At 69.4% G+C, this 56,064-nt stretch carries 55 protein-coding genes and 1 tRNA gene (1 of these 56 only partly in view); 17 read left to right on the plus strand and 39 right to left on the minus strand.

Annotated features, from left to right (window positions below):
- Window positions 1–274 precede the first annotated feature (274 nt).
- From VF092_30090 to VF092_30100, 3 genes are all read right to left on the minus strand, one after another.
- A complete protein-coding gene (locus VF092_30090; GenBank protein ID HEX6751582.1) occupies window positions 275–1,435 on the minus strand; it encodes an aminotransferase class I/II-fold pyridoxal phosphate-dependent enzyme in 1,161 nt (386 codons plus the stop codon).
- 142 nt (window positions 1,436–1,577) lie between these two features.
- On the minus strand, window positions 1,578–2,078 hold the full coding sequence (lspA, locus tag VF092_30095) for a signal peptidase II (GenBank protein HEX6751583.1): 501 nt from the start codon (window positions 2,076–2,078) through the stop codon (window positions 1,578–1,580).
- Window positions 2,075–2,695 carry a fumarylacetoacetate hydrolase family protein gene (locus VF092_30100; protein HEX6751584.1) on the minus strand — a complete coding sequence of 207 codons (621 nt, stop codon included), beginning with the start codon at window positions 2,693–2,695 and terminating at the stop codon, window positions 2,075–2,077. Before VF092_30100 ends, lspA begins: the two co-directional genes overlap by 4 nt.
- Before the next feature lie 515 nt (window positions 2,696–3,210).
- On the opposite strand from VF092_30100, the gene VF092_30105 reads away from it, so the two are divergent.
- Together VF092_30105 and VF092_30110 are read left to right on the plus strand one after the other, a co-directional pair.
- Complete coding sequence (locus VF092_30105; protein ID HEX6751585.1) at window positions 3,211–3,450, plus strand: hypothetical protein; 240 nt, start codon at window positions 3,211–3,213, stop codon at window positions 3,448–3,450.
- A 56-nt stretch (window positions 3,451–3,506) separates the two neighbouring features.
- On the plus strand, window positions 3,507–4,532 hold the full coding sequence (locus VF092_30110) for a SagB/ThcOx family dehydrogenase (protein ID HEX6751586.1): 1,026 nt from the start codon (window positions 3,507–3,509) through the stop codon (window positions 4,530–4,532).
- Between the two features lie 67 nt (window positions 4,533–4,599).
- On the opposite strand, the gene VF092_30115 is transcribed toward VF092_30110, so the two are convergent.
- From VF092_30115 to VF092_30125, 3 genes are all read right to left on the minus strand, one after another.
- Entirely contained in the window at window positions 4,600–7,152 is a 2,553-nt protein-coding gene (locus tag VF092_30115) for a helicase C-terminal domain-containing protein (protein HEX6751587.1), read from the minus strand.
- 61 nt (window positions 7,153–7,213) lie between these two features.
- Complete coding sequence (locus tag VF092_30120) at window positions 7,214–9,175, minus strand: NACHT domain-containing protein (GenBank protein ID HEX6751588.1); 1,962 nt, start codon at window positions 9,173–9,175, stop codon at window positions 7,214–7,216.
- A gap of 278 nt (window positions 9,176–9,453) precedes the next feature.
- Window positions 9,454–9,696, minus strand: a complete 243-nt coding sequence (locus VF092_30125; GenBank protein HEX6751589.1) for a hypothetical protein — start codon at window positions 9,694–9,696, stop codon at window positions 9,454–9,456.
- Between the two features lie 125 nt (window positions 9,697–9,821).
- Here VF092_30125 and VF092_30130 point away from each other — a divergent pair, with 125 nt between their 5' ends.
- From VF092_30130 to VF092_30140, 3 genes are all read left to right on the plus strand, one after another.
- Window positions 9,822–10,346, plus strand: a complete 525-nt coding sequence (locus VF092_30130; GenBank protein HEX6751590.1) for a DinB family protein — start codon at window positions 9,822–9,824, stop codon at window positions 10,344–10,346.
- The gene (locus VF092_30135) at window positions 10,343–12,025 is read left to right on the plus strand and encodes a serine/threonine-protein kinase (protein HEX6751591.1); all 1,683 of its coding nucleotides are present in this window, start codon (window positions 10,343–10,345) and stop codon (window positions 12,023–12,025) included. The genes VF092_30130 and VF092_30135 overlap by 4 nt, the downstream gene beginning before the upstream one ends.
- A gap of 536 nt (window positions 12,026–12,561) precedes the next feature.
- A complete protein-coding gene (locus tag VF092_30140) occupies window positions 12,562–14,643 on the plus strand; it encodes an alkaline phosphatase D family protein (protein HEX6751592.1) in 2,082 nt (693 codons plus the stop codon).
- 94 nt (window positions 14,644–14,737) lie between these two features.
- On the opposite strand, the gene VF092_30145 is transcribed toward VF092_30140, so the two are convergent.
- The 6 genes from VF092_30145 to VF092_30170 form a co-directional block, all read right to left on the minus strand.
- Entirely contained in the window at window positions 14,738–16,123 is a 1,386-nt protein-coding gene (locus VF092_30145) for a serine hydrolase domain-containing protein (protein HEX6751593.1), read from the minus strand.
- Between the two features lie 66 nt (window positions 16,124–16,189).
- The gene (locus VF092_30150) at window positions 16,190–17,959 is read right to left on the minus strand and encodes a hypothetical protein (GenBank protein ID HEX6751594.1); all 1,770 of its coding nucleotides are present in this window, start codon (window positions 17,957–17,959) and stop codon (window positions 16,190–16,192) included.
- 83 nt (window positions 17,960–18,042) lie between these two features.
- On the minus strand, window positions 18,043–18,858 hold the full coding sequence (locus tag VF092_30155; protein ID HEX6751595.1) for a hypothetical protein: 816 nt from the start codon (window positions 18,856–18,858) through the stop codon (window positions 18,043–18,045).
- Between the two features lie 91 nt (window positions 18,859–18,949).
- Window positions 18,950–19,657, minus strand: a complete 708-nt coding sequence (locus VF092_30160; GenBank protein ID HEX6751596.1) for a dienelactone hydrolase family protein — start codon at window positions 19,655–19,657, stop codon at window positions 18,950–18,952.
- Window positions 19,657–20,325 (minus strand): phosphoribosyltransferase, encoded by a 669-nt coding sequence (locus tag VF092_30165; GenBank protein HEX6751597.1) that lies wholly within the window; start codon window positions 20,323–20,325, stop codon window positions 19,657–19,659. Before VF092_30165 ends, VF092_30160 begins: the two co-directional genes overlap by 1 nt.
- A gap of 130 nt (window positions 20,326–20,455) precedes the next feature.
- Complete coding sequence (locus VF092_30170; protein ID HEX6751598.1) at window positions 20,456–20,872, minus strand: HEAT repeat domain-containing protein; 417 nt, start codon at window positions 20,870–20,872, stop codon at window positions 20,456–20,458.
- 146 nt (window positions 20,873–21,018) lie between these two features.
- Between VF092_30170 and VF092_30175 the strand changes: the two genes are divergently transcribed.
- Window positions 21,019–21,348 carry a hypothetical protein gene (locus VF092_30175; GenBank protein ID HEX6751599.1) on the plus strand — a complete coding sequence of 110 codons (330 nt, stop codon included), beginning with the start codon at window positions 21,019–21,021 and terminating at the stop codon, window positions 21,346–21,348.
- 162 nt (window positions 21,349–21,510) lie between these two features.
- On the opposite strand, the gene VF092_30180 is transcribed toward VF092_30175, so the two are convergent.
- From VF092_30180 to VF092_30190, 3 genes are all read right to left on the minus strand, one after another.
- Window positions 21,511–22,245 carry a lysophospholipid acyltransferase family protein gene (locus tag VF092_30180; GenBank protein ID HEX6751600.1) on the minus strand — a complete coding sequence of 245 codons (735 nt, stop codon included), beginning with the start codon at window positions 22,243–22,245 and terminating at the stop codon, window positions 21,511–21,513.
- Window positions 22,242–23,261 carry a thiamine-phosphate kinase gene (thiL, locus tag VF092_30185; GenBank protein HEX6751601.1) on the minus strand — a complete coding sequence of 340 codons (1,020 nt, stop codon included), beginning with the start codon at window positions 23,259–23,261 and terminating at the stop codon, window positions 22,242–22,244. The genes VF092_30180 and thiL overlap by 4 nt, the downstream gene beginning before the upstream one ends.
- Before the next feature lie 127 nt (window positions 23,262–23,388).
- On the minus strand, window positions 23,389–23,865 hold the full coding sequence (locus VF092_30190; GenBank protein HEX6751602.1) for a hypothetical protein: 477 nt from the start codon (window positions 23,863–23,865) through the stop codon (window positions 23,389–23,391).
- Between the two features lie 307 nt (window positions 23,866–24,172).
- Here VF092_30190 and VF092_30195 point away from each other — a divergent pair, with 307 nt between their 5' ends.
- The 3 genes from VF092_30195 to VF092_30205 are packed head-to-tail and all read left to right on the plus strand — an operon-like array spanning window position 24,173 to window position 26,990.
- Window positions 24,173–24,568, plus strand: a complete 396-nt coding sequence (locus tag VF092_30195) for a GntR family transcriptional regulator (GenBank protein HEX6751603.1) — start codon at window positions 24,173–24,175, stop codon at window positions 24,566–24,568.
- Window positions 24,565–25,500 (plus strand): ABC transporter ATP-binding protein, encoded by a 936-nt coding sequence (locus tag VF092_30200; protein ID HEX6751604.1) that lies wholly within the window; start codon window positions 24,565–24,567, stop codon window positions 25,498–25,500. The genes VF092_30195 and VF092_30200 overlap by 4 nt, the downstream gene beginning before the upstream one ends.
- Window positions 25,497–26,990 (plus strand): hypothetical protein, encoded by a 1,494-nt coding sequence (locus tag VF092_30205; GenBank protein HEX6751605.1) that lies wholly within the window; start codon window positions 25,497–25,499, stop codon window positions 26,988–26,990. Before VF092_30200 ends, VF092_30205 begins: the two co-directional genes overlap by 4 nt.
- 180 nt (window positions 26,991–27,170) lie before the next feature.
- Here the strand turns inward: VF092_30205 and acnA are convergent, their stop codons facing one another.
- The 4 genes from acnA to VF092_30225 form a co-directional block, all read right to left on the minus strand.
- On the minus strand, window positions 27,171–30,089 hold the full coding sequence (gene acnA, locus VF092_30210) for an aconitate hydratase AcnA (GenBank protein ID HEX6751606.1): 2,919 nt from the start codon (window positions 30,087–30,089) through the stop codon (window positions 27,171–27,173).
- Window positions 30,090–30,283: 194 nt separating this feature from the next.
- Complete coding sequence (locus tag VF092_30215; protein HEX6751607.1) at window positions 30,284–31,006, minus strand: class I SAM-dependent methyltransferase; 723 nt, start codon at window positions 31,004–31,006, stop codon at window positions 30,284–30,286.
- Window positions 31,007–31,036: 30 nt separating this feature from the next.
- Window positions 31,037–31,762 carry a class I SAM-dependent methyltransferase gene (locus VF092_30220; protein ID HEX6751608.1) on the minus strand — a complete coding sequence of 242 codons (726 nt, stop codon included), beginning with the start codon at window positions 31,760–31,762 and terminating at the stop codon, window positions 31,037–31,039.
- Window positions 31,763–31,898: 136 nt separating this feature from the next.
- Window positions 31,899–32,033 (minus strand): hypothetical protein, encoded by a 135-nt coding sequence (locus VF092_30225; protein ID HEX6751609.1) that lies wholly within the window; start codon window positions 32,031–32,033, stop codon window positions 31,899–31,901.
- A gap of 307 nt (window positions 32,034–32,340) precedes the next feature.
- On the opposite strand from VF092_30225, the gene VF092_30230 reads away from it, so the two are divergent.
- The 3 genes from VF092_30230 (at window position 32,341) to VF092_30240 (ending at window position 33,812) form a co-directional block, all read left to right on the plus strand.
- A complete protein-coding gene (locus VF092_30230) occupies window positions 32,341–33,030 on the plus strand; it encodes a methyltransferase domain-containing protein (protein HEX6751610.1) in 690 nt (229 codons plus the stop codon).
- Between the two features lie 81 nt (window positions 33,031–33,111).
- Window positions 33,112–33,474, plus strand: a complete 363-nt coding sequence (locus VF092_30235; protein HEX6751611.1) for a co-chaperone GroES family protein — start codon at window positions 33,112–33,114, stop codon at window positions 33,472–33,474.
- Window positions 33,475–33,584: 110 nt separating this feature from the next.
- On the plus strand, window positions 33,585–33,812 hold the full coding sequence (locus VF092_30240) for a DUF433 domain-containing protein (protein HEX6751612.1): 228 nt from the start codon (window positions 33,585–33,587) through the stop codon (window positions 33,810–33,812).
- 421 nt (window positions 33,813–34,233) lie between these two features.
- Here VF092_30240 and VF092_30245 read toward each other — a convergent pair whose 3' ends face one another.
- Window positions 34,234–34,668 (minus strand): hypothetical protein, encoded by a 435-nt coding sequence (locus VF092_30245; protein HEX6751613.1) that lies wholly within the window; start codon window positions 34,666–34,668, stop codon window positions 34,234–34,236.
- 275 nt (window positions 34,669–34,943) lie between these two features.
- On the opposite strand from VF092_30245, the gene VF092_30250 reads away from it, so the two are divergent.
- Entirely contained in the window at window positions 34,944–35,624 is a 681-nt protein-coding gene (locus VF092_30250) for a hypothetical protein (protein HEX6751614.1), read from the plus strand.
- Between the two features lie 356 nt (window positions 35,625–35,980).
- Here VF092_30250 and VF092_30255 read toward each other — a convergent pair whose 3' ends face one another.
- The 6 genes from VF092_30255 to panB form a co-directional block, all read right to left on the minus strand.
- Complete coding sequence (locus VF092_30255; protein ID HEX6751615.1) at window positions 35,981–36,232, minus strand: hypothetical protein; 252 nt, start codon at window positions 36,230–36,232, stop codon at window positions 35,981–35,983.
- 43 nt (window positions 36,233–36,275) lie between these two features.
- The gene (locus VF092_30260) at window positions 36,276–36,785 is read right to left on the minus strand and encodes a LytR C-terminal domain-containing protein (protein HEX6751616.1); all 510 of its coding nucleotides are present in this window, start codon (window positions 36,783–36,785) and stop codon (window positions 36,276–36,278) included.
- On the minus strand, window positions 36,757–37,356 hold the full coding sequence (locus VF092_30265) for an HD domain-containing protein (GenBank protein ID HEX6751617.1): 600 nt from the start codon (window positions 37,354–37,356) through the stop codon (window positions 36,757–36,759). The genes VF092_30260 and VF092_30265 overlap by 29 nt, the downstream gene beginning before the upstream one ends.
- Before the next feature lie 259 nt (window positions 37,357–37,615).
- The gene (gene panD / locus VF092_30270) at window positions 37,616–37,990 is read right to left on the minus strand and encodes an aspartate 1-decarboxylase (protein HEX6751618.1); all 375 of its coding nucleotides are present in this window, start codon (window positions 37,988–37,990) and stop codon (window positions 37,616–37,618) included.
- A gap of 102 nt (window positions 37,991–38,092) precedes the next feature.
- Window positions 38,093–39,007 carry a pantoate--beta-alanine ligase gene (panC, locus tag VF092_30275; protein HEX6751619.1) on the minus strand — a complete coding sequence of 305 codons (915 nt, stop codon included), beginning with the start codon at window positions 39,005–39,007 and terminating at the stop codon, window positions 38,093–38,095.
- The gene (gene panB, locus VF092_30280) at window positions 39,004–39,789 is read right to left on the minus strand and encodes a 3-methyl-2-oxobutanoate hydroxymethyltransferase (protein ID HEX6751620.1); all 786 of its coding nucleotides are present in this window, start codon (window positions 39,787–39,789) and stop codon (window positions 39,004–39,006) included. The genes panC and panB overlap by 4 nt, the downstream gene beginning before the upstream one ends.
- A gap of 141 nt (window positions 39,790–39,930) precedes the next feature.
- Between panB and VF092_30285 the strand changes: the two genes are divergently transcribed.
- Together VF092_30285 and VF092_30290 are read left to right on the plus strand one after the other, a co-directional pair.
- Entirely contained in the window at window positions 39,931–41,607 is a 1,677-nt protein-coding gene (locus VF092_30285; protein HEX6751621.1) for an NFACT RNA binding domain-containing protein, read from the plus strand.
- Between the two features lie 348 nt (window positions 41,608–41,955).
- On the plus strand, window positions 41,956–42,402 hold the full coding sequence (locus tag VF092_30290) for a hypothetical protein (GenBank protein HEX6751622.1): 447 nt from the start codon (window positions 41,956–41,958) through the stop codon (window positions 42,400–42,402).
- On the opposite strand, the gene VF092_30295 is transcribed toward VF092_30290, so the two are convergent.
- From VF092_30295 to VF092_30345, 11 genes are all read right to left on the minus strand, one after another.
- Window positions 42,383–43,456, minus strand: coding sequence for a hypothetical protein (locus tag VF092_30295; protein HEX6751623.1), 1,074 nt, complete (start codon window positions 43,454–43,456; stop codon window positions 42,383–42,385). The genes VF092_30290 and VF092_30295 overlap by 20 nt on opposite strands.
- A 22-nt stretch (window positions 43,457–43,478) precedes the next feature.
- Window positions 43,479–44,525, minus strand: a complete 1,047-nt coding sequence (gene queA / locus VF092_30300; GenBank protein HEX6751624.1) for a tRNA preQ1(34) S-adenosylmethionine ribosyltransferase-isomerase QueA — start codon at window positions 44,523–44,525, stop codon at window positions 43,479–43,481.
- 345 nt (window positions 44,526–44,870) lie between these two features.
- Window positions 44,871–45,920 carry a Holliday junction branch migration DNA helicase RuvB gene (ruvB, locus tag VF092_30305; GenBank protein HEX6751625.1) on the minus strand — a complete coding sequence of 350 codons (1,050 nt, stop codon included), beginning with the start codon at window positions 45,918–45,920 and terminating at the stop codon, window positions 44,871–44,873.
- Between the two features lie 101 nt (window positions 45,921–46,021).
- A complete protein-coding gene (locus VF092_30310; protein ID HEX6751626.1) occupies window positions 46,022–46,606 on the minus strand; it encodes an isoprenylcysteine carboxylmethyltransferase family protein in 585 nt (194 codons plus the stop codon).
- Window positions 46,607–46,753: 147 nt separating this feature from the next.
- Window positions 46,754–47,350, minus strand: coding sequence for a Holliday junction branch migration protein RuvA (ruvA, locus tag VF092_30315; protein HEX6751627.1), 597 nt, complete (start codon window positions 47,348–47,350; stop codon window positions 46,754–46,756).
- Between the two features lie 175 nt (window positions 47,351–47,525).
- Window positions 47,526–47,768, minus strand: coding sequence for a hypothetical protein (locus VF092_30320; protein HEX6751628.1), 243 nt, complete (start codon window positions 47,766–47,768; stop codon window positions 47,526–47,528).
- Between the two features lie 221 nt (window positions 47,769–47,989).
- Window positions 47,990–48,574: a crossover junction endodeoxyribonuclease RuvC gene (gene ruvC / locus VF092_30325; protein HEX6751629.1), complete on the minus strand. Its 585-nt coding sequence runs from the start codon at window positions 48,572–48,574 to the stop codon at window positions 47,990–47,992.
- Window positions 48,552–49,292: a YebC/PmpR family DNA-binding transcriptional regulator gene (locus tag VF092_30330; protein ID HEX6751630.1), complete on the minus strand. Its 741-nt coding sequence runs from the start codon at window positions 49,290–49,292 to the stop codon at window positions 48,552–48,554. The genes ruvC and VF092_30330 overlap by 23 nt, the downstream gene beginning before the upstream one ends.
- Before the next feature lie 1,053 nt (window positions 49,293–50,345).
- Window positions 50,346–50,418 (minus strand) — tRNA-Lys (locus VF092_30335).
- A gap of 49 nt (window positions 50,419–50,467) precedes the next feature.
- The gene (locus VF092_30340) at window positions 50,468–50,791 is read right to left on the minus strand and encodes a DUF6665 family protein (protein HEX6751631.1); all 324 of its coding nucleotides are present in this window, start codon (window positions 50,789–50,791) and stop codon (window positions 50,468–50,470) included.
- Between the two features lie 194 nt (window positions 50,792–50,985).
- On the minus strand, window positions 50,986–53,010 hold the full coding sequence (locus tag VF092_30345) for a M13 family metallopeptidase (protein HEX6751632.1): 2,025 nt from the start codon (window positions 53,008–53,010) through the stop codon (window positions 50,986–50,988).
- Between the two features lie 281 nt (window positions 53,011–53,291).
- On the opposite strand from VF092_30345, the gene VF092_30350 reads away from it, so the two are divergent.
- Window positions 53,292–54,647, plus strand: a complete 1,356-nt coding sequence (locus tag VF092_30350) for an ammonium transporter (protein ID HEX6751633.1) — start codon at window positions 53,292–53,294, stop codon at window positions 54,645–54,647.
- A complete protein-coding gene (locus VF092_30355; protein ID HEX6751634.1) occupies window positions 54,644–55,018 on the plus strand; it encodes a P-II family nitrogen regulator in 375 nt (124 codons plus the stop codon). The genes VF092_30350 and VF092_30355 overlap by 4 nt, the downstream gene beginning before the upstream one ends.
- 312 nt (window positions 55,019–55,330) lie before the next feature.
- Here VF092_30355 and secG read toward each other — a convergent pair whose 3' ends face one another.
- Together secG and tpiA are read right to left on the minus strand one after the other, a co-directional pair.
- On the minus strand, window positions 55,331–55,783 hold the full coding sequence (gene secG, locus VF092_30360) for a preprotein translocase subunit SecG (protein ID HEX6751635.1): 453 nt from the start codon (window positions 55,781–55,783) through the stop codon (window positions 55,331–55,333).
- 102 nt (window positions 55,784–55,885) lie between these two features.
- Window positions 55,886–56,064: the final stretch of a triose-phosphate isomerase gene (tpiA, locus tag VF092_30365; GenBank protein HEX6751636.1), read on the minus strand. 589 nt of this gene lie beyond the right edge of the window; only the last 179 of its 768 coding nucleotides appear in the window; the start codon falls outside the window, past its right edge; its stop codon occupies window positions 55,886–55,888.

Consider the following 56,064-nt stretch of genomic DNA (forward strand, 5'->3'; position numbering starts at 1 on the left):
CAGTTCGGCGGGAACCACCGGCGGCGGGGTCAGGGTGGAGGGACTCATCGCCAACCTTCTACTCCCCCCTGGGACTTCGGTTCCGGCGCGGAAACAGGCTTAACCAAGCACTTACAACGCAAATCGCGTCACCGTCGCAAAGTGCTGAGTGCTGAGTGGGCGGGACGAAGAGACTTGATCTCACGCAGAGGCCGCAGAGGGCGCAGAGGATCGGTATCGGTTCCTCTGCGCCCTCTGCGGCCTCTGCGTGAGCCCTTCTGTTCGCGTCGGCCGATCACACCATCCTGGCGATGCGCTCGGCGCCTTCCTGCAGCCGCGCCTCGGTCTGCGTGAGGGCGACGCGGAAGAAGCCCTCGCCACCGGCGCCAAGGGACTTGCCGGGGAGCACGGCCACGCCCTGCTCCAGCAGCAGCCGCCGCGCCCACGGCTCGCTTTCCACGCCGGCGGGGAGCGGCACCCACAGGTACATGCTGGCCGCGGGCTTCGGAAGGTCGAACCCGGCAGCGCGGAACGCCTCCCACGCGGCGTCGCGGCGGCGCTGGAAGGTGGCCACGTTCTGCGGCACCCACTCGGCGTGCGAGCGCAGCGCCGCCATCGCCGCGTGCTGGATGCTGAGCGACACGCCGGTGTCGGCGAACGTCTTCACCCGCGTGACGGCGGCCACGAGGTCGGGGTTCCCCACCGCCCAGCCGATCCGCCACCCGGTCATGTTGTAGGTCTTCGACAGCGAGTGGAACTCGATCGCCACCTCCTTCGCGCCCGGGATCTCCAGCACCGAGGGCGGGCGGTAGCCGTCGTACGCGATCTCGCTGTAGGCGTTGTCGTACGACAGGATCACGTCGTGTTCGCGGCACCAGGCCACCGCGCGCTCCAGGTACTCGCGCGGCGCGCAGGCGGCGGTGGGGTTGTTGGGATAGTTGAGGTAGAGGATGCGCGTGCGGCGCACGACCTCCTCCGGCAGCTCCCAGAAGGGGACGAGGAAGTCGTTCTCGGGGCGAAGCGGCACCAGGTGCGGCTGGCCGCCCGCGAGGACGGTTCCGCCGACGTACGCCTGGTAGCCCGGATCGGGGATGATGGTGGCGTCACCCGGCTCCAGGAACGCGAAGGGGAGATGGTAGATCCCCTCCTTGCTCCCGATCAGCAGCGCGATCTCCCCCATCGGGTCGACATCGAGCCCGAAGCGCGTCCCCATCCACCGCGCGATCTCCTCGCGGAAGGGGACGAGGCCCAGCTGGAAGGGATAGCGCGAGTTGTTGGGATCGCACGCGGCCTGCTGCAGCGCCTGCACCGCGGCGGGCGGCGGCGCCAGGTCGGCGTCGCCCGTGCCCAGGTCGATCACGTCGACCCCCCGCGCGCGCAGATCGCGCTTGATCCCCGGGACGTCGGTCAGCGGGTACGGCGGCAGGTCGCGGAAGCGGCGGGCGAGATCGGGCATCGGGAACCGGACCGGTCGGGAAGGAGGAAAGTCCTAAGTCCTAAGTCCTAAGTGCTGAGTGCTGAGTGCTGAGGACCGAGCGGGCATGCGCGATCTTTACAATCGCAAGCACTTAGGACTTAGGACTCAGGACTTTCTTTTCTCAGTTCTGCACCTGCGCCGGCGCGGGCGGGCCGTGCTGCGGCTCGGTGAAGATCATCCGCGCGGCCAGCAGGATGGCGCCGAAGGTGATGGCCACGTCCGCGACGTTGAAGATGAACGGGAACCAGCGCACCTGGATGAAGTCCGTCACCCACCCGTTCAGCACCCGGTCGCCCAGGTTCCCCAGCGCGCCGGCCATGATCAGCACCGCCGCCAACCGGACCAGCCCGTCGCGCGTGCGAAGGGCGATGCGCGCGGCCACCGCGATCCCGACCGACGCCGCGGCCACCAGGATCGGCAGGCGGATGTACTCGGGAAGGTCGCGCAGGAAGGAGAAGGCGATCCCCGGGTTGCGGGCGTGCGCCAGCCACACCCATCCCTCGATCACGGCGCGCTGGCCGTAGAGCTGGATGTGGTTCTGCACGAGGAACTTGGTGAACCAGTCGGCGGCCACCACGGCGAACAGCGCCAGGGCCAGCCAGCGGCGTCGGTACTGCGTCATGCGTCCTTCACGGGGTTGCGGACCGTCCCCACGCCGGGGACCTCGACCTCCACCACGTCGCCGTCGCGCAGCGGGCCCACGCCCGCCGGGGTGCCCGTGGCGATCACGTCGCCCGGCTCCAGCGTCATCACCCCCGAAATGTACGCGATCAATTGGGGGATGGAGAACGCCATCTCGCCCACGCGGCCGTGCTGGCGGACCTCGCCGTTCACGCGGCAGACCACCTCCAGCCCGTCGCGGTCGATGCCGTCCAGCACGGCGATGGGACCCAGCGCGCAGAAGGTGTCGAACCCCTTCGCCCGCGTCCACTGGCCGTCGGTCTTCTGCAGGTCGCGCGCGGTCACGTCGTTCAGCGGCGCGAACCCCGCGACGAAATCCCACGCGTCGGCGGCGGAGACGTGGCGCGCGCGGCGGCCGATCACCACCGCGATCTCGCCCTCGTGCTCCACCCGCTCGCTCTCCGGCGGCAGGACGATGGCCTCGCCATCCCCCACCAGCGACGAGGGTGGCTTGAGGAAGATCAGCGGACGCTCGGGAAGCTCGTTCCCCAGCTCGCGCGCGTGCTCCAGGTAGTTCCTGCCGACGCAGACGATCTTGGACGGGCGCGGGAGATCCAACGGCTTCCGGCGGGTGAGAGGGTTTCCTGGTACGTCCCGACCAATCGCGACGACAATGCGACTGAAGTCGCGGCTACAACTACACGAAGTCCGCCTTCGCGGACTACCGGCGCCGGCGCGGCCGCAACGACGGTGCGCGCGGCGGGCGCTCGCCGAAGCGGCGTCCGACTCGCGCGCGGGGACGCGCACAAGAAACCGGAGGCGCGGTTTTGTTCCCCCCGCACCAGCGCGTTACCGCATATCGGAAGTCTAGCAGCATCCGACGACGGCGGCGATGGGACGCGATCTGGCGACGGCCGCTTCGTTTCCGACTTTGCATGGGGAAGGGCTGCCCCACACGAGTGGGACGCGACGTCCCCGAAGCATTACCCACTTCTTTGTGCCACTCGTCGTAAGCGTTTGCAAGGCAACATCGTGCGTGCTTTGCCGCGAATCGGCACAACTGTTGATGGAATGCAGGGCCAGATCGATCGTCCTGCGTCACTTTCTTCATCCCACACCTCCCGGAGGTTCCGATGGCCGAAACTGCCGATCACCACGCCCATGACGAAGCTTCGAAGCTCATCAAGAAGTACGCGGAGGAGCAGCAGATCCGCGTCGAGCTCACCGAAGACCAGTACAACGCCATCCTGAACGCCTGGAACGAGAAGGATCCTCGCAAGCCGGCGCGGATCAGCTTCCACGTGAAGGACCGGGCGGTCGCCGTGCTGGACGTGGCGGGATACCGCTATCGCGGCAACACCTGCTGCGTGTGAGCGGGCTACCGGAACATGCCGGAGGCGCAGGGGAGCGTCTCCGGCGCGCACACGCGTTGGTCGCGCACTGGGACGCGGGCGAGTTCCTGCTCGAGAACTATCTCAGCCATCGCCGCGTTGCCGTGCCGCCGTTAGTGGCTCACCTGCTCCACGGGCTCGACGGCTATGCCAGTTCCGCCGAGATCGCCGAGCGTCTGGGGATTCCCGGCGCCGCGGAGCTCGTCGCAGAACTGGCCGCTGCCAACGTGCTGGTTTGCAAGGGAAGTGACCTCGAACTGCAGGACCTCGCGGTGGAGGAACGCTGGCCTTGGGGAAGGGCAGCCGCGTTCTTTCACTACTCCGCTCAGAACATCGTCTTTCACGAGGACCTCCGTAAAGAGGCCGAGTTGCTGGCCGAGCTCGCCTCGGCCGTGCCGCCGCCACCGGTATACAAGGATTACGGCGCGCCCGGGCTGCAACTTCCCGGCACCCAAGACGATGACCTTGGAGGCTTCTGGGATGTACTGCGCCAGCGACGCACACGCCGGTCTTTTTCAGGAGACGCGGTGTCGCTCGACGACTTCGCGCGGGTGCTGCTGTGGACGTGGGGACGGTCGCAGGTGTTGCACGACCCGGTGTTTGGCGAATACGTGGTGAAGACGAGCCCGTCCGGTGGAGCGCGCCACCCGGTGGAGGTATATCCTCTGGTCCTGCGGGTAAACGGCGTGGAACCGGGCCTTTACCACTACTCCGTCCGCTGCCATGCCCTGAGCCAATTGCGGTCTGGCTTCTTCGCCGACGAGGCAGCGAGGCTGTGTGCCGGGCAGCAGTGGGTAGCCGACGCAGCAGCGGTGTGCTTCATGACCGCCGTCGTGCAGAGGAGCGCATGGAAGTACCGGCAGCCGCATGCGTATCGGGTCATCCACCTCGATGCGGGACACCTCGGCCAGACCTTCCACCTGGCATGCACCGCACTGGGACTGGCACCGTTCACGACCGGCGCGTCTCGTGAAACCGAGGTCCAGCAGTTCCTGGAGATCGACGGCGTTTCCGAAATCCCGATGTACGTAGCAGCATTTGGCGTCCCTGCGACACAGGCCTGACCACCCCTGCATCCGGATCGTACCGGGTTCCCCAATTCACCTGCTCCGCGCACCTTGATCGGGCTGCCTAGCCCGCGATGCGGCGCTCCTGGCGGTCGCCGTAGAAGCGCAGCATCGCCGCCTTCACCGTCTGCCACGGGCCCTTCACCAGCGGCGCGTCGGGAAGCGAGTCGAGAAAGTAGCGCCCGTAGCTCTTGCGGGCGATCCGCCCGTCCAGCACCAGCACCACGCCGTGGTCCTCGCGGCTGCGGATCAATCGCCCGAACCCCTGCTTGAGGCGGATGGCGGCGTGCGGGAGCATGTAGCTCCAGAACGAGTTGCCGCCCGCCAGCTCGATGGCCTCGATGCGCGCCGCCGTCACCGGCTCGCTGGGCACCTTGAACGGCAGCTTGGGGATCACCAGCCCGCGCAGCGGCTGCCCGGGCACGTCCACCCCCTCCCAGAAGCTCGTGGTCCCCAGCAGGATCCCCCGCCCCGACGCGGCGAAGCGCTCCACCAGCTGCGCGCGCGGCGCCTCGCCGTGCACGAACAGCGGCCACTCCTCGTCCACCCGCCGCTGCCGCAGCTCGTTCGCGACGTGCCGCAGCGCGCGGTAGCTGGTGAAGAGCACGAACAGCCCGCCGTCGCTGATCCGCGCGTGCTCGATGGTCGCGCGCACCGTGGCCTCGTCGTGGCGCGGATCGCGGTCGCCGGCGGGGAGCGGCAGGTCGGTGGGCACGGCCAGGAGCGACTGCCGCTCGAAGTCGAACGGCGACGGATAGATGGCCTCGTCCACCCGGTGCTCGTCGGCGAACGGGTAGCCCAGGCCCAGCCGCTGGCGGACGAAGCGGAAGTTCCCCTGCGTCGCCAGGGTGGCGGAGGTGAGGACGACGGTGGGCACCTGCTCGAACACCGACTCGCGCAGCACGTCGGCCAGGTCCAGCGGCGCGGCGTTCAGCGTCAGGTTCCCCTCACGCCCCTCGCGCTCGGGCTGGCGCTCGATCCACCGCACCATCTTGATCGCGTCCTCGCCCGGCCGGAGCGCCTGGCGCAGCGCGTCGCCCGCCGCGTCGACGCGGTTCGTCGCCCCACGCAGCTCGACGAGCTGGGCCTCGAGCTGGCGCTGCATCTCCTCGTCCACCGAGACGCGCTCGCGCAGCAGCTCCATCGCCTCGCGCAGGCTCTTGAGGTGGTCGAGCACGCCGGTGAGCGCGTCGTCCAGCCCCAGCGTCCAGATGGGGTGGGAGACGAAGGTGTCCTCCAGCCGGATCGTCTCCTCTCCCCCGCCCGTGAACAGATCGTTGAGGAAGGAGAAGACGGTGGCCGCCCGCTCGCGCGCCCCATCCAATGCGGGATAGATGCGGTGCTCGATCACGTCCAGCGCCGAGCGCGCGATCAGGTCGTTGCGCACCGCCTTCAGCGCCGAGGCGAACGCGGGGATCAGCCCCTTGCCGCGGTTCTCCAGCCGCCGGAGGATGCGGAACAGCCCGCGCCGCGTGATGCGCGCGCCCAGGTGGCTGGTGGCCGCCTCCTCCAGGTTGTGCGCCTCGTCCAGAACCAGGCGGCGGTACGACGGGAGCACGGCCGGCGCGGTGTAGTTCCCCAGCGTCCGCCGCACGGCCAGGTCGCTGAACAGCAGGTGGTGGTTGACGACCAGCACGTCCGCGGCCGAGGCCTCGCGGCGCGCACGCTGGTAGAAGCAGTCCTCGAAGTGCGGGCACTTCACGCGCAGGCAGACGTCGGTCTCGCTGGCCACCTCGTCCCACACCTCGGCCGACGGGCGGAAGGAGAGGTCGGAGAGCGAGCCGTCCTTGGTGGTCTGCAGCCACTCCACGATCCCCTGCAGCTCCGCCGTCTTCTGCGGGTCGAAGAGCGACGACGCGTTCGCCTTGGCCAGGAGCGCGCGGCGGATGGAGACGTAGTTGGCGCGCCCCTTCACCAGCGCGTACTTGAACGGCTGGCCCAGCGCGCGGCGCAGCAGCGGCAGGTCCTTGTCGACCAGCTGCTCCTGCAGGTTGATGGTGTTGGTGGAGACGACCGTGCGCTCGCGGTTCTGCAGCGCCCAGTGGATGGCCGGCAGGAGGTAGGCGACCGACTTCCCCGTCCCCGTCCCCGCCTCGGCGATCCCCACGCCGCCGTCGTTGTACAGCCCGGCGATCATGCGGGCGAAGTCGCGCTGCTGCGGCCGGTCCTCGTAGCGCGGGTGGCCGATGGAGAGCGGCCCGCCCGGCCCCAGCTGGTCCGCGACCGCGTCGGCGTCGATCGGCTGGAGGTCGCCCGCCTCGGGCGGCTCGACCACGACGTACAGCTCGCTCGCGTCGTTGTCGGTAATGGCGAAGCCCAGCCCCTGCTCGAAGATCCGCGCGGCGACGTGGAGGTCGGCCTCGCTCGGCTCCAGGACCCCTGACGGGTGATTGTGGAGCAGCAGCCCCGGCTGCGGGATCTCCTTCTCGCGGATGAGCGCGAGCACGGCGGACGCGTGGCCGCGCGCGATGGTGCGCGGCTCGTCGACGGTCCCGTCCTCGCCCACCTTGCAGACGAAGCACACCTCGTTGCCGCGCGCCCGCGCGATCTCGCGGCGGATGCGCTCGGCGGCAACGGGCGTGAGGAAGAGGTCGACGGCGGAGCGGGGGGACTTCATAGCCACAAGATAACCACAAACGCCGGCGCGCGCCTGATCTCACGATATATAGCGTGAGCGATCACAGCCCACTGAGCAGATCTATATTCGAATCCTCTAACGAGCCTTCACTTTCAAACTCAAAAACGATGTTTTGACAAGCAAGCGGATCGAACCAAATGCCGACATCAAGCCCTCGAATCAGCGTGTTCACATGTGAAAACAGTTCCGGAGAATTGAAGGGAGCTATCGGATCGTCAGTAAGAAGAACCGGCTTGCCAATGCCTCGCACTACAGGTTCGACTGCCATTACGGCACTCACGTCCTCCTCCGACGTCCAATCATATGCGCAAAAAATTTCATTACCTTTCGTCCTTAGCAGATCGAACAACTCTGCTTCTGAGTGCGATCCGTAAGAAAATACGAATACCTTCTTTGAGAGTTCGGATCCATAAAGTGGTTGGTACTTAGGTGGAAGCGGCACCCCTGAACGCGACGAAATCTCCTCTACACTTGCCTTCAGTATGTCATGAGGGCCGAAGACGATCGAGCGATGAAATGTCATAGTTTTACGTATTGCAATCGCATTATAAGACACGGAGCCGTATTCGCCACAGTATACTGAGTTGATATGCGAAACAAACTGCTTGGCCAGCGGATAAATAATGTTCGCCCTAAACGACGGAAAATCTAAATCATAGCATAGGTCCAACACGGTCAGATATCTCCCACTATCGTCAGAAATCATCTTACGCAATATCTCTCCTTCCCTTTCTTTTGCATCCAAGCAAATAAAGCAGGCTGCGAAATACTCCTGGAGCGATTTGTGCGACCACCGATATTCGCTCCCATCTCTCACGAACAAAGGAACGGTCGTAAGGAGATCCTGCAGGAAATCCGAGCTACGGAATTTAATTCCCTGCGAATACTTCGCCGCTTCGGTTAACACTCGAACTATCTCGTCACGAGAGTACGCCACTTTCCGTAACTTAACAGTTAAGAACGAAAACGATCTAAGAACACGGTGAAACTCCTCTATGTCTAAACCTGAGTGCTTTTCTCGAATGAAGGCACCGGGCTTCGTAAGATCGTGTGTTTCGAATAGGGCATCAAATACTTGGCGATAGAAAATATGTTTCTTAAACGGAATACGAGGTTTATACTCGTATGATTTAAACAGTAACGAGACAAGGAGAGGGTTTTCCAAAAAATCACTAACAGACTCGAGATGAGGTTCTTGCAACGCCGCAATTAGTCGCGACGAGATCTCACCTGAAGTATCATACTTGCGAATTAATGCGAATGCCTCTTCTCGCAATAAGGGAAGTACATCAAATCCAACAAAATCGGAGAAGGTAGCGAGCGCAGCTTCTGGTCTCGACGCCATTACAAAGAAGTTATCAGGCAGTTTCGCAATAAACTGCTGAAGACTATGTGTTACAGGCTCACGCTCCGCAAGCGGCACCTCATCATACCCATCTAAAAAGAAAATAAAATGGCCGCGAGTAAGTAGCTCGATGACAAAATTCCGATCAACAGTCTCGCCGACTGGAGAGAGTTCGGTAATAACAAACTCGATCAAATCCACCTGGCTGGAAAGTTTCCGTAGTTCAACAAAAACAGGTATTCCTATATTCCTCCGGACTGTCGCAAGGAACAAAAACTTCAGCATCGTAGACTTACCCATGCCAGCGGTATCCCGGATAAGCACTCGTGAATGTCGCTCAAGCAGTTCCGGCGGGTAGTCATCAATTAGATACGCTTCCCGCATACGATCCCGTTGAATCCGCATCGGAATGTACAACTCCTCCAAAAGCTTTCGCTGATTCTGAAACACTAAGACATTAAGATAAGAGTGACGCTCGTAGGCGCGATCCAAGTAGTCTTGAAACTTCGAGGCAAAGCTATTCTGGATCAATTCTCGGTCAGTACGATACTTCGCGAGCAATTTGATTAGTGCCGGCTTGAGCCACGTTTCTACTATCGCATTCGTAAACGGGGTAGCCACGGACGCGATACTCTTGACGGTTTCGAAGTCGGGCATCGGATTGGCTTCGTTCAGTGTTCTACGTTGACAGGAACCCGAGGGGCCAATTTACCAAGTCGTCCTGATTCACGCGAATTATTGTTCCCGTCGGAATCAATGCATAGCAAACCAATTCAGGCGCAGAGCGCCACACCTTGTTTCTTCGATACAAGTGGTCCATGTGCTTCAGGTGTGGTCGCCATGATGTTGGTAGGGGCGGCGCCCTTCGCCCAGAGAGCACCAAGCAGGTTGCAGCAGAGCATCAGCATCTACTGCGTTGAGGCATCGTAGACTGCTCATCCGATCGCTTCCGCCGGGTCGCTGCGGTCCAGCGCCTCCAGCAGCAGCTCGAGGTCGTCGTTCGCGACGGCGTCCATCTCCACGAATCCCAGGCGCACGGGCTCGGCGTCATCCTCGGGGCAGCGGAAGCGCGCGGCGAAGACGCCGAGCTCCGTGGGCGCCGGGTGGCCGTAGAGGATCTCCACCAGCCAGCTCCGCCCGCGCGCGTCCTGGAAGATCGCCTTGTCCTTCGTTGTCATCTCATCCCAGTGTGAAGTGTACGCGGGAAGATAGCTCCCGATGATGGAGATGACATCTCCATGGAGACGGGGCACATGGCTTGCCCGACCTTCCAGCGACGGGACCCACCTGACGGAGGACGGGGATGGAGACGCTGCCGCGCGAGATGGTGATGAAGGCGGTGGGGATGGTGCTGGCGGAGGCCTACGAGGGGCCGCAGGACCCGCGCGGCACCTGGTTCGTGAACAACGCCGCCGACGCGGGCTTCTTACCCACGCTCGACGCGCTGTCCGCGGAAGAGGCGTCGCGGCCGCCGCACCCGGGGCGCAGCACGGTGGCGGCGCACGCGGGGCACCTGCGCTTCAGCCTGGAGGTGTCGCGGCGCTGGGTGGCGGGCGAGCGCGGGCCGTTCGACTGGGGGCAGAGCTGGGCCGTGCGCGAGGTGGACGACGCCACCTGGGCCGAGCTGCGCGCCGGCATCCGCCAGGAGTACGCGTCGTTCCGCCGCGCGCTCGGCGAGGCGGGAGAGCTCGACTTCCTGGCCTTCGCCGGCGTGCTGGGCGCCGTTGCGCACGCGGCGTATCACCTGGGCGCGGTGAAGCAGATGGTGCTGGAGCTGCGCGGCGCCGCGCCGTCCGAGCCGGCGGAGGCATCCACGGGAGCCGCATGAGGCAGCCGTTCGAGCGGGCGCTGGTGGGACGCACGCTGGCCGGGCGCTACGAGCTGCTCGGCGTGCTGGGCGCGGGCGGGATGAGCGTCGTGTACGAAGGCATCGACCGCGTGCTCGGCCGTCCCGTGGCGGTGAAGGTGGTGGCGCTTCCCGCCGAGAGCGACGAGATGCGCGACAACCTGCGCGAGCGCTTCCGGCGCGAGGCGGCGTCGGCGGCGCGCATCGCCCATCACCCCAACGTGGTGCAGGTCTACGACTACGGGACCGACCCCGAGCTGGACCTGGACTTCATCGTGATGGAGCGGCTGCGCGGGCGCGACCTGAAGCAGGCGCTGGCGGCGGGCGGCGTTCCCGCGTCCGAGGCCGTGCGCATCCTGCGCGAGGCGGCGCGCGGGCTGTCGGCCGGCCACCGCGAGGGGATCGTGCACCGCGACGTGAAGCCGGCCAACGTCTTCCTGGTGGGCGAGGACGGGCGGCTGGACTACGTGCGCGTGCTGGACTTCGGCATCGCCAAGCCGCTGGAGGCCGAGGGCGACGACGCGCTGACGCTGACCACCGCCGGGCAGCTCCCCCACTCGCCGGCGTACGCCTCGCCCGAGGCGATGGACCCGGATGGCGTCGTGACCCCCGCGAGCGACGTGTACCAGCTGGGGCTGATCGGCTACGAGCTGCTGACCGGCGACCGGCCGTACTCGGAGAGCGAGCGCAAGCGCATCCGCGCGGGCGAGGAGGTGCCGCTGGCCGACACCCCGCGCTGGTCCGCCGTCCCCGCGCCGCTGCGCGCGGTGATCGCCCGGGCGCTGCGGCTGGACCCGGCGGCGCGCCATCCCGACGCGGCCGCCTTCGCCGATGCGCTGGCGCAGGCCGACGACGCGACGCTCCTGCACGTCCCCGACGACCACACCGTCACCGCCGCGCCTCCCATCGACGCTATGCGCGCGGCGCCGGCGTCCGCGCCGCCCATCTCCGTCCCCCCGCCCGTGCCGCCGGAGCCGGTGTCGGACGAGCCGGTGTCGATCCCCTCGCCGGTGCGGCCGGGGCGGCCCTGGTCTCCCGCGATCTGGGGCATCCCCCTCGTCCTTCTGCTCCTCGCCGTCGCGGTCTGGACGGCGCGGCAGCGGGGTGCGCGCGGGGACGGCGCCGCGGCGGCCGCGGACACCGGCGCCATCGCGCAGCTCCACGACAAGTTCCTGGCGCTCGAGGGACAGGCCGCCACTGCGGTCCCCTCGCGCGTGGCCGACACGCCGCGCGCCGCATCGCCCGACACGGCGCCGGCCGACACGATGGCCGAGGTGATGGACGCCGCGGCGGTGCAGCGCGTGGTGATCGACCTGCACGCCGCGTGGTCGGCGGGCGACCTGGACCGGATGATGAGCCACTACGCCGGCACGGTCGACTACTACGACGAGCCGAACGCCAGCCGCGGCTTCGTGCGCCGCAAGGTGGCGGAGACGATGCGGGCCTGGTCGACGCGCAAGATCACGCTGAACCGGCAGGCGGCCATCCTGCTGCGGCCCGACCTCGCCCGCGTGCTGGTGGACAAGGAGTGGGACTTCTCCGGCAACGGCCGGCGCTGGTGGGGCTCCATGCGCCAGGAGCTGCTCCTGCGGGCGGAAGACGGGGATTGGAAGATCGTCTCGGAGAAGTCGGTGGAGATCTATCGACAGCATCAGAGCTAGATCATTGTCGGCGGGCCGATCCCGCTGACGTCATCCCGAGTCATCATACCGGCTGCCGTAATTGATTGTGCATTCCGATCAGATGTCATTCCGAGCGGCGCCGCTGCTCCGAACCTCCAATCGCGCTGATGCCAGGCGGCGCCCGAGGAATCTGTGGCATGCGTCCGAGCGACAGGCGGCCTGTAGCTCGGGAGCCGGCCACAGATTCCTCAGGCGCCACGGCTTTGGCACGGAGGACAGGGCGGCGCAGCGCCTTCGGAATGACATTCCTTCGTCCAATGCACAGTTGATCCTGGAATCCGGTATCATACCCGGACCTGTATTCTGCGCGTTTGTCGGACGGCGTGATGGGGCCGGCCATAGATCCTTCGGCCTGCATCTTATTGTGCAATCACTGATTACGGTTTGACCGGCCTCAGGATGACGTCGGTGTGGGGTCGGGGTTTGGACCATCGGCGAATTCCCGGATCATCGATCAGCCGCTACCTTCCAGCAAAACCCCACCATACTCTCGTCCCGAACCCTATCTCACTCCCATGACCGGGATCAGTCGCAGGGAGTTCCTGGCGGCCACGGCCGCCGCGCTCGGCGCCGGGCTGGCGCTGGGCGACCTCGAGGCCCAGCCGCATTCCCCACGGTGGCGCGAGCGGCGCGACCTGTATCCGCAGGGCGTGGCGTCGGGCGACCCGCACCCCGACAGCGTGATCCTGTGGACGCGGCGCCCGCCCGCGGCCGAGTCCACCGCGTCGCGGCTGACGGTGGAGGTGGCGGAGGACCCGCGGTTCGCGCGCGTGGTGGCCCGCGGGACGGCGGAGGTGAGCGCCGATACCGACTGGACCTGCCGCTTCCTGGCCGCCGGGCTCCATCCCGGACGCGAGTACTGGTACCGCTTCACCGACGAGCACGGGAGCGGGAGCCGCCCCGGCCGCACGCTGACCGCGCCGGCGGACGACGATCCGCGGCCGGTGCGCTTCGCCTTCGTCAGCTGCCAGAGCGTGACCGAGGGCGCGTGCAACGCCTATCGCCGCATGATCTTCGAGGACGAGCGCCGGCCGCCGGAGGAGCGGCTCGGCTTCGTGCTGCACCTGGGCGACTTCATCTACGAGGTCGTGTGGTACCCGGAGGACCGGGCGCGGCGGTACGCGCGCCGCATCCGCGGGCTGTACCGGCTGCCGAACGGCGAGAAGATCGCCGACCTGCACGTTCCCACCACGCTGGAGGACTACCGCACCACCTACCGCGCCTACCTCCTCGACCCCGACCTGCAGGACGCGCGGGCGCGCTGGCCCTTCGTTCCCGTGTGGGACAACCACGAGTTCTCGTGGCAGGGATGGCAGAGCCAGCAGGTGTTCGGCGGGCAGACGCGGCCGGCGCAGACCAGGAAGGTGGCGGCGAACCAGGCGTGGTTCGAGTTCCAGCCCGCGCGCATCCGCAAGCCGGGCGACCCCGCGCGCGACCGCTTTTCCGCGCCACCCGTGCGCGACGTGCCGCTGCGGAGCTTCGACGACCACGGGCTGGGGCTGGAGCCCGACAACCTGGCGGCGATCAGGAGCCTGGAGATCTACCGCTCCTTCCGCTGGGGCCGGAACGTCGACCTGATCATCACCGACAACCGCTCGTACGCCGCGCAGCCGCCGGATACGAGCGCGTTCACCCGGCGCGAGTTCCACTGGGTGGAGCCGGACAACGCGGTGGAGATCCTCGATTCCGGCCGGGCGTACGCGGGCGGCCACCCGCCGGCGACCATCCGCTGGGATGGCCGCGACGTTCCCAACCTGCGCCGCGATGCGCCGCCGCAGTCGTTCCTGGGGCGCGAGCAGAAGGCGTGGTTCCTGGACCGGCTGAGGCGCTCGGAGGCGGTGTGGAAGATCTGGGGCCACTCGTTCGGCACGCTGGTGTGGCGCAGCGACTTCCAGAACCTCCCCAACGGCGCCGGCCCGCGCTGGCCGGGCGAGGGCTACGCGCTGTTCAGCGGCAGCTACTTCGTGGAGCGCGCCGAGATCCTGGACGTGGTGCGCGACGAGCGGATCACCGGGTTCGCGGTGGTGGCGGGCGACCGGCACTCGTTCTGGGCGGGCACCGTCTCGGCCGACCTGCCGCCGAAGCCGTTCGAGCCGCTGGGGGTGGAGTTCATCACCGGCTCCATCTCCGCCTCGGGGATCTTCGAGGCCGCCGAGTACTCGCTGCCGAAAGACGACCCGCTGCGGGCACTGTATCTCCACGACCGCCCCGACGGCACGGTGGCACCGGCGATGAACCTGGCCGCGCTGCACGGCGTCCGCTCCGCGCTGGCGCTGCACGAGACGGGCGATGTGGGGCAGGCGCTGGCGCGAAGCAACCCGGAGGTAGCGCCGCATCTCTCCTTCGTGGACCTGGGCGGCCACGGCTACGCGACGGTGCGCGCCAGCGCGGGCGAGCTGGAGACGGAGTTCGTGTGCATCCCCCGCCCCATCGAGCGCAGCGAGCGCCCGGACGGCGGGCCGCTGGCGTACCGCGTGGTCCACCGCGTCCCGCTCTGGCGCCCCGGCGAGCCGCCGCGCCTCATCCCCCGCGTCGTCGAAGGCGAGCCGCCCCTGGCGATGAAGCATCCGGCGGATTCCGCCGGGTCAAACGAGTAAAAGACTTGATCTCACGCAGGGTTAGCAGAGTCAGCAGAGAAACCGCTGCAGTTCTCTGCTGACCCTGCTGACTCTGCGTGAGACTTTCTGTTTTTTACCGCCGCTCGGCGCTGGTGTCCGTCTCGGCGCCGACGGGGATGGGGGCGTTGCCGGTCACCACGTTGAAGAGCTGGCGGCGCACCTTGCGGATGTGGTTGGGCGCCTTCGGCAGGTAGGTGCGGTTGGAGAGCAGCACCACCCAGATCCCCCGCCGCGGGTCGATCCAGATCGACGTTCCCGTGTAGCCGGTGTGGCCGATGGCGTACGGCGGCGTCTTGCACGGCTTGTGGTCCGGCTGGGTCCCCTCGCGGCAGAACGCCTCCCACCCCAGCGCGCGCAGCCCCGCGCCCGGCTGCACCGTCATGAACGCGCGCACCGTGCTCTCCCGGAAGATCCTCACGCCGTCCAGCGCGCCGCCGTTGGCCATCATCGCCGCGAAGCGCGCCACGTCGTGCCCGGTGGAGAACAGCCCCGCGTTCCCCGTGATCCCCCCCAGCTCGCGCGAGAACGGGTCGTTGGTGCGCCCCGCGAACGGAGTCCCGTCCTCCAGCGTCAGCGTGGGCGCGCAGACGGAGCACCCTAGGCCGGGCTCGAAGCGCGTCTTCAGCATCCCCAGCGGCCGCCACACGCGGTCGCGCACGTACGCGCCGAGCGGGCGGTGCGCGGCGTTGGCGGCGGCAAGGCCGAGGATGACGAAGCCGACGTCGGAGTACAGCACGTCGTCGCCGGGCTCGGAGATCAGCTCCACGTGGGCGACGAGGTCGAACAGCCGGTCGCCCGCGTTCCCCTCGTCGGCCACGGGCACGGCGGCGGGAAGCCCGGCGGTGTGGGTGAGGAGATGGCGGATGGTGACCTTCTCGCGCCCGCCGCCGGTGAAGTGCGGGAGGTACTTCGACACGCGGTCGTCGAGCGACATCTTCCCGTCGTCCACCAGCGCCATCACCGCCGCGGTGGTGCCGACGACCTTGGTCAGCGAGGCAAGATCGTACAGCGTCTCGTCCGCGTCGACGGGCGGCGCCAGGCGGCCCCAGCGGGTGCGCCCCATCCCCGTCTCCACCAGGACGCGGCCGCGCTCGCCGACGGCCAGCGCGGCGCCGGGAAAGCCGCTGCGCCGCACCTCCTTGCGCACGATGTCCTGCGCGGCGGCCAGCGCTTCGGGGGGGATGGTGGTGCGCGGCGCGCGGGCCACGTCGCGCGCGCGGATCTGCGGCACGCTGCTGAAGACGTAGCGGACGCGCGGGGAGACGAAGAACGGGTACGCGAGGGCAAGCGCGAAGACCCCCAGCATCCCCCACGCGACGAGGCGGCGCCGGGTGGAGAAACGGCGGGGCGCGGCGGCGGACTCCATCTCCGCCGCCGCGTCCGTCGGCTCGTCGCCGATCGAATCCTCGATCTCCTCGAGCCGCTCGTCGAGGGCCTCTTCGACGTCCCGATCCGCCACCCCGCCTCCGCCGCTGCGTGTCCAAGGCTGTATCAACCAAGGACATACGCAGGGTGCGCGCCGCGGCTATCCCGCGGGCGCGGGGGGTGGAGCGGGAGGCGGCCGCGGCGCGGACCCCGGTGGGCGCTGTGGCGTGTCGCAGAGGCGGAACGAATTCTTGGCCACGCCGACGCGGCGCGGCGCCATCTCCTCCATGCGCAGCACGGCGGCGTTGGGCGCGGCCAACCCCTTGATCACGCAGAACTTGTCGCGCTCCGCCAGCAGGATGGGGTGGAGATAGAGCGGCGCCAGGTCGCGGATGCGGTCGAACACCACGTAGCGCGCGCCGGCGTCGTGCGCGGCCATGAAGAAGGTGTCCGGTCGCGCGCTGAGCGGATAGACTCGCCCGGGATAGCCGGCGGTGACGTAGAAGAGCGTCGGCTTGCGCGACAGCACCGCCGAGCCCGGGGGGAGCTTGCCGCGCGTCAATTCCGCCACCGTGAAGTAGTCGCGGTACTCCTCGCTCATGCAGCGGAACTTCTCGCCCTGGCGGTACGCCTTGCTGCAGGTGTACCCGACCTGCTCCACCCGCGCCAGTCCGGGGATGGTGAAGATGAAGAGCAGCGCCGCGGCCAGCGCGGGCGCCGCCACCGCCAGCTTCGGCCGCCCCAGCGCCGCCACGCCGTCGCGCACCGCCTCGGCCGCGTAGCAGAGGATCAGCGGGAGGATGGGAAGGACGAAGCGCTCGCCCGTCCACGTCGAGGGCCAGACCAGCAGCAGGGCGACGTAGATCGGCACCCAGAACTCGGCCAGCGCGGGCTTCGACATCCGCCGCCCCCATCCGGCCGCCGCCAGCACCATCACCGCGCCGCCCAGGATGTACCGGTTCACCCCGTTCCAGGTGAGCAGGATGGGAAGGTGCATCCCCTCGTAGCGCATCAGGTTGGTGGCGATGCGCCGCAGCATGCCGCCCGGGCCGATGTTGCCCAGCGCGGGGCGATAGGGATCGACCGCCCAGAGGTGGCTGAGATACCCCGGCGCGCCGTAGATCCGCCCGCGGATCCACCAGGCGATCGCCAGCGGGAGGAAGACGGCCAGCAGCATCCCCAGGTCGCGCCACTTGCGCCGCCACGCGAACCATCCCGCCGCGGCGACCACGAGCGGGAGCCCGGCGGCGCGCGTGAAGTTGCCCAGCACGGTGAAGATCACCAGCACCGCCAGCCAGCGCCCGTGGTGCAGCTCTCGCCCTTCCTCCCCCTCCGCCTCCGGCGCGCCCACGAGGTGCGTCGACGCCCACAACGCCAGCATGGTGAACGCCCACGCCGGCACGTCCGACAGCTCCCAGTGCGACTGCTCCAGCACGCCCGGGCTGATCGCCAGCACCAGCGCAGCGACCAGCGCGATCTGCGGCGTCGACGTGCGCCGCAGCCAGAGGTAGGAGAGGCCGATGCAGAGGGTGGAGAAGGCGAGGACAGCGGACTTCACCGCGATCCACCCCTTCAGCCCCACCAGCGACATCGCGGCGATGATAGCCGGCCAGACGGGGGGATACTGCGTGTGCGGGCGCGCCGCCGGATCCCACAGCTCCAGGTAGGCGTGGCGCTCGACCAGCGACCGGGCGAGCGAGACGTACGCCGCGTTGTCGCCGCCGACGTGCGGGGTCGGGTTGAAGGCGACCAGCGCGAGCACCAGGTGCAGCAGCGCCAGCCCGAGCGCCACCTTCCACGGCGCGGCGGTGAGCACCGCCTGCAGCGGGCGGAACGGCGGCCTCTTCGGCGCCGCGGCGGCGCCGGAATCGGGGCGGCGCGGGTCCGGACGGCGGCCCTTGCTGCGTTTGCGCGTGGAGGGGTTGGGCACTGCGAAGCCGGGACGGATGATGGAGACGGGTGGGATCGGCAGCGAAAAATAACGCCCGCCGTGACGGCGGGCGAGTCTTCGCGTCAGAAGAATCCCTTCTTCCCCCTCCCTCGCCCGTGCCCGCCGCCCCGCCCGCGCCCGCGCTCCTCGATCCGCGGCTCGACGACCCGCCGCACCGGCGCCACGACCGGCGCCGGTGGAGGAGACGGCGGCGATGCGGCCGCGCGCGCCTCCGTCCCCGCCGCGGGCTCCGCGACAGCCTCTGTCGGCGGCGCGACCGCGGTCCTGCGCGGCACGATCAGCTTCGACGCGACGACGAAGCCGTGGTCGGCGCGACCCTGCACGCGCAGCGAGTCGCCGCGCGCCACGCGCCCGATCTCCACCGGATCGCCGTCCTGCGTCGCCGCCTCCGTCGCCAGGCCGATGACCACGCGCAGGTCGGGGAGCGCGCCGTCGTCCGGGCGGAACAGGAGCGCGTCGTGCTCGGGGGAAACGGCGAGGACGACGCCGGGTGTGTCCACCTCGGCGGGGATGCGCGCGTCATCGGCGATGCGCACGCCGTTGGCCATCACCAGCCCGGCCCCGCCGGCATCGATCGTCCGCGGAAAGGCGAGGTGCGTCGCGGGATCGACCGCGAGCCGCTGGAGATCGACCGAGGTGCCCGCCGGGAGGCTGCCGAGCGCGAGGACGCCGACCGTGTCGCCGCCGCGCACCAGCCGCAGCGTCACCGGCCCGGCGGAGAGGTCGCGCAGCACGAACGCGCCGTGCTTCACCTCCGCCTCGCGCTCCGCCTCCACCGCGAACACCGACGCCGGCGCGCGCGCCGAGTCCGCGAAGTCGCCGCGGATGGTGACGCCGCTCTGCCCGCCGCCGCACCCCGCCAGCGGCAGCATCGCCATGGAGATCAGCCTGAACGCATATCGCATGCGGCCGCACGGGGGCAGCAATCGTGCCTTCGGTAGGGAGATGGAGATTGGCGGCGCAACGATCCTACGCGCGGAAGCGGGATTCGGCAGCGGGTGACTCGAAGTGCGAGGGATGCCCATCTCCCAGGTAGTGCGTGAACCATCCCGCGGCGAGCTCGGCCACGCGCTCCAGGGCGCCGGGCTCCTCGAACAGGTGCGTGGCGCCGGGGACGATCTCCATCTCCTTGGTGCACCGCAGCGCCGCGAACGCCGCGCGGTTGAGGCCGATCACGGGGAGGTCGTCGCCGCCGACGATCAGCAGCGTGGGCGCGCGCACCCGCGGCAGCGCCTCGCCCGCCAGGTCCGGCCGCCCGCCACGCGACACCACCGCGCCGACGCGCTCCGGCCGCTCCGCCGCCGCCACGAGCGCCGCGCCGCCGCCCGTGCTCGCGCCGAACAGGCCGACGGGGAGTCCGCGCGTCTCCGTCTGCTCGGCCAGCCAGTCCGTCGCGCCCACCAGCCGCTCCGCCAGCAGCCCGATGTCGAAGCGGAGGTGGCGCGTGCGGATGTCCACCGCCTCCTCGTCCCCTGTCAGCAGGTCGATCAGCAGCGTGCCGAGGCCCGCGCGGCGCAGCTCGGCGGCCACGTAGCGGTTGCGCGAGCTGTGGCGGCTGCTCCCGCTGCCGTGCGCGAACAGCACCACGCCGTGCGCGCCCTCCGGCACGGCGAGGTTCCCCTCCAGCGCCACCCCGCCCCCCGGCACGCGGACGAGCGTCTCCCGGTCGGTGTCCATCACCCCTCCTGCGCCGCGGCGAGGAGCTCGCGCACCTCCTCGTCCGTGGTCTGCGAGAAGTCCTCGTACCACAGCCCCACCGCGTAGAACGGCTCCGGCGTCAGCGCGCACACCACCGCGTCGACCTCCGCGCGCAGCTCGTCGCACGTCTCCGCCGCGGCCACGGGGACGGCCACGACGAGGCGCCGCGGGCGCATGGCCTTCAGCGCCGCGGCGGCCGCGCGCATGGTGGAGCCCGTGGCCAGGCCGTCGTCCACCAGGATCACGTCGCACCCCTCCACGCGGGGCGCCGGGCGGTCGCCGCGGTAGGCGCGCTCGCGGCGCTCCAGCTCCGCCTGCTCGCGCTCGGCCACGCGGTCGATGGCGCTCCGGGGGATGCCGAGCTGGTCGACCACGCGCGGGTTCAGCACGCGCACGCCGCCGGACGCGATGGCGCCCATCGCCAGCTCCTCGTGGCCCGGGACGCCCAGCTTGCGGACCAGGAAGATGTCGAGCGGGGCGCCCAGCGCGCGCGCCACCTCGTACCCCACCGGCACCCCGCCGCGGGGGAGCGCCAGGACGAGCACGTCGCGCGCGCCCGCGTGGTCCATCAGCAGCCGCGCGAGCGTCCGCCCCGCGTCGTGGCGGTCGTGGTAGCGCCCCGCGATCTCCGTCTCGAATGGAAACATCGCCGCCCTCCGCCGCCGGTACCGACGCGCGAATCGCTGCAAGATCGGCTCCGGCGCGGCCATTGCGCGCGAGCGGCCGGCCCCGCGTGGGACCGGCCGCTCGGAGGCAGCGCTGGATGGCGTCTACCGGTCAGGAGCCGGCGTTCCGCCCTGCGTGGTGATGTGCGCCGTCCGGGAACGCCGCAGCCGCGCGCTGGGCAAAGCGGCGAACGGTCGGACTCGGATCGTCGAGCAGCGGCGTGAGCAACTCGAACGCGCTGTCGAGATCATCGCTCGACTTGCAGCTCACCGCGAAGTCCCCGAGCGCCCCCGCGGCGGAGGTGCGCAAATCAGCGTCGTCGCTGCGGGCGACGATCGCGATGATCTCAAGCGCATCGCGCGAACCCTGAAGCCCGGCGACGCATACCGCCTGTGCAGCGAGATCCGAGTTCTCCCCGACCATCTTACGGAGAACGGGCAGAGCCGAAGGTCCCATGGCCGCAGCACGCTCGTAGTCGGGCTCGTCGCCCGCGAATATTTCGAGAAGCTGCTTCCGGATCGCTGTCATCTGCTCATCTCCTCACAAAGAAGCGGGCTCCCGCGGATGACCCCGACCTCCGCAGGGACGAGCTGCGGAGGGAATCGGGTGATCCTTGCAGTCCCCGAGCCAATCATGAGCCTCCGACTGTCATCTACATGTCCGAGTCCCAGGATATGCCCAAGTTCGTGCGCGAGTGTCCACCTCGTGGCGGTGCGGGTAACGAGCGCACCCGGCGCATCCTCGGGGTGCGCCGCACACCCGTTCACCGGACGGAAGGTCCGTTTCACGAAATAGATCACCACCTCACTCGCCGGAACTCCTTCGCGCTCGTCGAAAAGCCGTATCTGATCGGGAGTGAGATCCTCCGGATCACATTGCCCGACGGCAATCACGTCGAGCTCAGGCACATCAAGCGTGGCCTCGGAGCAGACCTCCACGCAAATGCCGGCCTGCGCGTAGACGCGATTCGCCGCGTCGACCATCTCGGCTATCGAATAGTGTAGCGGCTCCGCCAGGATTCGTACATGGATTCGGAGCGTCAGTTCCGGCAGCGGCGCATCCGGGACGGGCATGAACCACCCCCGCACAAGTGAACGGAAGGGAAAGGGGCGACATAGATGCCGCCCTGCTTCCACTCCGTCAAGATTCTTGTGCGACTTGCCGCGTCATGCCGCCACCGGCTCGCCCTCGTCCACGACGGCGGCGATGCGGGCGCGGACGGCGTCCATCAGCGCCTCGGTGCTGGTGGCCGCGAGCGCGGTGACTTCCTCGGGCGGGATGGGGGGGAGGAAGTGGATGTGGATGGTGCGCTGGCTGATGCGCCACGAGCCCTTGCGCATGATCTCGAAGCTGCCGGTGATGGCCGTGGGAACGATGGCCACGCGCGACTCGGCCGCCAGCACGAACGCGCCCTTCTTGAACGGGATCAGCCGCCCCGTCCTCGACCGCGTGCCCTCGGGGAAGATCACCACCGCGCCCGGGCTGTGGCGGATCTTCTCGCCCGCCAGCTTCAGGCTCTCGATGGCCGCCTCGCGGTTGGAGCGGTCGATGGTGATGTGCTCCGCCGCCTCCATCGCCCGGCCGAAGAGCGGCACCTTCATCAGCTCCTTCTTGGCCACGAAGTGGTAGGGCACCTCGATCACCGAGGCCAGCGCGAACACGTCGAACCAGGAGATGTGGTTCGATGCCACCACCTGCGGCACGCCCTCGCGCACGTTCCCGGCGCCGTGGACCACGATGGGACAGCCGCTGGCCCAGATCGTCGAGCGCGCCCAGCGGCGGGTGATCATCGAATACCAGGCGGCGGGACGGCGGCCGCGCAGCGACTCGACGATCACCACCGGGCCCCACCACATCAGCACCGCCAGCGTGACGGCGAAGGTCCACAGGGTGCGGATCACCGCTCCTCCTCGAAATGGCGATAGCCGTGCAGCCCCAGCGGCCGCCGGTTTCCCTCCGCGTCGGTCCACCACACGCCGTCGCCGCCGGCCACGCGGCCCACGCAGCTCAGGCGCAGGCGGAAGGTCTCCTGGAACTCGCGCACGAACGGCTCCACGGCGCCGTTGGGCGCGGTGAAGCAGAGCTCGTAGTCCTCGCCGCCGGCCAGCGCCAGCCGCAGCGCGTCGTCGGGCGAGGCGGCGCGGTGGCGCACGGCGGGGTGCACGGGGATCAGCTCCGGCGCCAGCAGCACCGCCACCCCGCTGGCCGCGGCGATGTGCGCCGCGTCGCCCGCCAGGCCGTCGGAGAGGTCGATCATCGCCGTCGCCAGCCCCTGCTCGGCCAGCCAGCGCGCCTCGCGCACGCGCGGCTCGGGCGCGGCGAAGCGCTTCCGCGCCACCGGGTCTGCCTCCGTGCCGGCCGCCATCTGCTCCACGAACAATCCGGCGGCGCCCAGCTCGCCCGTCACCCATACCTCGTCGCCGGCGGCGGCGCCGGAGCGCAGGACGGGGTGCGGCGCCTCGCCCACGGCGGTGACGTCGATCGCCATCGCCACCGGCGAGCGGGTGACGTCGCCGCCGAGGAGGACCGCGCCGGCGTGCTCGGCGGCGCGGCGGGCGCCCTCCATCACCTGCACGGCGTGCGCCCCCGCGTCCGCCTCCGGCAGCGCGAGGGAGACGAGGATGCCGATCGGCCGCGCGGCGATCGCCGCCAGGTCGCTCAGGGCGGCCGACGCGGCGCGGCAGCCGATCTCGCGCAGCGACAGCCAGTCGCGGCGGAAGTGCACGCCCTCCACCGACATGTCGCACGACAGCGCGATCCCGTCGCCCGCCACCACCGCGCAGTCGTCGCCCGGGCCCACGCGCACGTCGGGGCGCACGTGCGCGTGCCGCGGGAGGAAGCGGCGGATCAGGTCGAACTCCGCGCCGGGCCCGAGTCCCGGTCCGTCGGGGGCGAGGTGGGGCGGACGGTCGCGCATCGTTTGGCGGGAGCGGAAGCGGAACGGCTGGATCGGGTGGACGATACGGCCGGTGCGGGCGGGCGGCAACGCGGGCGGGCGGAAATGTCTGCGGATGAAAGATCGAGATCGCGAGGACGATCGATCCTCACCCCATGTCGCGATCGGGAGACGGCGGCGGCGCGACGGGCGACTCGGCCGGGCGCAGCTCGCGGCGCTTGCGCTCGAGATAGGCACGCATGGGGATGGCGCGCTCCTCCAGGTCGGGCATGCGCGACACCATCCGCTCCAGCTGGAGCAGGTACGACGGGTACTTCGCCATCTCCCTGAGCCGCTCGAGGTGCGGCTGCAGCTTGATGTAGATGGCGACGTGCTCGGTGTTGGCGTCGTGGAACATCTGCTCGGGGATGGCGCCGTGGTTCACCAGCGTGGCCGCCATCTCCCAGTAGGTGGTGACCATGCGGTAGCGGGAGCTCTCCGGTCCGATCCACGCCGCCAGCACCTCCTCGGCCGACTGCGGGAAGAACTGGCTGGCGAACCAGTCGCGCGCCTGCCGCAGCTCGTCGTCCGTCCGCAGCTCGTAGAGCCTGAGGATCAGCTCGGCCGCGCCCTGCGTCTCCGTCATCGTCGCCTCGCCGTGAGGGGTTCGACGCGAAGATACGGCGCGCGCCTCACCGATCCAACAGCGGCCTCACGCGGAAACGCGGAGGTGCAGGGCGAGCACCCCGCGTCTCCGCGCCTCCGCGTGAGAATCAGATCGGCACGTCGGCGCGTCGCCGGCGGGGCAGCCCGGCCGCGCCCTGTGCCCCGGTCATCCCTGCCTGGGCGCCGAGGCGAAGACAGCGAGCGCGGCGAACGAGTTCCTTGACGAGCGGAGAGACGCGGATTAAGTGTATTAGTGTGACTGGTACACCAGTACAGGTGATACACTCGTGCTGATCGATCTCGACCTTTCCGACGGGCGGCCGCTCTACCAGCAGATCGTGGACGAGGTGCGCCGTGCGGTGGCGCAAGGGGCGCTGAAGCCGGACGACACGCTTCCCTCGGTGCGCGCGCTCGCCACGGAGCTGCGGGTGAACCCCAACACCGTGCAGCAGGCCTACCGCGAGCTGGAGCGCGCGGGCGTGGTCTACAGCCGCCGCGGGCAGGGCACATTCGCCGCGCGCCCCGCCGGCGAGGGCGAGCGCGAGCGGCTGCTGCGCGACGTGGCGGAGCGCGCGCTGAAGGACGCCCGCCGCTTCGGCTTCACCCCGCACGAGCTGGCCGGGGCCATCGTCCGCGCGGTCGAGACGGGGGAAGACACCCTTCAACCGGAGCATGCTTCATGAGCCTCCCTTCCCTTCCCGTGCGGCTGGACGCCGCGGAGCTGGCGATCGAGACCGAGGGCCTGGAAAAGCGCTACGCTCCGGACACCCAGGCCCTGGCCGGGCTGGACCTGCAGGTGCCCGCCGGGAGCGTGTACGTGCTGGCCGGACCCAACGGCGCCGGAAAGAGCACCGCCATCAAGGTGCTGCTCGACCTGGTGCGGGCCGATCGCGGCACCGCCCACGTCTGCGGGCTGCGCACCACGGCTGTGCCGGCGCGGGTGCGCGCGCAGATCGGGTACGTTCCCGAGACGGCGGAGACGGCGTACGGGTGGCTGAGCGTCCGCGAGTTCCTGAAGCATCACGCCGCCTTCTACGAGGCGTGGGATGGGGCCTACGCCGACGCGCTCTGCCGCCGCCTAGGCGTGCCGCTGCACGAGCGGATGCGCGCCCTGTCGAAGGGCGCGCTGCGGCGGGTGATGCTGGTGACGGCGCTGGCCCACCGGCCCCCCGTGCTCCTGCTCGACGAGCCCACCGACGGGCTGGACCCGCTGGCGCGCGAGGACTTCTCGGCGCTGCTGGTGGAGCACATGACGTCGGCCCCCACGACGGTGCTCTGGTCCACGCACCACGTGCACGAGGCCGACCGCATGGCCGACCATGTGGGGGTGATCGTGGGCGGGCGGCTGGTGCTGCAGGCCCCACGCGACCTGGTGCAGACGCGGCTGCGCCGCTACCGCGCGCAGGTGCCCGCCGCCTGGAGGGGCGCGCCGGGGCTGAACGGCGACGTGCTGCTGCGCGAGGGCTCGGGCCGCGAGATCGCGTGGACGGTGTGGGGCGACGAGCGCGAGGTGGCCGGCCGCCTGCAGGCCGCCGGCGCGGTGCTGCGCGACGCCGCGCCACTCTCGCTGGAAGACGCCACGCTGGCGCTGCTGCGCGCCGGGAGGCCCGCGTGAGCGCCGCCACGCTGCGCGAGCCGGCGCGGACCGACGTGGTCGCGAGCCACTACCTGCGGCTGCTGGCGCGGGAACGGGGCGTCTCCACCTTCTTCATCCCGCTCTCGCTGATGCTGCTGGGGAGCCTCAATGCGAGCGGGTTCGCGGGGCTCGGGCTGCCGCTGGCGCTGGCATTCTTCTTCCCGCTGTACCAGTGGCGGGGCGGCGGGCGCGACCCGCTGGACGCGGCCATGCCCGTGGATTCGGCGCGGCACCGCCGCATCCGGCTGGCATCCGCCGCCGCCTGGGCCACGCTGGGGCTGGCGGTGTGCGTCGGCGTGTACACCGCGCTGTTCGCGATGGGAACGCACGGGCTGGACGGCTACCCCGCATGGTACCCGGTCCTGCTCCTGGGGTGGGGACTGGCGGCCTACCTGTTCGGCGCGGCCACGTGGCTGCGGGCCGATCGGCCGGGGCGGGCGATGACGCTCGCTTACTTCGGGATTTCCGCGCTGCTGGAATTCCTCCCCCCGCGCTGGACGCACATGCCCCTGGCGCTGGCGAAGCCCGCGGAGATCCGTGCGGTGCCCGCCGCCGGCTGGGCCGCCGCGTGCCTGCTGACGCTTTCGCTGGCCTGCGCCGTATCGTGGGCGGCGGCATCCTCCCGGCCCGGGCTCCCGCGACTGCGCGCCGCACGTCCAGCCGGCCCCCGCGCGAGCGAGACCGTGGATGCGCGCACGCCGGCGGCGCCGGCCGCGTACGTCCCCGGCCTGCGCCGCCCCGCCGGCTTCTTCCGGATTTTGCGGTGCGAGCTTGAGATCGTGGGGCACGGCGCGCGGTGGGCGCTGCTCATCGCGATGCTGACGGCGCTGCAGTCGCTGCGGCTGCGGGTGGACGTCTCCGTGTCCACGGTCGTCCGCATTCCGCTGGAGGGCCGCGCAAAGATCCTGATGGTGTTCAGCACGGTGGCGTTCTTCTGGCCGATCCTGGTGTGGATGGACGACCGCGGCGCCGGGCGCGAGCTGGCCGAGGCGGCACCGGCGGGGATCACCCAGCGGCGGCTGCTGCGGCTGCTGGCTGGCGGGGTGTGGCTGGAGCTGATGGCGCTGGTGGTGGAGGCGGGCGTGGCCTTGGGCGCGTGGCGGGCGGGAGTGATCGCGTCGCCGCTGGGCCTGCCCGCGACCATCGGGACCGGGTTTCCCGCGGGGGTGCTGATGATGTACCTGCTGGGTTCCATTCCCCTGCTCCGCTCGCAGGACCACCCGGTGCGCCGCACGGTGACGTGGTACGTGCTGTTCTCCCTGCTGATCGTCCCACCGGTCTTCATGACCTGGCGGTGGACGTTCTCGCCCGGGGCGGCGCTGTCGGTCATCATGCTGGACCCACCGCGGTACTGGGCTGGCGCCGTGCTGGTGTGGCTGCCGGTGCTGGCGACCGGAATCGTCGCGATGGTGGCCACCGGCGTGGCGCGCGACCGCCGCGAAGGCACCCGTCCCCGGCCGGCGGGCTGACCGGATCACTGGAAGGAGGGCTCACGCGGAGGCGCGGAGAACGGCGGCTTTTCCTCCGCGTCCCCGCGTGAGACACAAGCGCGCCGGCAGCCTCGAGATCAGGCTGCCGGCGCGGTCGTCATCGCACTCTCGCACTCTCGCACTCTCGCACTCTCGCACTCTCGCACTCTCGCACTTCGTTCAGTACGTCGGCGCGTCGCTGGCGGGGAAGCTCTCCACCGAGCCCTCGGTGACGGAGCGGTCGCCGCCCTCGGCGTCGTGGCTCACGGCGCCGGCGGGGATGCCGCCCTCCACCGGCTCCGGCTTCTCCTTCCCGCTCAGCAGCTGCCGCAGCACGTACTGCAGGATCCCGCCGTGGCGGTAGTACAGCACCTCCTGCGGCGTGTCGATGCGCACGAACGCGCGGAAGCTCTTCGCCTCGCCCTCGCCGCTCTCGGGCCGCGCGGTGACGGTGACCTCGCGCGTCTTCAGGTTGGTGGAGATGACCTCCGCCAGCCCGTCGATGTCGAACACCTCGCGGCCGGTCAGCCCCAGCGACCCGGCGCTGTCGCCGCTCAGGAACTGCAGCGGCAGCACCCCCATCCCCACCAGGTTGGAGCGGTGGATGCGCTCGTAGCTCTCCGCGATCACCGCCTTGATCCCCTGCAGGTACGGGCCCTTGGCCGCCCAGTCGCGCGACGAGCCGCTCCCGTACTCCTTCCCCGCGAGGACGACGAGCGGCGTGCCGTCGGCCTCGTACCTCATCGCCGCGTCGTAGATGGTGGTGACCTCGTCCGCGGGGAAGTACGTCGTCCACCCGCCCTCGGTGCCCGGCGCCAGCTGGTTGCGGATGCGCACGTTGGCGAAGGTGCCGCGCACCATCACCTCGTGGTTGCCGCGGCGCGCCCCGTAGCTGTTGAAGTCCTTGGGCTCCACGCCGTGCTCGACGAGGTACTTCCCGGCCGGCGAGTCCTTCTTGATGCTCCCCGCGGGGGAGATGTGGTCCGTGGTCACGCTGTCGCCCAGCAGCGCGACGGCGCGCGCGCCGCGGATCTCCCGCACCTCGTCCGGCGCCTCCTTCGGCATCTGGTCGAAGTACGGCGGGCGGCGCACGTAGGTGGAATCGTCCATCCACTCGAAGCGGTCGCCCTCGGGCACGGGCATGCTCTTCCAGCGCTCGTCGCCCTCGAACACGCCGGCGTAGCTGCGCTGGTACATCCCGCTCTCGATGGCGTGCCCGATGGCCTCCGCCACCTCGTGGTTCGACGGCCAGATGTCGCGGAGGAAGACGGAGCGTCCGTCGCTGCCGGTGCCGATCGGCTCGTTGTACGGGTCCCAGTCGATCCGCCCCGCGATGGCGAAGGCGACGACGAGCGGCGGCGACATCAGGAAGTTCGCGCGCACGTCGGAGTTGATGCGCCCCTCAAAGTTGCGGTTCCCCGAGAGCACCGAGCAGGCCACCAGCCCGCCCTTCTGGATGGCGTCGGAGATCTGCTGCGGGAGCGGCCCCGAGTTGCCGATGCACGTCGTGCAGCCGTAGCCGACCACGTTGAAGCCTAGCTTCTCCAGGTCGCCCAGCACGCCGGCCTTCTGGTAGTACTCGGTGACGACCTTCGAGCCCGGCGCCAGCGACGTCTTCACCCACGGCTTGCGCGTCAGCCCGCGCTCCGCCGCCTTCTTCGCCAGCAGCCCCGCGGCCATCATCACCGAGGGATTCGACGTGTTGGTGCAGCTTGTGATGGCGGCGATCACGACGGAGCCGTGGTCCAGCACCATCTCCGCATCCCCCACCAGCACCTTCTGCGCGTCGGGCGACTCGGGACTGCCCTCGCCCCACACGCCGACCTTGTCCGGTCCCGCGCCGGTGTCCGCGTTGGCCGCCTCCTTCTGGGACGGCACCTTGCGGTCCGGCATCAGCCCGGGGAGCGCGGCGCGGAACGCCTTCTTCACCTCGGACAGCGAGATGCGGTCCTGCGGGCGGCGGGGACCGGCGACGGACGGCTGGACGGTGTTGAGATCGAGGGTCAGCGTGTCGGTGAACACCGGCTCGGGCGACTCGGGCGTGTGGAAGAGCCCCTGCTCCTTCATGTACGCCTCGACGAGGGCGATCCGCTCCTCGGGACGGCCGGTGAAGCGCAGGTAGTCCAGCGTCACCTGGTCGGGCGGGAAGATGGCGCAGGTCGCGCCGTACTCGGGCGACATGTTGCCGATCGTCGCCCGGTCCGCGAGCGCGAGACTGGCGCAGCCGGGGCCGTAGAACTCCACGAACTTGCCCACCACGCCCTTCTTGCGGAGCATCTCGGTGACGGTGAGGACCAGGTCCGTGGCCGTCGACCCCTCGGGAAGCTCGCCCTCCAGCCGGAAGCCGATCACCTCGGGGATCAGCATGGAGATGGGCTGCCCGAGCATCGCCGCCTCGGCCTCGATCCCCCCGACGCCCCACGCGAGGACACCGAGGCCGTTCACCATCGGCGTGTGGCTGTCGGTGCCCACGCAGGTGTCGGGATAGGCCAGCGGGAGCCCGCCGTCGCGCGCCAGGTTGGGGTTCTCGTCGGTGGAAAAGACGACGCGCGACAGGTACTCCAGGTTCACCTGGTGCACGATCCCCGTGTTGGGCGGCACGACCTGGAAGTTGTCGAACGCCTGCTGCCCCCAGCGCAGGAAGGCGTAGCGCTCGCGGTTGCGCCCGTAGTCCAGCTCCACGTTCTGCTGGAAGGCCTCGGGGGTGCCGAAGGCGTCCACCTGGATGGAGTGGTCGATCACCAGCTCCACCGGCTGCAGGGGATTGATCTTCGACGGATCCCCGCCCAGCTCCGCCATGGCGTCGCGCATCGCCGCGAGGTCCACGACGCAGGGGACGCCGGTGAAGTCCTGCAGCACCACCCGCGCGGGCGAGTAGGCGATCTCGCGGTCGGGGGGATTCGACGGATCCCAGGTCGCCAGCGCCAGGATGTCGTCGCGGGTGACGGTGACGCCGTCCTCGCTGCGCAGCAGGTTCTCGAGGAGGATGCGGAGCGAGTAGGGCAGCCGGCTCACGTCGCCGGCGGCGGCAAGGCGGTAGATGATGTACTCGCGCTCGCCGACGCGGAGCGTCGAGCGGGCGCCGAAGCTGTCGGCCATCACGATCTCCAATTGTCCCCGGAGCTTCCGCGATACGCCCGGTGCCGCCGGCCCAATCCGGGGATGCGCGCGGTCGGCGGCGGCGTTGCGGGGGCGAATGTACGCCCTCGCCCCCGCGCGGGAAAGGCACCGTCCGTCGCCCTCCCGGCGGGGAGATAACCCCGGCTGCAAGAGGGGTTCCGGCGCGCGGCCACCTACCAGGGGCGGGCGAGGGCGAGGAGGAACTCGGGGAAGCGGAGAAGGCGCTCGTACGCGTCCGGCTTCAGCTGCCGGAACGCCTCCGACGGCCGCGGCTCCACGATGCGCTCGATGCCGAAGCCGGCGTCCGCGAGCGCGCCGGCGATGGCGGTGAGGGGACGGCGGTAGAAGCGCACCAGGCCCACGCGCGCCCAGTGATCCTCCTCCTGGACCACGTCGAAGTAATCCTCACCGTGCGCCAGGCGGTTGGCGTCGGCGGCGGGGTGGTGGGTGGAGAAGAGGAGCCAGCCACCGGGCGCCAGCACCCGCCGGAACTCCGCCAGCGCCGGCCCCCAGTCGCGCAGGTAGTGGAGCACGAGCGCGCTCACGATCCCCTCGAACGCGCCGTCCGCGGCGAAGTCCAGCGGCCGGCGCAGGTCGGCCGCGCGCACCTCCGCCCGCCCGCGCATCTCCGCCGGCAGCGCGGCGATGCGGCGGCGGGCGTGCTCCACCATCGGCGCGCTGCCGTCCACCGCGGTCACGCGCGCGCCGCGGCGGAGGAGCTGCTCCGTGTACCATCCCCCGCCGCATCCCGCCTCCAGGATGCGCTTCCCGCCGATCGGCGGCAGCAGCGCGAGCACCGCCGGGCGCTCATACAGCGCGTTGTACGGCGACTCGTCGATCGACTCCGCGTACGCGTCGGCGATCTCGTCGTAGCTGAATTCCTGGTCCTGGCGCATCGGGGATGATCTCCGGAGATCGATACGGCATCACCAGGGACGGGCGATGACGAAGATGAACTCGGGGAAGCGGAGGAGGCGCTCGTACGAGTCGGGCTTCAGCTCCCGGAACGCCTCCGTCGGCCGCGGCTCCACGATGCGCGCGATGCCGAGCCCCGCGCCCGCCAGCGCGTCGGAGATGTTGGTGAGCGAACGGCGGTAGAAGCGCACCGTGGCGATCCCGGCGAGGTCGCCCTCCTCCTCGGCGACCTCGAAGTAGTCCGCGCCGGCGGGGAGGCGGCTGGCGTCGGCCGCGGGGTGGCCGGTGGAGAAGAGGAGCCATCCGCCGGGCTTCAGCACGCGGCGGAACTCGGCCATCGTCGGCCCCCAGTCGCGCAGGTAGTGGAGGACGAGCGCGCTCACGATCCCGTCGAAGCTCGCGTCCGCGGCGAAGTCGAGCGGCCGGCGCAGGTCGGCCACGCGCAGCTCCGCGCGGGCCTGCGCCTCCGCCCCCAGCGCGGCGACGCGGCGGCGCGCGTGCTCCATCAGCGGCGCGCTCCGGTCCACGGCGGTCACGTGCGCGCCGCGGCGGAGGAGCTGCTCCGTGTACCATCCCGCGCCGCACCCCGCCTCCAGGATGCGCTTCCCCTCCATCGGCGGCAGGACGGAGAGCATCGCCGGGCGCTCGTACAGCTTGTTGTACGGCGCCTCGTCGATCGTCTCCGCGAACGCGTCGGCGAAGTCGTCGTAGCTGAATTCTTCGTCTGTCTTGTTCATGGGGGAGATGAACGGCGGCGCGTGCGGCGGAGTTTCAGGCCGACAGGAGGAACTGAATGGCTCACACGGAGGAAACGGAGGACAGCTGATCCTCCGTTTCCTCCGTTCCCTCCGTGTGAGACTCTTCCGACGTGCGTCAGGCGCAGCAGAGCTTGTTACCGCAGTTCGTGTTGATGCAGGTGAGCACGTTGTCGGGCGTGGGCGGGATGGGAGCCGTGGAGAACGACTCTACGACGAGGTTCGCCACGTCCAGCTTCATGGTGTCGCGCATTGGATGCTCCATCGTGAGCGTGGATCCGCCAGCCCCCATGGCCGGCGTGATGGGATGGTGGCCGATGACGTTCGCGTATCTGGAACGTTACGGCGCATTGCAAATGTAATTGCCCGACTCACGTCACCGCCAGACTGGAAAATTGTTCTATCGATCTATCGAATTGCGTGGCTAAAGGATTGTAGAACAAGAGGCACTCCCGCTACGCGCAATCCTGGGATCCAGCCTTCGACCTTGTCCGGCGGAGGTATGCGCGCTACGCTTTCAGGCCCGCTCCCGCACGTTCCCCACTTTCGCACCCGCACCCTTGGCGTCCACCGCGTCCGACTACTTCGGCTCGATGATCGAGGCGTACGACTCGCTCGTCCGCCGCGCCGTGCCGCGCTACGCGGAGATGACGGAGCGCCTGGTCGAGTATCTCCCCGAAGATGCGGCGCGCGTGCTGGAGCTGGGCTGCGGCACCGGCAACCTCTCGCTGCGCCTGGCCGCACGCTACCCGTCGGCCGCGATCACCTTCGTCGACGCCTCGGCGGAGATGGTGGAGTTCACCCGCGCCCGCATCGCCGAGGCGCACCCGGAGGCGGCGGCGCACGGGCGATTCGTCGTCTCACGCTTCGAGGAGCTGGAGATTCAGCCGGAGGCATACGACCTCGTCACCTCCGCCATCTCCCTGCACCACGTGGCCGACAAGGCCGCGCTTTTCCGCGCCGTCCGGCGGATGACGGCGCCGGGCGGCACCTTCCGCTTCGCCGACCAGATGTGGGGCGCCACGGAGGCCAACGCCGCGCTCAACTGGCGGCGGTGGCTGGACTTCTGCCGCCAGCCGGGGAACTGCACGGAGGAGGAGATCGAGAGCCTGGTCGCCCACGCCGACGCGCACGACCACTACGAGCCCGTGGCCGACCACCTGCGGATGCTGGAGGATGCCGGGTTCGAGCGCGTGGACTGCGTGTGGCGCAACTGGATGTGGGGGATCGTGACCGCCGAGGCGGTGTAAGCGCTTGAAGATCCTCCGGATCGCGAGACGTGTTCGAAGATGCTCGACCCGGATTCAGCCCTGACCGAGACGGATGCCCCGATGAGCCGTGAAGTGCTGGTGGTGGGAGACAAGGTCCTGATCAAGCCCGAGGAGGATGCCACCAAGACGCCGTCCGGGCTGTTCCTGCCGCCCGGCGTGCAGGAGAAGGAGGCGGCGATGGGCGGCCACGTGGTGAACGTGGGTCCCGGCTACCCCACCGTCGAGCCGCTGACGGACGGCGAGCCGTGGTCGGGCGGCACCCGCACGGGGATGCGCTACGTGCCGCTGCAGGCGCAGCCCGGCGACTTCGCCATCTTCCTGCGCAGCAACGCCGTGGAGGTGGAGATCGACGCCAGCAAGTACCTGATCGTCTCCCACGCCGCCATCCTCCTCCTCATCCGCGACAAGCTCCAGCTGCCGTAAGCGGATCGATGGGAGATGAAGAGCGGGCGCAGAGGCGATGGCCTCCGTGCCCTTGCATATTTCAATCGCAGCCTCAGTATTTTACTTGACTAACTTGACTCAACGAGCATATGGACCTGACCGAGCGCATTACGATCGAACCCGGAAAGCGAAGCGGGAAGCCGTGTATCCGCGGGTTGCGGATTACGGTTCAGGACGTATTGGAGTACCTTGCTTCGGGTATGAGTGAAGACGAGATCCTCAACGACTTTCCGTACCTCGAGCACGAAGACATCCTGGCTTGTCTCGCCTTCGCTGCGCAGCGTGAACGGCGGCTGATGGCGGGTCCGGGCCTGTGAAGTTGCTTTTTGACGAGAACTTGTCACCACGTCTCGCCACCCTTCTGGCAGACATTTATCCCGAATCCGCACACGTTCACCACCTTGGGTTAGGCAAAGCCCAAGACGTTGACATCTGGGCACTTGCCGCCGCTCAGGGGTTCACGATTGTGTCGAAGGATTGGGACTATCACCAGTTGAGCGCGAGGTTTGGGCATCCGCCTAAAGTGGTTTTGTTGCAGATTGGCAACTGCTCCGTACAAGATTCGGCTCGCCTGCTGCGAGAACGCTACATCCTCGTCCAGCATTTTCACGAGAACGAGGACGCTGCACTCTTAACGCTAGGCTGAACGAAACCACTCAGGAGTGAACCACGACAGAACGGGCGCGGAGGCCATGGCCTCCGCGCCCGTTCCATTTCATCTGTCCGGTTGATCCCAGCCTACTCCCCCAGCCCCAGGAACTCGCGCACGCGGCCGAGGATGCCGGCCTGCGTCTGCGGCTCGCTGCAGCGGAAGGCCAGCATCTGTCCCTTGCGGTTGGCGGGGATGCCGAGCACGGCCCCGGCGATGCGCGTGCCGGTGCTGGGGTCGCGCGTGGTCTGCAGTTGGATGGCGTTCGCGCCGATCTTGCCCGCGCGACGCTTGGCGGCGTTCACCATCTGCGACTCGTTGGTCATGTCCGCGTCGCCCGAGGTGTTGATCAGGGCGTAGCGCTCGCAGTTCGCCGGGATGCTGTCGGTGGCCAGGAACACGCGCACCGAATCTTCCGCCACGGGCGCCAGGGTCTGGCGCGGCCCCAGGTAGGTGGCGCTGGCCTGCACGCAGGCCGCCATGGCGAGCGGCGCCAACAGCGCGGCGATCGTACGGATCCGCATTTTGGTTCTCCGGGTGTGGAAACGAGGTTGGGTGGGGATCACCGGCCGAATCATCTCCGGCCTCTTCACTTCCGGGACGGGGCAACATGCGTTCCGATCAGGCGCGCCCGGAGATCAGATATCCAAGTGATTGCGCCGCAATTCCTTGGCAGCTCAGATCGTCTTCGATGCGAATCGTGGCTCGTCCCCGGCGGAGGAAATCCGGTGTCCTTTGCCGCAGACACCGTCCACGTCAGATGTTCCTCGCGGTACGGAACTCGCCTGTGCGGCGCGGCATGACGAAGCGATCTCCATCGCACCGCGGCGACGGGCGGCGGAAGGACGACGGCAGCCGCCGGGCGCTCGTGCTGGGGGGCATCGCGGCGGCGGCCGCGGCGGGCTTCGGTGCGCTCGCCGCCGCGGTCGCACGGCGCGACACCGCGCGGGCGGACGAGAAGGTGCGGAAGCGCACGTCGCCGCGCCGCGGGCACCCGGCGCGCGAGGCCGCGGACGCCATCTCCCCCGTGGGAAAGTGGTGGACGTACATCCCGGCCGCGCTCGCCGCATCGGCGTACGTGGTCCGTGCGGACGGCGCAGCGGACGGCGACGCCGAGCGCTCCCGCCGCGCCGGCGCTGGCGCCATCACGCTGGCGGGCGTGGTGGCGACGGCGCTGAACCACGCGTTCGACCGCGTGCTGCCGCAGCCTCCGGCTCCGCCGGGCCGCCCGTCGCGCCGCAAGCCGGTCTTCCCCAGCGGCCATGCGTTCGGGGCGGCTTTCTGGGCGGGATCGCGCTGGCGGCGGCCTGCGCGGCGGCGTACGAGGCAGCGCGCGAGGGCTAGTCCGCGCCGCCCGGGATCGGCGTCGCGCAGCCAGCGGCGGGTCTCCTCGGTGCCGCCGTTCGCGAGCATGCGGCGCAGCTTCGCGGGATCGACTTCGCTCCACACCAGGCCGCACGACGCGCAACCGAAGCCGTGACCGCCGCGAAACCCGCGGATCGGCAGCGGCAGCCCTTTCGGGAACGTCCAGAATCGCAGCCCTTCCGGGTAGAAGGAGGTGACGTCCGCGCCGATCCGGCCGCGCACGACGAGCGCGGATTCACATCGCGGGCAGGCCGGCGTCTCGCTCATCGATCTCCCTCGACTCGGACAGATTCATTGCGCTTCTGCGTGGTGGTCGTGCATTCCCCGGCTGTCCCAACAGCAATGAATCATATCAACACGGAGGGAACGGAGGAGTGAGGTGGGTTCCTCCGTTTCCTCCGTTCCCTCCGTGTGATTTCAGTGATCACGATCCGGATGCAGAGTCCGTCCGCTCCGGTCACCAATTTTCGATCAGCAGCCGCTCGTCCAGCCGTCCTGGTCACAGTCGCAGACGGTGTGGTTGCAGGTACCGATCTCGGAATTCGTCGTCGTGGTGTCGCCGCACTGGGCCGGCTCCGATCCGGAGGTGCAGATCCCGTACGGGATGGGCAGCGTGTACGTCGCCGAGCGCGCGTGCACGGTCCCGATGCGTGCCTTCAGCCCGGACGTGACCGCGAAGCTGTCGACGTGGAGATCCTGCAGGTCGAGCCTGATCTTGCGCATCCTTCCTCTCCTGTGTTGTGGGGGATTGGAGCAACGACGCGATTCAGGGCGACGCGGCCGGCGGCTGCCAGTCGCGCCCCAGGATCACGGTGACGTCGAGGATGAGATTGGTGTCGCGGTTCGATTCCACGCGCTGGATGCCGAGCGCGTCGGCCACCTGCCGCGCGACCTCGATCCGGCCGACGCGGTCGACGACGACGGACGATTCGGGAGATGTGCCGCGCGGCGCGTTCCCGGTCTCCACCACGTCGAAGCCGTGGTCGCGCAGCACGTCCGTCGCGCGGCGGGCGAGGCCGTGCGTGGGCGTGGCGTTCAGCACCTGCACGCGCACGCGCTCGGTGGGAGCCCGCACAGACGTACGCTGCGCGCTGTCCGACGACGCGGCGGGCGCGACCACGGACGGGCCGCCGAAATGCTGCCACGCGCCCCACGCGAGCGAGCCCACCAGCACGGCGACGGCGACGAGCGTCACGAACAGCCCGACGGTCTGCAGCCGACCGCCGCCGCGCGCGGCGGAGCCGCCGCTACCGCGCTTCGGCTTCGACCTGGGCATGGAACGCCTTCGTCTCGGGGTGAACCGTGCCGCCGCCGCGCATCACGTGGCCGATGCGCGACTCCACCACCTCGCGCAGCACGGCGTCCATCTCGCGCGGCATGCGGCGCCGCAGTTGCTCCGTCCACTCCGGCGCGAAGGTGCGGCCGGGCTCGAGGAAATCGGCCAGGTACAGCGCGCGCCCCAGCGTCCGGAAGCGCGGGCAGCCGAGCGTGTGGCAGCGCACCGCGTCCAACAGTTCGTCGTCCGCGTCGCCGGCCAGGCGCTCGGCGGCGGCGGGGCCGTGCAGCAGCTTCCCCGGCAGCTCCCGGAACTCCGCGGGAACGAGCGGCCGCAGCTCGTCCGGGTCCGCGTCCCGCAGCGCGTCGTGGAGGTAGCCGGCGGCCGCCCAGCGCGCGACTTCGTCATCCCCCAACCCCAATTCCGTCGCCCACTCGCGCATCAGCGCGGCGACGCGCGCCATGTGCTCGCGGCGCGTGGGCTTGGCGCGCGTCCAGTCCGGCAGCCGCCCCTCCGCGGCATCGCGGACGAGCGGCGAAAGATCGGTCGAAGTCTGGGAGGAAGCGGACATGAAGAGGACGAGAGATTCGATCGGGTGATGATACGGAGCGCCCTGCGGGGTTGTGTGCCCGGCCGGCTATAGATCCTTCGGCCTGCAAGCGATTGCGCGGACGCCGATTACGGTCTGGCCGGCCTCAGATGACGTCGTCCGGGCGTCGTCAGCCAGGGCGCGAAACCGTCCCGCGCGCGACGATGCCCCGGCAGCAGATCACCGCCGAGGCATCGTCCTCAATCTACCGAATCCCGCCGTGCGGCGGAACCGCGGCCCGTCAGGCGCCCACCGCGCGCACCCCGTCGCGGCTGATGCGGTTGTGCTCATCGACGAAGATGAACACGGGGCGATACGTCTCCATCTCCTGCTCGGCGTACTGGCCGTAGGAGATGATGATCACCTTGTCGCCGGGGTGCGCCAGGCGCGCGGCGGCGCCGTTCAGGCAGATCTCCCCCTCCCCCGGCTCGCCGGGGATGACGTACGTCTCGAAGCGCGCGCCGTTGTTGACGTTCACCACCGCCACCTGCTCGTACTCCAGCAGGTCGGCGGCCTCCATCAGCACGGGGTCGATGGTGATCGACCCCACGTAGTTCAGATCCGCACCGGTCACGGTGGCCCGGTGGATCTTCGACTTGCACATCGTGCGGTACATGAGTCGATCCTCTGGGCGATGTTAGTCCTGAGTCCTAAGTCCTAAGTCCCAAGTCCCTCTGTCCCTCACTTAGGACTTAGGACCCAGGACTTAGGACTTCTGTTACGGCAACACGCAGTTGTCGATCAGCCGCGTCCTGCCGACCCGGGCCGCCACGGCACAGAACACGCAGTCGGCGGCCCGCTCCACCGGCCCGAGCGTACCCGGATCGACCACCTCCGCGTACTCGGGCTCCACGCCCTGGACCGATATCCCCCTCCACAGCGCGTCGCGGATCACCTTCGCGTCGCGCTCGCCGCCCGCGTACAGCGCGCGGACGTCCTGCAACGAACGAGAGAGCGCCAGCGCGGCCGCTCTCTCGTCGGCAGAAAGATACACGTTGCGCGAGCTCATCGCCAAGCCATCGGGCTCGCGCACGATCGGCGCCACCTCGACCCGCACCGGCATGTCGAGGTCCGCCGCCATCCTCCGGATCAGCACCGCCTGCTGCAGGTCCTTCTGCCCGAACACCGCCACGTCGGGGGTGAAGATGCCGAACAGCTTGGCGACGACGGTCAGCACCCCGCGGAAGTGCCCCGGCCGCGTGCCGCCGTCCAGCCGCCCGCCGATCTCTTCGTCGGGGACCACGGAGACGCGCGGCTCGCCCTCGGGATACATCTCCCGCGCGGACGGGGCGAAGACGAGCTCCACGCCGCGCGACGCGGCCAGTGCCAGGTCGCGCTCCAGGTCGCGCGGATAGCGGTCCAGGTCCTCCGTGGGCCCGAACTGCAGCGGGTTCACGAAGATGGACATCGCCACCACCTCCGCCTGCTCGCGCGCCCGGTCGACGAGCGAGAGATGGCCCTCGTGCAGGAAGCCCATCGTCGGCACGAGGCCGATGCGCCGCCCCGCCGCGCGCTGCTGGGCGACCCAGTCGCGCACCTCCGCCTTCGTGTGGACGAGCACCGGCGCCGCGGGCGGGCAGACGGCGACGGCGGCGTCGATGGCCGCGGCGGCGGCGAGGGCCTCGGCGCTCATTCGAAGGTGTGCTCCGCCGCGGGGTACTCGCCCCCCTTCACCGCCTGCACGTACGCGCCCACGCCGTCCGACACCACCCGGCCCGCCTCGGCGAAGCGGCGCAGGAACTTGGGCCTGAAGTCCGTGTTCAGCCCCAGCATGTCGTGCAGCACCAGCACCTGCCCGTCGCACCCCGCCCCCGCGCCGATGCCGATGGTCGGCACGGAGACGGACGAGGTGATCTCCTCCGCCAGCTCGCCGGGCATCAGCTCCAGCACGATGGCGAAGGCGCCCGCCTCCTCGATCCGCCTGGCCTCGTCCAGCAGCCGCCGCCGGTTCTCCTCGCCGCGCCCCTGCACCTTCACCCCGATCACGTTCACCGACTGCGGGGTGAAGCCCAGGTGGCCCATCACGGGGATCCCCGCGTCGACCATCGCCCGGATGGTGCAGGCGATGGCCGGGGTGCCGCCCTCCAGCTTCACCGCGGCGGCGCAGGTCTCCTGCAGCACGCGCCCGGCGTTGCGGACGGCGTCCTCGCGGCTGACCTGGTAGGTGAGGAAGGGGAGGTCGACGACCAGGAGGGCGCGCTCCACCCCGCGGCGCACGGCGCGCGCGTGGTGGATCATGTCGTCGAGGGTGACCGGCAGCGTGGTGTCGAGCCCCAGCACCACCTGCCCGAGCGAATCGCCGACCAGCACGACGTCTACCCCCGCGCCGTCGACGAGCTTGGCGAAGAGGTAGTCGTATGCGGTCAGCGCGGCGATCTTGTCGCCACGGCGCTTCATTTCGCGGAGGTCGGGCACGGTGACCCTCCGCACGCCATTCCCGCGCTGTGTGGACATTTCCCCAGTCTCCCGGGCCCGGCCATTCCGAGATGCCGCCGGGCCAGACGATGTCCATGGTAGCGGGTTGACGTGCCTGAATTGTAGGAAGATGTTCAGGCCGTGTCAAACGCCCTCCGCTTCGATCCGCCCCTCGTCGGTGTCCTGGCCACCGAGCTGGCCGCCGCCCTCAAGGGCCGCTCCGCGCACCCGCTCCCCGTCTTCGACAGCGACCTGTCCGCCACGCTCCTGCTGGACCGCGGCGAGGCGCTGCGCTTCGACCTCCACCCCATGCGCGGCTGGGTGCGCATCGTCCCGCGCCCGGAGGGGATGGAGGCGCGCACCCCGGACGCGCGCATCGTCCGCGTATCCGCGCCCGACGACGAGCGGCTGCTCAGGATCGACCTGCACGAGGGGAACCGCTTCCGCGGCGGCACGCGCGCGCTGGTGATCGAGCTGCACACCAACCAGTGGAACGCGCTCCTGGTCGACGCGGCGGACCGGCGCATCGTCTCGCTCCTGCGCACGCGCGAGGCGGGGGGACGCGTCCTCCGCACCGGCGAGGTCTACCATCCTCCCGAGCCGCACCGCCGCTTCTCCGCCGGCCTCGCGTCGCGCGACCAGGCGCACGCGGAGTGGATCGCCCGCCTCGCCCCCATCCCCCCGCACGAGCGGCGCGGCGCGCTCCTGCGCCACTTCGCCGCGACCAGCCCCATCAACGCCGCGTCGATCCTGGGCGATGCGTCGCAGTCGGACGATCCCGCCGCGCTGGAGGCGGCGTTCGAGCGGTGGTGGGCGATGCACCGCACCATGATCTCCCCCGTGCTGCTGGAGACGAAGCACGGGCTGCAGCCCTATCCCCTGCTGCTGAAAGGCGTTCCCGCGCGCCGCGCGCCGGGAGAGTCGCTCCTTGGCGCGTTCGCGCTGGTGGCGGAGATGGGCGAGACGGGGGAGACGGAGCGCGACCGCGCTGAGTTGCTGGAGCGCGCGCGCCGGCGCCTCGTCTCCGCCCGGCGCCGGCTCGAGCGCCTGGCCGCCGAGCGGGCGAAGGTCGGCGAGGCGGAGCGGCTGCGGCGCCACGCCGATCTCCTGCTCGCGAACGCCGCGCGCGTACAACCCGGCGCCGAACGCGTCACCGTGTACGACGAGGAAGGGCGGAGATTGAAGATCGCGGTCGATCCCGCCCTGAAGCCGCACGAGTACGCGGAGAAGCTGTACGAGGATGCGCGCCGCCGCTCCCGTGCCGAGGCGCGCCTGCCGGAGCTGATCGAGCGCGCCGAGGCAGAGGCGGCGCGGTGGGAGACGGCCGCCGCCGCGACCGAGGCGGGCGAGGTGCCGGCGTGGGTGGAGGGCGCGCTGGCCCGCGCGGAGCAGCGCGAGGCGCGCGCGAAGCCGTCGCAGCAGGGGCCGCGCGTCCCCTACCGCGTCTACCGCACGTCGGGGGGATTGGAGGTGCGCGTGGGGCGGACGTCGAAGGACAACGACGTGCTCACCTTCCGCCACGCCTCGCCCGAGGACGTGTGGATGCACGCGCGGCAGGTGCCGGGATCGCACGTCGTGCTGCGCTGGAGCGAGGAGGGCGCGCCGCCCGCGCGCGACCTGGAGGAGGCGGCGGTGCTGGCGGCGCTGCACAGCAAGGCGCGCTCGTCGGGCACCGTCGCCGTGGATTGGACGCGCCGCAAGTACGTCCGCAAGCCGCGCGGCGCCCCGCCGGGACGGGTGAGTGTGCTGCAAGCGAAGACGGTTTTCGTCGAGCCGGACGCCGCGCTGGAGGAGCGGATGCGGGAGGAGACGGGATGATGTGAGGGGGCGAGGTCGGGACGGGCGGGTAAACCCGCGGCTGGAACATTGGGAAGCCTGCTGCGCAGGCTGCGGTCGACGCTTCCGTGCGAGCCGGCGATCGGCGAGCGGTTGAAGGAGGAGAGAGACTGATATGACGCAGCCGCGGACGCTGGCCCGCTCGGAGCCGGACTGCTCGGCGTCGCTCGACGGCTTCCTGCGGCGCCTGGCCGAAGCCGCCGCGTGGTGCGACGCCCGCGCCGACGCCGCGGACCCGCGCGATTCGCCGCGCCACGAGCAGCTCCGCCCGCCCCTGCTCTCGCGCGACCCTTTCGCGGCGGTGTGGGCGTCGCCACCCGGCGCGAGACCATGCTGCGGCTCGCCCGCCAAGTCCGCACGCTGCCAGCTGGCGGACGCCTCTTGGTCTACTTCCCCGAAGCCGAACTCAGCGACGGCGCCGCCGAGGTCGCGACCGGCGGGTTCTTCGACGTGTTCAACTGCCCGCCGTGGGACACGTGGCTGGCGTTCATAAGTGATGCGAATCCAGACCCGTCATACAGCAGCTATCTGATCGCGTATGTCCCGCCGGTGTTGCTAGAGCTGTGCGCCGCCGGCATCGAGGTGAACCCCGAGCAGTGCATCGTCGGCTCGAAGACGCCGAGGTGGCATTACACGACCTGGTGCGGAGGCGTGCACCACAACTGCTGTGGTCGGGGTGAGCGTCGAGCCCAATGCCGTGCTGAAGAGCGGACACGTCGGATGAATTGCACGCCTGAAGCTCCATCTCGGCATGCGGCTATCTGCGCCCCCTCCTGAATCGCTGGCCAACCTTGATTAGATAAGCAACCTCGCGACCTGGTGCGGCAGATTCGGCTTCAAGTAGCGCAATTCGCCGCTGCCGAACTGCAAAGAAGGCCTTTACAGCGGCCCCCGGTCTGAATCTCGCCAAATTCTCTAATGTTTCTCCCACGACTGTCAATACCGTCTCCATTATTCCACTGCTCTGCTTCAACCGGTGCAAGCGGACGTGGCTGATATAATCTGCTCGCAGATCTTCTAATTCCTCTACGATCTCCGCCGGGGAAGCTGTAGCCGCGGAAACTTTACGCATCCATTTACGAAGACGCAGGCAGTCTTGCCTTACCAATTCATCGGATCGGAAGTCGACAACTTGCTCCCAAGATACGCTCTCGTCAGGAAGTGGTAGCTCGTTGAGAACGATTTGAATCACAGGCTCGGTAGCTACACCTTGAAGCTTCTCAGAAGCAAGGGCTGCCTCAAGATGCTTGATAGCCAACTCAACCGGTCGAAGATCCAACAGATCCTCGGTATACTCCACGGCTGTTGGCGCGGCTCGCAACGACGCCGATCGAACCTCTGCGGGAAGTGATCGCAAAAATCCTAAAGCACGCCCGAGGTCCGGAGCACTTAGTGAGTGACTTAGGTTTGATGATTCGACGAGTGGAACTGTTCTGCGTTGAGTGTGGTGTTCGACGAGAGTAGCAAGGACACGAAGACCTGAGCTGCGTCCGTAATCCTCGAACGAAGCAAGATGCTCGATCTCCAGCGGGTCGATCGGGCGCCTGAGTGATAATCCGTGCAATAAACTATGTGCAGCGGCCACAGCTCCAAGCCATTGAATTCGCTGAATCGCGGGATCGTCCTCTGAAACGGCCAGCATGTGTTCAGATTGGACACCAAACACAAGCTCGTTCTCAAACAACCAATGGAGATCTGCTCTTTCGCTATCCAAAACGGGATATGCGATTTCCGAGTTGAACATTGGGACGCCAATCCGATCAAACAGCAGGAAATCGCGTTTCCGGAGGGGCGCTTGGCGCGGGTCCTTTACGGCAAAGAAGGTATCCATTTCACTCGTGTTGAAAGCCGCTTTAGATGACAAGCATCGCGTCCCCGTACGAGAAGAACCGATACCCGCACTCCACCGCCTCTTCGTACGCCCGCATCACAAGGTCGTATTCCGCGAACGCTGCCACCAGCATCAGCAGCGTCGACTTGGGGAGATGGAAGTTGGTGATGAGGTGGTCGACGGCGCGGAAGCGGTACGGGGGGCGGATGAAGATGTCGGTCCACCCCTCGCCGGGGTGGACAATGCCGTGCTCGTCCGTCACCGTCTCGAGCGTGCGCGTGACCGTGGTGCCCACCGCCCAGAGGGCGCCGCCGGCGGCGCGGACGGCGTTCAGCTCCTCGGCGGCCGCGGCGGGGACGTGGTACCACTCGCTGTGCATGCGGTGCTCGGCGGGGTCCTCCGTCTCCACCGGGCGGAAGGTGCCGACGCCCACGTGCAGCACCAGCCGCACGATGCGCACGCCCTTCGCCTCCAGCGCCGCCAGCAGCCCGGGGGTGAAGTGCAGCCCCGCCGTGGGCGCCGCCACGGAGCCGCGCTCGCGGGCGTAGACGGTCTGGTAGCGCTCGCGGTCCTCCTCCGTGGCGCGGTGCTGGACGTAGGGCGGCAGCGGCACCTCGCCGTAGCGGTCCAGCGCCTCGGACAGCGGCAGGCGCGTGTGCAGCCGCACGATACGCTCGCCGCCGGGCGTGCTCTCCAGGATTTCCACCCGCAGCTCGTCGGAGACATCTACCGAGCGCCCGGGCTTGAGCTTGGCGCCGGGGCGGACGAGCGCCGTCCACGTCTTCTCGTCGCCGCCGTGCGGGGTGAGGAGGAGCACCTCGGCTTCGGCGCCGCTGGCCCGGCGGCCCAGGAGGCGCGCGGGGAAGACGCGCGTCTCGTTCACCACCAGCGCGTCGCCGGCGGGGATGTAGTCGACGAGGTCGGCGAACACGCGGTGCGCCAGCTCGCCCGTGGCACGGTCGACCACGAGCAGGCGGCTGGCGTCGCGGCGCTCGGCGGGCGCCTGCGCGATCTGCTCGGGCGGAAGGTGGAAGTCGTAGTCGGAGGTGCGGTAGCCGCGCTCCGTCATCGCGGAACCGCAGTGCGAAAGTGCGAGGGTGCGAGAGTGCGAAAGTGTCGCGGCGCGTCGACGGACTGTGGTGCGGACGCGGCTACAGATTCCTCGGGTGCCGCCGGAATTCGGCGCGGGGATGGATTCGGCGCGGCGGCACCGCTCGGAATGACAGGCTTGGGGGCACTCAACCGACCACCGCGCCGACGAAGTCCGCGAAGGCGGACTGCGTGTGGTTGTAGCCGCGAGTTTACTCGCACACCGCGCTCCTGGCCATCCCACGCACAATCTCCATCTCCATCTTCATCCCACGCCCCATCCCCATCCCACGCACAATCCCCATCCCCCCATCTCCATCCCCCGTCACGCGTCGAAGAGGCTGCTCTGGGGGCCGTCGCCGCGGTTCTCGACGGGGGGCGCGTAGCCCATGCGGCGGTAGGCGAGCGACGTGGCCACGCGGCCGCGCGGGGTGCGCATCAGGAAGCCGTTCTGGATCAGGAACGGCTCGTACACCTCCTCCAGCGTCCCCGAATCCTCGCCGATCGCCACGGCCAGCGTGTTGAGGCCGACCGGACCGCCGCCGAACTGCTCGATCAGCGAGCGCAGCACGCGGTTGTCCATCTCGTCGAGGCCGAACTCGTCCACGTCGAGCATCTGCAGCGCCTTGTCGGCCACGTTCGTGTCGATCACGCCGTCGGCGCGCACCTGGGCGTAGTCGCGCACGCGGCGCATCAGGCGGTTGGCCACGCGCGGCGTCCCCCGCGATCGCTTCGCGATCTCCATCGCCCCCTCGGTCGTGCAGCGGACGCCCAGGATCTCGGCCGTGCGCGCGACGATGAAGGCCAGCTGGTCGACCGGATAGTAGTCCAGCCGCTGCACGATCCCGAAGCGCGCCCGCATCGGCGGCGTCAGCAGCCCGAAGCGCGTCGTCGCCCCCACCAGGGTGAAGCGCGGCACGGGCATGGTGATGGTCTGCGCGTGCGGGCCCTCGGAGAGGCGGATGTCGATGCGGTAGTCCTCCATCGCCGGGTAGAGGAACTCCTCGATGATCGGGCGCAGGCGATGGATCTCGTCGATGAACAGCACGTCGCCCTCGGAGAGGTTCGTGAGCGTGCTCACCAGGTCGGCCGGCTTCTCGAGCACCGGGCCGCTGGTGAGCTTGATGTTCACGTTCATCTCGCGGGCGATCAGCATCCCCAGCGTGGTCTTCCCCAGCCCCGGCGGGCCGTAGAGGAGGACGTGGTCCAGCGGCTCGCGGCGGCTGAGCGCCGCGTCGATGGCGATCTTCAGCGACTCCTTGGTCTTGGGCTGCCCGATGAACTCCGCCAGCCGCTGCGGCCGCAGGCTGAGCTCTGCGGTCTCGTCGTCCCCCATCGCCTCGGGGGTGGTGATCTCGGAGCGCTGCGGGTCCACGGAGTCGCGCGTCGGGGCTGCGGGAGAGCTTCGGGTTACGCGCGGAAACTACAGGAGACGGGGGATGGGGGACAGGGGACGGAGGACAGGGGATGGCCGATTCAATACACGAACGGAACCAGCCGCTTGCGTGTCTGCATGAACCGTTCGTACGGCTCGCCGATCGCGGCCAGCAGCGCGCGCTCCTCGACCCGGATCCGGTACATGTAGACGGCCAGGGAACCGGCCGCGAACACCAGCGCCGACCCCCAGCTTCCCAGCGCGAGCCCGAACGCGGTGTTCATCAGGATTCCCGCCGTGTAGGACGGGTGGCGCAGGAGCGCGTACGCGCCGCGGGTGACGACTTCCTGGCCGGGAGCCGCTCGCACGTCGCCGGTGAAGGACGTGCCGAGCATGCGAAAGCAGTGACGCCGCAGGAGGCTGCCGGCAACGAGCAGCGCGATGCCGGCGAAGAAGGCGGCGGGACGCAGCGCGGGCGAGAACTGGAAAGGCCCGAGCCAGGCGAGAGGAATCCCGATGAGGAACGCCGCCTGGCCGCCGTACAGGATCACCTGGAGCGATCTCGCGTCGGATGCGCCGGCCGACCGCTTCGCTCGCCGGATGATGCCGAACTCGGGGCTGAACGCCCACACCACGGTGGCCCAGTACACGGCGGCGTAGGGCCAGACGAAGAGCAGCGGCGTCATCACGTCTCCACGGCAGCGGGTGCTCCGGCCGAATCCGGCCGCCGAGGGGCCCTACGTGCCGCAGCGCATCATCGTTTCCGCCGGACCGGAGCATGACCGATCCGGCCGGTCCACCGTCAGGCAGCGGCGGCGTCCCGGCGCGACCCGCTACTTCGCCGTCGCCCTTGCCAGCGCGTGGCGGATGAGCTCGGGGGCGGTGAGGTTCGCGCCCTGCTCGGCGACGACGGCGCGGACGGCGCGGTCGGCGTCGCCCTGCGTCAGGCCGAGGGCGATCAGCGCGCGCAGGGCCTCCTCCACCCCCGGCGTGCGCGCGGCCATCGCCGACGGCGCGAACGCCAGGTCGTCGAGCTTCCCCGAGAGCTCCACGGCGATGCGCTCGGCCGTCTTCTTCCCCACCCCGCTGACGGCGGTGAGCGCCGCCACGTTGCGGTCGCGGATGGAGCGCACCAGCATCTCCGCGCTCATGGCCGACAGCAGCGCCAACGCCAGCCGCGGGCCGACGCCGGACGCGGAGATCAGGCGCGTGAACAGCGTCCGCTCCACCTCTTCCAGGAAGCCGTAGAGCGCCTGCGCGTCCTCGCGCACCAGGTGGTAGGTGCGCAGCGTCACCTGCTCGCCCAGCTTCGGCAGCCGCTCGAACACGGTGGTGGGGATGAAGACCTCGTAGGCCACGCCGCCCTGGGTCATCACCTCCACGCGCTCCAGGTCGCGCAGCAGCAGCTCACCGCGGATGCGGGAGATCATCTCGTCCGGTCAGTGTGGGATGTGGAGATTTGCCCGGTGGCCGGGGATCGAACCCGCAGAGGCAACAATGCAGGCGGGGCGCCCCTGAAACCAGAGGCGTCCCGCTCTCACTTCCAGCGTGCCGCCGTGATTGGAGCCGGCGCCCGCCGCGGTAGAACGCGCGGCGCTCCGCGGCTCAGCAATCGTTGGGGAAGCACAGGCTTCGGTTGTTGGTGCCGACCTCGGTGATGCAGACCACGTCGGAGTCGGAGTCTTCCCTGGTCAGCTCGTAGATCGTCCAGGTGACGATAGGTACCAGCAGTGTGGGTGTCGTGGCGTCCGCCCGGCCGCGGACCGTGCCCCGGCCGGCACGGGAACCGCGCTCGACGGCGAACGACTCCACCGTCAGGGCCTCGAGGTCGAGCTTGAGCTTTCTCATCTGGGCCTCCATGGTGGGGGGGGGAGGAGGGACCCGCCGGCAGCGGCGGCTGCTTCCGCTGGCGGGTTCGGTGGACGGCAGGCGGGGCTGGATTCGCGAATCTGGACCTACGGAGTCTTTGGCGCCCTACAAGGTTGGAGGAGTGACGCCCGAAGGGCAAGGAGGCGGGTTTGCGGGTCACGGCGGAAGCGCGGATCCACAACATGGCGACGACGAGATCGTCACGGGCGGAGCTTGGGCGGGGTGATCAGCGAGCGCAGCGCGGCGATCTGTGCCGACGCCTTCGCGGCGGGGCCGAAGCCGCGAAAGCAGTGGCAGAGCGCGATGGCTACGCCGTCCGCCGCGTCGTGCGGCTTCGGCGGCTCCTTCAGACGGAGGAGACGCTGCACCATGTAGCCCACCTGGTCCTTCGTCGCCGCACCCGCGCCCACCACCGCGTTCTTCACCTCGGCGGGAGGATACTCCGCCACCTCCAGCTCCCGCAGCGCCGCCGCGAGGAGGATCACGCCGCGCGCGTGGCCCAGCACCATCGACGTGCGCACGTTCTTGCCGTAGAACGCCGACTCCACCGCCAGCACCGTAGGCCGCGCGCGGCCGATGATCTCGCCCACGCCCTCGTAGATGTCGCGCAGGCGCTCGGCCAGCGGCGCGCGGGGGTGGGTGCGCACCACGCCGCACTCCAGCAGCGAAACGGCGCCGTCGCCCTGCCGTGCGACGACGCCGTAGCCGGTGACCGCGGTGCCGGGGTCGATCCCCAGCACCACCGCCTGTCCCGCCTTGAGATCAGACCTCGGCGAGGTCGACATCCATGTCGGCGTTGGTGTAGACCTTCTGCACGTCGTCCAGGTCCTCGAGCAGGTCCAGCAGCTTCGCCAGCGTCTGCGCGTCGTCGCCCGTCACCTTCACCTCGGTCTTGGGGACCATCGCCAGCTCGGCGCTGTCCCACTCGATCCCCTTCTCGCGCAGCCCGTCCTGCACCGCGCCCAGGTCGGAGGTGGCGGTGTAGACGGTGTGCACGCCTTCCTCGCTCACCACATCCTCGGCGCCGGCCTCGAGGGCGGCCTCCATCACCGTGTCCTCGTCGAAGCGCTCGCCGTCGATCACGATCTCGCCGCGGCGGTCGAACATCCACGCGACGGAGCCGGTGGTGCCCAGGTTGCCGCCGTTGCGGGAGAGCCAGCGGCGGATGTCGGCCACGGTGCGGTTGGCGTTGTCGGTCAGCGCGTCGATCATGATGGCCACGCCGGCGGGGCCGTAGGCCTCGTAGGTGATCTCCTCGTAGCTCACGCCCTCGAGCTCGCCCGTGCCCTTCTTGATGGCGCGGTCGATGTTGTCGTTGGGCATGTTGGCCGCGCGGGCCGTGTCCATGGCCAGGCGCAGGCGCGGGTTGCCCGCCGGATCGCCGCCGCCGGCCTTGGCCGCCACCGTGATCTCACGGATGATCTTGGTCCAGGCGGCGGCGCGCTTGCTGTCGGTGAGCGCCTTCTTGTGCTTGATCTGCTTCCACTTGCTATGCCCGGCCACGGGGCACCTCCACGCGATGTCGTCGGGTTCTGGCAGGATGCACGTAAGCTGAGAAAGATAGCCGAATTGGCGGATTTCTTCAATCGCCGGGGAGATTTATAAAGCCAGCACGCGAGTGGGCGAGGCACACAGGGCCGAACGAACTCATTCCATGAAGACGATCGAGCAGCGTTGGAGGGGCGGACTCGGTTTAAAACTGAATCGGAAACCCGCATTACAATGCCGACGTATTTGGCTGTGATGGGTGTTCCTCAGATCAGATTCTCATCCTCACCCCGAACGACTGAACGGATGAGCATGGCGATCGATCCAACATTCCCGAAGGAGTCGCGGCTTGCTTTTTCACGCCAGCCTGTTTGTCCTAGCAACTCTGCTTGCGCTTTGCATAGGAGTTGGAGTGAGCACCCTCGCCGGGTTAGAAGCGTCTAGCGAGCCCGCGTTGCGATCGGCAGGCGGAATGCTCCAGCTACTGGGCGTCGCCGCCGTCGGGTATGGTATCATGCAATTACGGCGGGAGTTTGGGCTCCCATCACTTTCATTTGAGTGGCGAGCAGAATCAAAGCAGGTGTGGGAACAAGCGAGGAAATGGGCGGTTAAGCGACTCCGGCGACCCCAGAGTCTCGAACCACCTCTAATGGGTTCCGCTTCAGGCTCGTTAGGCGGTCTGTCTATTAAAGCGAGAGGAAAGGTTCGTTATGGGACGGATGCAACCGTCGAACAACGGCTAGCACTTGTCGAGCGGATATTAGACCAGATACAGGACGCGACGTGGAATCTCGAAGACAGAGTAGAGGCTCAACATAAGCAGATATTGGAAGCACTTAGCGCCGAAACAAACGCGCGAACAACTGCAATCGCAGAGGTTCAGAACAGGTTTCATCAGTATGCGACGAGCGACCTACATTTGGAAATTGTCGGGCTAGGATGGGTTCTGTTCGGCACAGTCCTCTCGACGTGGGCACCAGAGATCGCGAGGACACTCTAAGCCCGTACTTCCATGGATGACGACGAGCAGCCCCGGAGCGATCTCGTCCCCGGGGCTGCGTGAGTAGATGGGTCGGGTGGGACTCGAACCCACGACCATCGGATTAAAAGTCCGGTGCTCTACCAGCTGAGCTACCGACCCCAAGCGTTTGAAACTAAACGGAGATGCGGGCTTCCTCAAGCGCCGCGGGCTATTTCGCCTCGCGCGGGAACACGCCCATGCGCAGCCGCACCTCGCGCGGCACGCCCAGCTGCCGCAGCAGCGCCTCGCCGTCGCGGAAGCCGCAGACCTCGCGCTGGACCACGTAGTACCACATCGCCTCGCCCGCGGCGCGCACCAGCTCGTCACGCTCCGCCGCATCGCCGGGCGCGGCGTCGAACGCCTTCAGCGCGTCGAGCGCGGCACTGGCGCGGCGGCCCAGGCGCGCCAGCGTGGCCGCCTTCTCCTGCAGCAGCTCGTACTCGAACACGTCCAGGGGCGAGGCCCGGGACGATGGATTGCGGGGCGTTCGCACGTTCGGTTTCTCGCGGTGATTCAGCACCCAGCCGGCGAGCGGCAGGCAAATCTCCCATACACCCACGAGGAACGGAAGGATTCGGTCGACGGAACAGATGAGGGAGATCGACAGCTCGGCGACGGCCAAAAACGCGGACGGCCGCGAGGATCAATCCCCGCGGCCGTCCGTGCCTCATCCTCCCTACCGCGGGATTACCAGATATTCACGCGCACCGAGGCCGGGCGGACCATGGGATCGCCCTCCTTGCACCCGAACGCGGCCGCGAACTCGGGCATGTTCGAGAGCGGCCCGTTGACGCGGAACTCGTTGGGCGAGTGGGGATCCGTCTGCACCATCAGCCGCAGCTGCTGGTCGCGGAACACCGCGCGGCGCGCCTGCGCGTAGGCCAGGAAGAAGCGCTGCTCGGGGGTGAAGCCGTCGATGAGCGTGCGCGGCTTTCCCGCCAGCTCGCGCTGCATGGCGTGGAAGGCGATGGACAGGCCGCCGATGTCCGCGATGTTCTCGCCCATGGTGAGTTTCGCGTTCACGTGCAGCGAGTCGAGCACCGTGTAGGCGCTGTACTGGCGGTCCACCACCGCCGCGCGCTCCTCGAAGCCGCGCGCGTCCTCGGGCGTCCACCAGTCGCGCAGGTTGCCGCGCGCGTCGTACTGCCGCCCCTGGTCGTCGAAGCCGTGCGTCATCTCGTGCCCGATGGTGCCGCCGATCCCGCCGTAGTTGGCCGCCACGTCGTACGACACGTGGAAGAACGGCGGCTGCAGCCGTCCCGCGGGAAAGACCACCTCGTTCAGCGTGGGCGAGTAGTACGCGTTGACCGTGGGCACCGTCATGAACCACTCCCCGCGGTCCACCGGCCCGCCGATCTTGCGCCGGTTGCGCGCCGCCTCGAAGGCCCCGATGGCCCGCAGGTTGGCGATGTGGCTGGCGGTGCCGATCTCCAGCCCGGTGTAGTCCTTCCACTCGTCGGGATAGCCGATCTTGGTGCCGAACGCGGCCAGCTTCTCCAGCGCCTGCTGGCGCGTGGCGGCGCCCATCCAGGTGGCGGCGCGCACGCGGTCGGCGAAGGTGGCGCGCAGGTTCCCCACCATCCGCTGCATCCCCGCCTTCGCCTCGGGGGTGAAGGCCGTGCGCACGTACTCCTCCCCCAGCGCGTCGCCGAGCACGGCGTCGGTCAGGCGCAGGCAGCGCTGCCAGCGCGGCTGCCGCTCGCGCGCGCCGGTCAGCGCCTGCGTGTAGCGGAAGCTCTGCGCGGCGAAGGGCGAAGACAGCCAGTCGGCCGTCCGGCTGATCGTCCGGAAGCGCAGGTAGGCGCGCCAGTCCTCCAGCGGCCGGTTGGCCAGCTCGTGCGACATCGCCCGGAAGAAGTCGGGCTGCGAGACGTTCATGCTGTCCACGCGGATCCCCAGCCGGCGCAGGAACACGCCCCACGCGAAGTTCGGAGTCAGCGCCTCGACGTCGCGCACGGACATGAAGTGGTACTGCGCGTTGGGGTCGCGCCGCTGCACCCGCGTCATCGACGCGCGCGCCAGCGCCGTCTCCACCGACAGCACGCGCTCGGCGTCGGCGCGCGCGGCGTCGCGCGGCTGGCCGGCCAGCACGAACATCTCGGTGACGTTGTCGAGGTAGTCGCCCCGCAGCTTCCGGCTGGCCGAGTCGTCGCGCAGGTAGTAGTCGCGGTCGGGCAGCCCCAGCCCGCCCTGCGACGCGTCGGCGATCACCCGCGCGCTGTTCTTGGGATCCTGGTCGCTCCCCAGCCCGAAAAGCACCCCCGTCCCCCGCTCGTGCTGCAGCATGATCTCCTCGATCACCTGGTTGGGGGTGCGGAGCGAGCCCTGCCGGCGCAGGTCCTCGGCGATCGGGCCGATCCCCGCCGCCTCGGCCTTCGCCGAGTCCATGCAGGTGGCGTAGAAGCGCCCCACGCGGCGGGTGTTCTCGTCGCGCGCCACCTCGGCCTGCCGCGCGGCCGCCTCCACCACCCCGCGCAGTACCTCCTCATTGCGGTCGCGCAGCTCGTTGAAGCCGCTCCACGACGAGTAGGCGGCGGGGATGGGGTTGCGGGCCATCCACCCGCCGTTGGCGTAGCGGTAGAAGTTCTGGCAGGGCGCGCAGGTGGTGTCGAGGTTCGCCCGGTCGAGCGCGGGCACGACGGGTGCCTGAGCCGCCGCGCTTCCGGCGCCCAGCGAGGCGGCGGCCAGCAGGAGGAAAACGCGCGTCTTCATCGGTGGATCACGGTGTGGGAGCGGGTGGAAGCGCCGGCGCCAGATGGCGGCCCGGGCAGTGGATTGGTACGTCTCCGGTCCCCCCGGCGCAACTATCGTGGGACGAACCGTGGTACGGCGTGCCGTCCGGCGGGACCGCGATCTTTATGAATCTGCTTCACATCTCTCCACATACTTAATTTTTTTAAGATGCAAATTCATCTCTCTTGACTTCATACTGTTCGGCATCGATTCTGCTTATCGATCCCACCGTGGACGCACCCCTTCGCCACAGGAGAGACATGACACTCCCGATCTCCCTCGTTCCCGCGGGGTTCCTGGCCGCCGCGCAGACGGTGCCGGTGAGCGGCGCCGACACGGCGTGGCTGATGGCCGCCACCGCGCTGGTGCTGCTGATGACGCCGGCGCTCGGGTTCTTCTACGGCGGGCTGGTGCGCGGCAAGAACGTGCTCAACACGCTGATGATGAGCTTCGCCGCGCTGGGCGTGGTGGGGATCGCGTGGGCGCTGCTGGGCTACTCGCTCGCCTTCGCGCCGGGGAACGGGTTCGTGGGGGGATTGTCGTACGCGGGACTGCGGAACGTGGGGCTGGAGACGGGATCGTGGGGCGCGACGCCGCACCTGCTGTTCATGGCCTACCAGGGGACGTTCGCCATCATCACCGCCGCGCTGATCTCCGGCGCCGTGGTGGAGCGGATGCGCTTCGGGCCGTACCTGGCCTTCGTCGGCGCGTGGTCGCTGCTCGTCTACGCCCCCGTGGCCCACTGGGTGTGGGGGAAGGGGTGGCTCGGCGGCCTCGGCGCGCTGGACTTCGCCGGGGGGACGGTGGTGCACGTGAACGCGGGGCTCGCGGCCGTCGTCGCGGCGATCGTCGTCGGCAACCGCAAGGACTACGGCCGCCAGGCGCTCCTCCCGCACGACGCCACCTACGTGCTGCTGGGCGCGGGGCTGCTCTGGTTCGGCTGGTTCGGCTTCAACGCGGGGAGCGCGCTCGCGGCGAACGCATCCGCGGCGCTGGCGTTCGTCAACACGCTGCTGGCACCCGCCGCCACGCTGGTGGTGTGGATGGCGCTCGACGCGGCGCGTCTCAAGAAGGTCACCGCGGTCGGCGGGGCGACGGGGATCGTCGTCGGCCTCGTGGCGGTGACGCCGGCGGCCGGGTTCGTCGGGCCCGCGGCGGCCATCGCGCTGGGCGCGGTGGCGGCGTTCCCCAGCTACTTCGCCATCGCGTACCGCTCGCGCACGCGGCTGGACGACTCGCTGGACGTGTTCGCCGCGCACGGCACCGGCGGCATCGTGGGCGCGCTGCTGACGGGCGTGCTCGCCTCCGCCGCGTGGGGCGGGACGGACGGGCTCCTCTTCGGCAACGCGGCGCAGCTCGGCAAGCAGGCCGTCGCGGTCCTCGCGGCGGGGGGATACAGCGCCATCGCCACGCTGGCGATCCTCAAGGCGATCGCGCTGGTGGCGCCGCTGCGGCGCGAGGGGCGCGAGGAAGGCGTCGGGCTCGACGTGGTGCAGCACGGCGAGGAGGCGTACGCGCGCGGCGAGGGCGCGGTGCTGGTGCCGCCCGAGGCGCTGCTGCCGAGCGTGATCGAGGTGCCCGTGCCCGCCGCCTTGCTGGCGCCGGAGGCCGCATGAAGCTCATCGTCGCGATCATCCGCCCCGAGAAGCTGGGCGAGACGCTGGAGGCGCTCTACCGCGCCGAGGTGCGCGGGCTGACGGTGAGCCGCGTGCAGGGCCACGGCGGCGAGGTGGAGCGGGTGGAGACGTACCGCGGGACGACGGTGAAGATGGAGCTGCAGGAGAAGGTGCGGCTGGAGATCGGCGTGTCGGAGCCGTTCGTCGACGTCACCGTGCAGGCCATCCTCCGCGCCGCCTCGACCGGCGAGGTGGGCGATGGGAAGATCTTCGTCCTCCCCGTCGAGAGCGTGTACCGCATCCGCACGGGGGAAAAGGATGAGTCCGCCGTGACGCCCCAGCCGGTGGAGCTGGACGAGCTGCTGGGGTAGACAGACGAGCCTACTCCCGAGGTTCGCAATCAGCGCAGAGTGGGGAGATTGGTGCGGACGCGGCGCGGAGGCCCTCTCCCCCCGGCCCCCTCCCCCAAAACCGACTGGGGGAGGGGGAGACCTCAGCGCGGGGGCGGGTTCGGACCGCTGCGGCTGGCATCCGCGCGGCCGCGGGCGGCCCCTTCCCCCGGCCCCTCCCCCGCTGCGCAGGGGAGGGGAGAACTAAGCGCGGGGCGGGACTTCGGGACGCAGAACGGGCCGGCTTCCGCGAGGGGAGCCGGCCCGTCTTCAGGCCTGGAAACGACCGGGCGCTTACTGCTTCGGCGCGCTGGTCGGGGGCGCGGCGGGCTGGCCGGCGCCGGCGGCGGTGGCCGGGTCGTTGCCGCCCTGCGTGGCGGCAGGCGCGGGCGCGGCGGCGGGGGCCGTCGGCGTCGCGGGCTGCGTTACGCCGGGAACCGCGGGCTGGCCGGCCGGCGCGGGGGCCGTGGGCGCGCTCTTCTGCAGCCCCTGGCGCAGCACCGAGGTCGGGCGCGCGGCGCGGGCCGACAGCATCGACAGCGCGAACGCGATGGCCACGAACAGCCCGCCGCACCACCACGAGGCCTTGTGCAGGATGGTGGTGGCCTGGCGGCTGCCGAACAGCGTGTCGGTGCCGGCGCCGCCGCCCATGGCGGCCAGACCGCCGCCCTTGCCGGACTGCAGCAGCACCACGGGAATCAGCACCAGCGCGTCGAGCACCAGCAGAATCAGCAGAAACGTGAACACGGCGCTTCCGGTCGTCTCAGAGGGGGTCGGGCCAGGGATGGCAAAGCGTTTAAATGTAGCACGATGCGCGGTTCCGTCAACCGCCGGGCGCCGCTTTCCCGCTCACTGCACCGCGCCGCAGATCTGCGCGAAGCCGTGGGGATCGAGGCTCGCTCCGCCCACCAGCACGCCGTCGACGCCCTCCACGGCCAGCAGCTCGGCGGCGTTCTCGGGCTTGACGCTGCCGCCGTACAGGATGGGGACGGCGGCGGCGATCTCGCGGCCGTACGCCGCCGCCAGCT

Source organism: Longimicrobium sp. (assembly GCA_036377595.1).
GTDB lineage: Bacteria > Gemmatimonadota > Gemmatimonadetes > Longimicrobiales > Longimicrobiaceae > Longimicrobium.

What these genes read in the sequence shown, in the direction of transcription:
- VF092_30090 (HEX6751582.1), bottom strand. Translation starts at nt 1,435, where the DNA reads ATGCCCGATCTCGCCCGCCGCTTCCGCGACCTGCCGCCGTACCCGCTG.
- lspA (HEX6751583.1), bottom strand. Translation starts at nt 2,078, where the DNA reads ATGACGCAGTACCGACGCCGCTGGCTGGCCCTGGCGCTGTTCGCCGTG.
- VF092_30105 (HEX6751585.1), top strand. Translation starts at nt 3,211, where the DNA reads ATGGCCGAAACTGCCGATCACCACGCCCATGACGAAGCTTCGAAGCTC.
- VF092_30115 (HEX6751587.1), bottom strand. Translation starts at nt 7,152, where the DNA reads ATGAAGTCCCCCCGCTCCGCCGTCGACCTCTTCCTCACGCCCGTTGCC.
- VF092_30120 (HEX6751588.1), bottom strand. Translation starts at nt 9,175, where the DNA reads ATGCCCGACTTCGAAACCGTCAAGAGTATCGCGTCCGTGGCTACCCCG.
- VF092_30125 (HEX6751589.1), bottom strand. Translation starts at nt 9,696, where the DNA reads ATGACAACGAAGGACAAGGCGATCTTCCAGGACGCGCGCGGGCGGAGC.
- VF092_30130 (HEX6751590.1), top strand. Translation starts at nt 9,822, where the DNA reads ATGGAGACGCTGCCGCGCGAGATGGTGATGAAGGCGGTGGGGATGGTG.
- VF092_30135 (HEX6751591.1), top strand. Translation starts at nt 10,343, where the DNA reads ATGAGGCAGCCGTTCGAGCGGGCGCTGGTGGGACGCACGCTGGCCGGG.
- VF092_30140 (HEX6751592.1), top strand. Translation starts at nt 12,562, where the DNA reads ATGACCGGGATCAGTCGCAGGGAGTTCCTGGCGGCCACGGCCGCCGCG.
- VF092_30155 (HEX6751595.1), bottom strand. Translation starts at nt 18,858, where the DNA reads ATGGCGATGCTGCCGCTGGCGGGGTGCGGCGGCGGGCAGAGCGGCGTC.
- VF092_30160 (HEX6751596.1), bottom strand. Translation starts at nt 19,657, where the DNA reads ATGGACACCGACCGGGAGACGCTCGTCCGCGTGCCGGGGGGCGGGGTG.
- VF092_30165 (HEX6751597.1), bottom strand. Translation starts at nt 20,325, where the DNA reads ATGTTTCCATTCGAGACGGAGATCGCGGGGCGCTACCACGACCGCCAC.
- VF092_30170 (HEX6751598.1), bottom strand. Translation starts at nt 20,872, where the DNA reads ATGACAGCGATCCGGAAGCAGCTTCTCGAAATATTCGCGGGCGACGAG.
- VF092_30175 (HEX6751599.1), top strand. Translation starts at nt 21,019, where the DNA reads ATGCCCAAGTTCGTGCGCGAGTGTCCACCTCGTGGCGGTGCGGGTAAC.
- thiL (HEX6751601.1), bottom strand. Translation starts at nt 23,261, where the DNA reads ATGCGCGACCGTCCGCCCCACCTCGCCCCCGACGGACCGGGACTCGGG.
- VF092_30190 (HEX6751602.1), bottom strand. Translation starts at nt 23,865, where the DNA reads ATGACGGAGACGCAGGGCGCGGCCGAGCTGATCCTCAGGCTCTACGAG.
- VF092_30200 (HEX6751604.1), top strand. Translation starts at nt 24,565, where the DNA reads ATGAGCCTCCCTTCCCTTCCCGTGCGGCTGGACGCCGCGGAGCTGGCG.
- acnA (HEX6751606.1), bottom strand. Translation starts at nt 30,089, where the DNA reads ATGGCCGACAGCTTCGGCGCCCGCTCGACGCTCCGCGTCGGCGAGCGC.
- VF092_30215 (HEX6751607.1), bottom strand. Translation starts at nt 31,006, where the DNA reads ATGCGCCAGGACCAGGAATTCAGCTACGACGAGATCGCCGACGCGTAC.
- VF092_30220 (HEX6751608.1), bottom strand. Translation starts at nt 31,762, where the DNA reads ATGAACAAGACAGACGAAGAATTCAGCTACGACGACTTCGCCGACGCG.
- VF092_30225 (HEX6751609.1), bottom strand. Translation starts at nt 32,033, where the DNA reads ATGCGCGACACCATGAAGCTGGACGTGGCGAACCTCGTCGTAGAGTCG.
- VF092_30235 (HEX6751611.1), top strand. Translation starts at nt 33,112, where the DNA reads ATGAGCCGTGAAGTGCTGGTGGTGGGAGACAAGGTCCTGATCAAGCCC.
- VF092_30240 (HEX6751612.1), top strand. Translation starts at nt 33,585, where the DNA reads ATGGACCTGACCGAGCGCATTACGATCGAACCCGGAAAGCGAAGCGGG.
- VF092_30245 (HEX6751613.1), bottom strand. Translation starts at nt 34,668, where the DNA reads ATGCGGATCCGTACGATCGCCGCGCTGTTGGCGCCGCTCGCCATGGCG.
- VF092_30250 (HEX6751614.1), top strand. Translation starts at nt 34,944, where the DNA reads ATGACGAAGCGATCTCCATCGCACCGCGGCGACGGGCGGCGGAAGGAC.
- VF092_30255 (HEX6751615.1), bottom strand. Translation starts at nt 36,232, where the DNA reads ATGCGCAAGATCAGGCTCGACCTGCAGGATCTCCACGTCGACAGCTTC.
- VF092_30260 (HEX6751616.1), bottom strand. Translation starts at nt 36,785, where the DNA reads ATGCCCAGGTCGAAGCCGAAGCGCGGTAGCGGCGGCTCCGCCGCGCGC.
- VF092_30265 (HEX6751617.1), bottom strand. Translation starts at nt 37,356, where the DNA reads ATGTCCGCTTCCTCCCAGACTTCGACCGATCTTTCGCCGCTCGTCCGC.
- panD (HEX6751618.1), bottom strand. Translation starts at nt 37,990, where the DNA reads ATGTACCGCACGATGTGCAAGTCGAAGATCCACCGGGCCACCGTGACC.
- panC (HEX6751619.1), bottom strand. Translation starts at nt 39,007, where the DNA reads ATGAGCGCCGAGGCCCTCGCCGCCGCCGCGGCCATCGACGCCGCCGTC.
- VF092_30290 (HEX6751622.1), top strand. Translation starts at nt 41,956, where the DNA reads ATGCTGCGGCTCGCCCGCCAAGTCCGCACGCTGCCAGCTGGCGGACGC.
- VF092_30295 (HEX6751623.1), bottom strand. Translation starts at nt 43,456, where the DNA reads ATGGATACCTTCTTTGCCGTAAAGGACCCGCGCCAAGCGCCCCTCCGG.
- queA (HEX6751624.1), bottom strand. Translation starts at nt 44,525, where the DNA reads ATGACGGAGCGCGGCTACCGCACCTCCGACTACGACTTCCACCTTCCG.
- VF092_30310 (HEX6751626.1), bottom strand. Translation starts at nt 46,606, where the DNA reads ATGACGCCGCTGCTCTTCGTCTGGCCCTACGCCGCCGTGTACTGGGCC.
- ruvA (HEX6751627.1), bottom strand. Translation starts at nt 47,350, where the DNA reads ATGATCTCCCGCATCCGCGGTGAGCTGCTGCTGCGCGACCTGGAGCGC.
- VF092_30320 (HEX6751628.1), bottom strand. Translation starts at nt 47,768, where the DNA reads ATGAGAAAGCTCAAGCTCGACCTCGAGGCCCTGACGGTGGAGTCGTTC.
- ruvC (HEX6751629.1), bottom strand. Translation starts at nt 48,574, where the DNA reads ATGTCGACCTCGCCGAGGTCTGATCTCAAGGCGGGACAGGCGGTGGTG.
- VF092_30345 (HEX6751632.1), bottom strand. Translation starts at nt 53,010, where the DNA reads ATGAAGACGCGCGTTTTCCTCCTGCTGGCCGCCGCCTCGCTGGGCGCC.
- VF092_30350 (HEX6751633.1), top strand. Translation starts at nt 53,292, where the DNA reads ATGACACTCCCGATCTCCCTCGTTCCCGCGGGGTTCCTGGCCGCCGCG.
- VF092_30355 (HEX6751634.1), top strand. Translation starts at nt 54,644, where the DNA reads ATGAAGCTCATCGTCGCGATCATCCGCCCCGAGAAGCTGGGCGAGACG.